This window comes from Enterobacteriaceae endosymbiont of Donacia cinerea, assembly GCF_012569925.1.
GTDB lineage: Bacteria > Pseudomonadota > Gammaproteobacteria > Enterobacterales > Enterobacteriaceae.
The window spans coordinates 354817-412487 of the sequence record NZ_CP046204.1 but is presented as its reverse complement, the minus strand read 5'-3'; the positions used below and the strand labels follow the sequence as shown (position 1 = coordinate 412487).

Here is a 57671-nt window from a genome sequence, read left to right as displayed (position 1 = left end):
AATCCTTCAATGGCAGGAATAATGACAATTTTAATTGGAAATTTTGGAAATTTATTTATTGCAATTAGTTTAATTATATCAGTTTGTGGAGCTTATCTTAGTTGGACTATTATGGCAGCAGAAGTTCCATGGATAGCTTCTAAAAATAATATATTTCCCAGCATACTATCTAAACAAAATAAAAATAGAGCACCATCATATGCTTTATTATTTACAAATATAAGTATGCAAATATGTTTAATATTGATTTGGATAACTAAAATAGATTATAATAAATTATTAACTATTGCTTCTGAAATGATATTAATACCATATTTTTTAGTAGGTGCTTATTTATTTAAAATATCTTTAAAAAAGAATAAATTTAATTTATTTATAAGTTTTGGTTCTTGTCTTTATTCTATATGGTTATTATATGCAGCCGGTTTTTTAAATTTATTATTATCATTAATCTTGTATGCTCCTGGATTAATATTTTTAATTTTAACTAAAATTAAAAATCCAAATATTCTATTTTTAAATAGAATAGAAAAAATTTTTTGTTTTATTTTGTTAATAATATCTCTTTATTCTCTATACTTTTTAATAAAATAAATCCTTAATTTTTTTCTTAAAAAGAATAATAATTAAAATTATGACTGTTATATAATATTAAAATTTAGATAACAGTCATAAAATAATAAATTTATAATTTAAAATTTTTAAATTTTTTAATATCTACTGTAGAATCAATTTGTCCTATTAAATAGGAACTAACTTCTACTTCTTGAGGTGCCATTTGTACATTATCTGAAATTAACCAAGAATTAATCCATGGAATAGGATTTTTTTTAATAGTAAATGGACTTTTTAACCCAACTTTTTCCATTCTAATATTAGTAATATATTTGATATATTTACATAAAATATTTTTATTTAATCCTATCATTGATCCATTACAGAATAAATATTCTGCCCATTTTTGTTCTTGTATAGATGCGTTTAAAAATAATTGATAACATTGTTTTTGACATTCAATGGCAATTTTTGCCATATCTTTATCTTCTTCTCCTTTTTGCATCATATTTATAATATATTGAGTACCTATTAAATGTAAATATTCATCTCTAGCTATAAATCTAATTATTTTAGCATTACCTTCCATTAATTCTCTTTCTGCAAAAGCAAAAGAACATGCAAAACTTACATAAAATCTGATAGCTTCTAAAATATTAACACTCATTAAGCATAAATATAATTTTTTTTTTAAATTATATAAATTAATAGTAAATTTTTTTTTATTTATTAAAAAAGTACCTTCACCAAATAAATGCCAATAATTAGTAATTTTAATAAGTTCATCATAATATTTAATAATATCATTTGTACGAAGAATAATATTATGATTAGTCACAATATCATCAAAAATTATTGATGGATCATTTACAATATTTCTAATTATATGTGTATATGATCTAGAATGTATTGTTTCAAAAAAGGACCATGTTTCTATCCATGTTTCTAATTCTGGGATAGAAACAAGAGGAAGTAATGCTATATTAGGACTTCTACCTTGAATAGAATCTAATAAAGTTTGATATTTTAGATTACTAATAAATATGTGTTTTTCATTTTTTGGTAAATTTTGATAATGAATTCGATCATATGATATATCTACTTCTTCAGGTCTCCAAAAAAAACTTAATTGTTTTTCTATTAAATTTTCAAAAATACAATGTTTTTGTTGATCATAACGGGAAACATTTACAGATTGTCCAAAAAACATAGGTTCTTTTAATTGATTATTTTTTTTTTTTGAAAAAGTAGTATAACTCATTTAATTATCCAAATTATAATTAAAAATTATTTAAAATTAAATTATACAAGTTCCATTAAAACATACATTATTTTCTTCTAAAAAATTTTCATTTTGATTATCTTTTGCCCCATCTCTAGTGTTTTGATAATATAAGGTCTTAATACCTAATCTATATGAAATTAATAAATCTTTTAATAATTGTTGCATTGGTATTTTGTTTTGATTAAAACGATTAGGATCGTAATTTATATTTGAAGAAATAGATTGATCAATAAATTTTTGCATGATACCTATTAAATTTAAATAACCATTATTATTCGGAATATCCCATAACAATTCATATTTTTTTTTTAATTTTAAAAATTCAGGAACTACTTGTTTTAAAAGACCATTTTTAGATGTTTTTATACTAATAAAACCTCTAGGGGGCTCAATACCATTAGTAGCATTTGAGATTTGAGAAGAAGTTTCAGATGGCATTAAAGCTGATAAAGTAGAATTACGTAATCCATATTTTTTTATATTTTTTCGTAATTTTTCCCAATTACAATGTAAATTTTCTGTATGGATATTATCAATAAATTTTTTATAAGTATCAATAGGTAGTATACCTTTTGAATAATTTGTATCTTTAAATAAAGGACAAGGTCCTTCACTTTTAGCTAATTTATTAGATGCTTTTAATAAATAATATTGTATAGTTTCAAATGTTCTATGTGTTAAATTATTTGCACTATTATCAGAATAACGTACATTATTTTTTGCTAAATAATATGCAAAATTAATTACTCCAATACCTAATGGTCTACGACCTAAAGCAGAATTTTTTGCAGCAGGAATTAAATATTTTTGATAATCTAATAGGCAATTTAATGCTCGTACAATTAAATTTGATAAATTTTTTATTTCTTTTAGGTTTTTAATTTGTCCTAAATTAAAAGCAGCTAAAGTACATAATCCTATTTCACCATTAGGATCATCAACTTTATTTAAAGTTTTTGTTGGAAGAGTAATTTCTAAACAAAGATTTGATTGTTTTATTGGAGCTATTTTAGGATTAAATGCAGAATGAGTATTACAATGATCAACATTTTGAATATATATTCTTCCTGTAGAAGTACGTTCTTGCATCATTAATGAAAATAAATTTATAGCACTAATTTTTTTTTTTCTAATTTTAATATTTTTTTCATATTTTTCATAAAGTTTATTAAATTTTTTTTGGTTTGAAAAAAAATATGTATATAAATCAGGAACATCTGAAGGACTAAATAAAGTAATTTTTTCTCCATTAATTAATCTTTGATATAATAATTTATTAATTTGTACTCCATAATCAAGATGTCTTACTCTATTATTTTCAATTCCTCTATTATTTTTTAAAACTAATAAATTAGTAATCTCTAAGTGCCATAAAGGATAAAATAACGTACCTGCTCCTCCTCTTACACCTCCTTGAGAACAAGATTTAATTGCTGTTTGAAAATGTTTATAAAAAGGGATACACCCAGTATGTAATGCTTCACCATTTCTAATAGGACTTCCTACAGCACGAATTCTTCCTGCATTAATACCTATACCTGCTTTTTGAGAAACATATTTTACTATACTACTAGTAGTAGCATTAATTGAATTAATATTATCTCCACATTCAATTAAAATACACGAACTAAATTGTTTTGTAAGAGTTCGTACACCAGACATAATTGGTGTTGGTAAAGAAATTTTAAATTTAGAAATAGCTTCATAAAAAAATTTAATATAATTTATTCTTTTATTAGATGGATATTTAGCAAATAAACATGCTGCAATTAATATATATAAGAATTGTGCACTTTCATAAATTTTTCCTGTTATTCTATTTTTAACTAAATATTTTCCTTCTAATTGTTTAACTGCCGCATATGAAAAATTCATATCACGATTATGATCAAGAAATTTTTCCATTACATCAAAATCTTTTTTTGTATATTCTTTTAGAAGGAATTTATCATATTTTTTTAAATATACCATATTTTTTACATGATCATATAATTTTGGAGGAATAAATTTTCCATATGCTTCTTTTCTTAAATATGAAATAGCTAACCTAGCAGCCATATATTGATAATCAGGATTTGTTTCTGAAATAAGATCTGCTGTTATTTTAATTAAAATATTATGAATATTTACTGTACTAATTTTGTTATATATTTGTAGAAATAATTGTTTTTTTATTTGCGATAAAGATATTTTTTGTAAATTTTGTGATGCATAAGATAGTAAAATATTTATTTTATCTATATTTACTAATTCTTTACATCTATTTCTTTTTATAACAAATAAATTTTGTTTCATATATAATACCTTTTAATATAAATAAAATTTAAATAAATTTAAATGAATTAATTTTATAAAAATATTTAATTACTTTTTTATTTAAAAAATAAAAAAAAACAAGATTTCTATCTTTAGAATATTTATTCAAAAATAATAAAATTAGTTAAATTATAAGTTTTAAGTATAATGAATATTATTTTTTTATTTTAATAAAATAAGTAATAATTATAATAATATATATTATTAGATAGACTAGACTATTAATATTAGTAATAGAACATATTTTTTATTAAATTTATTTTTTTAAAAATTTTAATATTTATAAATAATTTTAATAAACTTTTTTATTATATTTTTTGTAATTAATTATTAAGTAAGAAAAATATTTTTATTAAAATTCTATATAAATTTTTTATAAATAAAAAATATTTAATTTTAGTTTTTTTATAAAAAAATTTTAAATATTCAATAAATATTGAAAATAAATATATTAAATTAATACATTTTTTTATTTTTTAATAAATAAATTAAGAGTATTGAAATATCTGCTGGTGTTATCCCAGGTATTCTAGAAGCTTGTCCAATAGTAAACGGTTTATATAAATCAAATTTATCTTTAGCTTCATGTGATAAACTTTTAATATTACAGTATTTAATATTTATTGGTATTAATTTTTCTTCATTTTTTTGAAATTTTTTTATAAATTCTTTTTGTCTTTTTATATATCCTTGATATTTTAATTCAGTTTCAATATATTCGATAATTTCTATATTTTTTTTTTTTAAATTAAACAATTTTAATTTAATTAAATCTAAATAATTAATATCAGAACGTTTTAATAAGTTTAAACCATTTATATTTTTTTTTATTGGATTTTGTAATAAAAGATTTATTTTTTTAATATTTTTCTTATCATTTAAATTAATACAAAAATTTTTAATTTTTTGATATTCTTTTTCAATACTTTCTAATTTTTCATTAAATTTTTTCCAACGTATATCATCAACTAAACCTAGTTTACGACCTATTTCTGTTAATCTAATATCTGCATTATTTTCACGTAATATTAATCTATATTCTGCTCTAGAAGTAAACATACGATATGGTTCTTTTGTACCTAAAGTACATAAATCATCTAATAATACTCCAATATATGCTTGATTTCTTAATGGATACCAACTTTTTTTATTATCAATTAAAAGAGACGCATTTAATCCAGCTATTAATCCCTGTGATGCAGCTTCTTCATAACCAGTAGTACCATTAATTTGACCTGCAAAAAATAATCCTTTTACAAATTTACTTTCCATTGTAGGTTTTAATCCTCTAGGATCAAAAAAATCATATTCTACAGCATATCCTGGTCTTGTAATATATGCGTTTTCTAAACCTTTAATAGATTGTATAATTAAAAATTGCATATCAAATGGGAGACTTGTTGAAATACCATTAGGATAAATTTCATAACTTAATAACCCTTCCGGTTCTAAAAAAATTTGATGTTTATCTTTATCTGGAAATCTAATAATTTTATCTTCAATAGAAGGACAATATCTAGGACCTTTACTTTTAATTAAACCACTATATACTGGACTTTTAATAATATTATCTATTATTATTTTATGTGTATTTTTATTAGTATATGTAATATAACAAGGTATTTGTTTAGGATGTTGTTTAGAGTTACCAATAAAAGAAAAATAAGGTAATGGATTATCACTATATTGTATTTCTAATTTAGAAAAATCAATACTTCTTTTATCAATTCTTGGAGGAGTACCTGTTTTTAATCTTCCTTTTTTTAAAGGTAATTCATTTAAAAAATCAGCTAATTCTGTAGATGAAGGATCATTAATTCTTCCTCCATAATATTTATTATTTAATCCAATATAAATTTGACCATTTAAAAAAGTACCAGTAGTTAAGATTACAATTTTTGTATTAATAATATCATTATTTTTAGTAATAATACCTATAATTTTATAATTTTTAATTATAATTTTTTTTACTTCTTGTTGAAAAATAAATAAATTTTTTTCTTTACTTAACAGTAATTTAATTTGAGATTTATACAATTCTCTATCTGCTTGTGCTCTTGTTGATCTAACAGCAGGACCTTTACTAATATTAAGTATTTTAAAATTAATTCCAGAATAATCGATTGCAGTAGCCATTATTCCATTTAAGGCATCTATTTCTTTTACTAAATGACTTTTTCCAATACCACCTATAGCTGGATTACAAGACATTTGACCTATTGTATCTATATTATTTGTAATTAAAAGAGTTTTTTTTTTCATTTTAGCACTAGCTATAGCAGCTTCTGTACCGGCATGTCCTCCACCTATAACTATTACATCAAATTTATTAAAATTATACATAAGATTATTTACCATATTTAATAATAGAATATTAAGTTATTTTATTTTTATAATTATATTGGATCAATGTTAATTGTTAATTTAACTTTGTTAAAATTTATAATTTTTTTATTAATAGAAATAATATAATTTATAATAAATTGTAATTTACTTTTTAAAGTATGTTGTAGAATAATTTGTTTTCTAAATAATCCTTTTCTTTTATTTTGTAATAATGATAAAGGACCAATAATAAAAAAATTTTTTTCATTTACACATTTATATATTATTTTTTTTTTTAATGTTTCTAAAAAATTTAATAAAATTTTTTTATCATAAGATTCTAAAATTAGAATAATATGATTTGTAAAAGGTGGTAATAGCATTATTTTTCTTTCTTCTAAAAGAAGGTTTGCAATATTATAATATGTATTATATTTTTTAAATATTTTTATAATAATTTTATTATATGGATAATTTGTTTGAAGAATAATTTTTTTTTTTCTTACACTTGTATCTAAATGATTATTTAATATATTAAAAATATATTGAGAAAAATATTCTGTTGTTCTAAAATTTTTAGAAAAAAAAATATTGTCTATATTTAAAATAATAATTAAAGTATTAACTAAAAAAGAAAAATATTTTTTATATAAAATTTGAGAAGAAATTATTATTAATGGTTTATTGTTTTTAATTAATAAAATTTTTTTTAAAAAATTTTTATTATTAATATTTAAAATTAAAATATTTGGAAATAATTTTTTTAAAAATTCAATTAGTTGCTCTTGTCCAATACCTATTGGTATAAAAAAATTTTTTTTACATAAAGGACAAAAATTTAACATATTTATATTTTTTTTACAAAATATACAGTATAATTTCCATAATTTTTTGAAAAAAATATAATTTTTATTACAATTTTTACATTTTAAGGGTTTTTTACAAAAATTACATAAAATAAGATTAGAATATCCTTGATATTTATAATAAATAATAACTTGTTCATTATTTTTGATAGATAATTGTATTTTTGTTATTAAATTTTTATGAAATAACTGTAATTTTGAAACTTGTTTATTTATATCTAAAATTAAAAATTTAAAAAAATTTGTATATAATATTTTTTTATTATTTTGTAATAAAAATTTAAATTTTCCTATATTTATATTATATAATGTTTCTAAACTTAATGTTTTTGAACTTAATATAATAGGAATATTTTCAATTTTTGCTCTTAAAATAGCAATATCTCTTATATTATATTTATATATATTTGTTTTTTTATATATAAAATTATGTTCTTCTATTAAAAAAATTAGTCCTAATTTTAAAAATTGTGTAAAAATAGTAAATTTTGTACCAATAATAATTAATATTTTACCATTTTTTATATTTTCCCAAATTGGTAATGTTTTTTTATTTTTAAAATTTGAATATAGTAAACATACTGAAACATTTAATTTAGATATAAAATATTGATACAAATAAAAAAAATGATATTTTTGTGGTACTATTATTAATACCTGTTTTTTTTGAAATATAATTTTTTCTATAATATTTAAATAGATATTTATTTTTTCAAGAAAAATAATATTATCTTGTGTTACCCAAACATAAAATTTTTTTTGAAAATTTTTTTTTTCTAAAAATTGTAATATTTTATCTATATTTTCTTGATAAAAATTATTATTTTTTTTTTTATTTAACAAAAAATTTTTTATTTTTTTAAAATTATATAATTTTATTAATTTATTATTACTTAAAATATTTATTTTATCTACTTGTAGATTATTTTTTAAATTTATTTTATATTTATTTTTTTTCCTAAAAAATATTGGTAGTATTTGAAATAATATAAATCCAATAGGATATTTATAATATTTAGAAATTTGTTTTGCAAAATCTAAAATAGAAGAATTAAAAAGTGGTTTTTTATCTAAAATTTTATATAAAAATTTTAATTTTTTTATAGATAGTTTAGAAAAATTATTAATTTCTATTACTATACCTATATAATTTTTTTTTTTTATAGGAACTATAACTCTACATCCAATATAAATTGATGTATTTTTAGGTAATAAATAATCAAATTTATTATATATAACAGAATTATTAAATACAACTTTAACAATATTCATAATTTAAAATTTTTATTCTTTTTTATAAAAATTTTCTTGTAATAATACAATATATTTATAAAATATATAAATAAAGATTTTTTATAAAAAATACATTATTGGTAATTTATGAAAAAAAATATTCATCCTGAATATAATAAAATTATTGCAAAATGTTCTTGTGGTAATACTATTCATACTAGATCAACTTTAAAAAATAATAAAGAATTAAATTTAGATGTTTGTTATATATGTCATCCTTTTTATACAGGAAAACAAAAAATAACTGATACTAAAGGACGTGTTGAAAATTTTAAAAAAAGATTTAAAAATTCTAAAATATTTGAATAAAATTTTTTAAAAAAATATTAATCAATAATTGTTAATTATTAAACATATTATTGATTAATATATTATGAATTATTCATCTTAAAAGATTAAGTTTTATTAAATTTTTTTTTCTTTATACAATACATGTTTCCTTATATAAGGATCAAATTTTTTTATTTCTAATTTTTGTGTATTTTTTTTATTTTTAGTAATAGTATAAAAATGACCAGTTTGAGCTGATGAAATTAATTTAATTATAATACGTTTTTTTTTTGCCATAAAAATAACCTTTATTTTTTATATAAATAAATATTTTCAATACCTTTTTTATTGATTAATCTCATACCTTTTGCAGATACTTTTATAGTTATAAATTTTTTTTCTTTTTTTAACCAAAACTTATGAAAATGAATATTTGGTAAAAATTTCCTTTTAGTTGCATTCATTGCATGAGAACGATTATTACCTTTTATTGTTTTTTTTCCTGTTATTTGACAAATTTTAGACATTTATAATATCCTATTTTTTGTAATATTTTATAAAAATAAAATGTTCATTAACTATTTATAATTAATGAACATATTAACAAAACTAAATATTAATTATTATTAATTTTTTTATTTTTTGATACAATTACCATTGCTGGTCTTAATAATCTCATATTAAGAAAATATCCTTTTTGTAAAATTTCTAAAATATAATTTTCTTTAATTGTATCTGATTCTATAATAGACATTGCTTGATGTTTAGTGGGATCAAAAGGTATATTAATTTTATTTATAATACTAATACCAAATTTTTTAATTAATACTAATAATGATTTTAAAGTTAATTTAATACCTTCAATTATAGATTGATCAATATTATTTTTCTGTTTTGTCTTTAAATTTATAGCTCTTTCTAAATTATCTATTACAGGTAATAATTCTTTAATAAATTTTTCTAATGAAAATTTATAAGCATTTTCTATATCTAATGAAGCTCTACGTCTTACATTTTCAATTTCAGATTGAGAACGTAGTTTTATATCCCATATATTATTTTCATATTTTATTAATTTATTTTTAAGTTCAATGATTTCAAGTTTATAACTATCATTTTGTTTTTTAAAATATTCAATATTATATTCTTTAGTATTTTCATTTTCATTTTTATTTTCATTTTCATTTTCATGTTTATAATTTTGTTTTTTTATATTATTATCTATATTGATAAAATTTAGTTTTTTACTTTCCTCTTTTTTTTCTATATTATTTTTTTTAATATTATTTGATGATTTATTATTTTTCATATACTATCCTTATATAAATTTTATATAAAATTTAAAAATAAACACTTATTATAAATAATAATATATATTATTTTTTATAATAATAAATATTAAAAAATTGATTAATAATAATCAAATATTTTATTTATTTAATAAAAATTGAAATTTTAAAAAAATATATATAATATATTGATATTATTAAATATAAATATTATAATTAAATATGTTTAATAATAAAATATTTTTATAATGGAAAAAAAAAATATATTATTTTTAATAAAAAAATTTATTATAATTTTTTTATTCAAGAAAAGATAAATGCAGGTCTTATTTTACAAGGCTGGGAAGTAAAATCTTTAAGATTAAATAGAGTTAATATTATTAATAGTTATATAAGTTTTTTAAATAATAAAATATATGTATTTAATCTAGGTATTAATCCTATTAAAACAATTTGTAATCATATACAATATGATAACAACAGGAAAAAACAATTATTATTAAAAAAAAAAGAAATAGAACTATTAAGAAATTATATATATTTAAACAGATTTACCGCAGTAGTTATTGGTCTTTTTTGGAAAAAATCTTGGTGTAAATTAAAAATTGCAGTTGTTAAAGGTAAAAAAAAATACGATAAAAGAAATATTATAAAAAATAAAGAATGGAATATTAATAAATTACGTTTTTTGAAAAAAAATACTTAAAAATTTATGGGGCTGATTATGGATTTGACAAAGTTATAAAACTTTAAGAGCATGTCAAGGAACGGTAGGCCTTGTAAAAAAACCGTACAATATAGTTGCAAATAATGAAAAATATGCTTTAGCAGCATAAAAAACTGCAGGAAGCCCTGTTTCTTATTATTTTTCTCTTTGATAAAAAGTAAATAGGTCATAAAAAAAAGAGATCGTATATAATTGGTCTTAAAATTATATACTAAAGTAATTATTAGACTATATAATATAAAACTTGGTTTTATCAGTTTATATTAAGAAATTTTTATAAGATAAAACTAAACATGTAGTTCTGAAAGTGTAGTAATTTTGGACGGGGGTTCGAATCCCCCCAGCTCCAATAATTATTATTATATTTGGTATATATAAAGAATTACTGTGTAAATTTTTATATCTTTTTTATTAATTTACGCTGGGATTTTGTTAAATATTTTTTTCGAATACGAATTGATTTTGGTGTAATTTCTACTAATTCATCGTTATTTATAAAATCTATTGCTTCTTCTAATGATATTTTTTTTATAGGAATTAAATTGATAGGATTATCACTACCTGATGCTCTCATGTTAGTTAATTTTTTATTAATTAAACAATTTACAGTAAGATCATTTGATTTATTATGTAATCCTATTATCTGTCCTTCATATATTTTTTCTCCAGGATTAATAAATAATTTACCCCTAGATTGTAAATTATATAAAGCAAAAGAAACTGCATAACCTTCTTTATTTGAAATTAAAACACCATTATTTCTTTCTCCAATTATATGATATTTATTAATACCATAATGACTAAAAAAAGAATTCATTACACCAGTACCTGAAGTTATATTTATGAATTCATTTCTAAAACCAATTAATCCTCTACTTGAAATAATTGCTTCAATTTTTATTCTATTATTATAATCATCTAAAATAATATTATTTATAATCGCTTTTCTTTTACTAATTAATTGAATTATATTACCTTTTTTATCTTTTTTAAAATCTAAAACTAATACTTCAAATGGTTCTTGTTTTTTACCATTAATTATTTTAGATATAATTTGAGGTTTAGATACAGATAATTCAAATCCTTCTTTTCTCATATTTTCTATTAAAATAATTAAATGTAATTCTCCTCTACCAGATACATAAAAAATATTGTTATTTTTTGTTTTAGTTATTTTTAATGCAACATCATGTAGACATTCTCTATTGATTCTATTAAATATTTTATTAGATGTTATATGTTTACCTTCTATTCCAGAAAATGGAGAATTATTTACATGAAATAACATACCTATTTTAGGTTTTTCTATTCTTAAAGAAGGTAAAGATATATTATAATTAATATCACAAATTGTATTAGAAATATTCACATCTTCAAATCCTGAACCAGCAATACCTACAATATCACCCGATTGAGCATTATCTGTATATACAGGTTTTAGTCCTATATTAAATATAATATATAAAATTTTAACTTTTTTAACTTTTTTATTTTTTTTTATAATATTAACATATTGATTTTTTTTAATTTTTCCGTTATTTATTAAACCAATACAAATATTACCTATATATTTATTATATTCTATTTGAGATATTTGCATTTGAAATGGTTTATTAATATTTCCTCTTGGAGAAGGAACATATTTAATAATAGTTTTAAATAATATATCCATATTTTTTTGCATTTTATTTACTTCATATCCAGAAGTTCCTTTAAGTGCAGAAGTATATACTATAGGAAAATCTAATTGTTCATCAGAAGCATTTAAATTAACAAATAAATCAAATATTTGATTTACAACCCAATCAGGCCTAATAAAATTTCTATCTATTTTATTAATTACTACAATAGGTTTTAAATTATATGTAAAAGATTTTAATGCAACAAATCTTGTTTGAGGCATAGGACCTTCAACTGCATCAACTAATAATAATACAGAGTCTACCATTGATAAAATACGTTCTACTTCTGCACCAAAATCTGCATGTCCAGGGGTATCAATTATATTAATTTTATAATTTTTCCAAAAAATAGATGTATTTTTTGAAAAAATAGTTATTCCTTTTTCTTTTTCTAATTCATTACTATCCATTATTCTATCTATATTATTGTCTTTAAAAACATTTTGAAAGTTATCAGACTCTTGTAATAATTTATCTATTAGTGTAGTTTTTCCATGATCTATATGTGCAACAATAGCTATATTACGTATTTTTTTCATAAATAAATCCTAATAAAATACTATTTAAATTGTTTAAATTTTTTATTAATATATAATGAAATTTTATTTAATGAAACATTCACATTCTATATTTCAATATTTTTAATTATATAAAAAATAATGAATAATTTTAATAATATTAATTACAGTTATAGTACTATAAATATTAATACTTTAACTAATATTTTTAATAGCCATGATATTGCATTTATTGGTTATTCTAATGTAGGTAAATCTACTATTATAAATATTTTACTCAATAAAAAAATAGCTTATGTAAGTAAAATTCCAGGATCTACATTATTTATAAATGTATTTAAAAATAGTAAAAAAAAAATTCGTTTTTTAGATTTTCCAGGATATGGATATAATAAATTTATTAAAAAATATAAATTTAAATATTATAATATTTTACAAAAATATTTAGAACACAAAAATTCATTAAAAGGAATTATTCTTTTAATTGATATCCGTAATTTATTAAAAGAAATAGATTTAATAATTTTAAAAAAAATATCTTTTTATAAAAAACCAATTTTATTAATATTAAATAAAACTGATAAAATATCTAAAAAAAATATAAAAATAATACAAACCAAATAATAAAAATTTTAAAAAAAAAAATTAATAGTTCATTTTTTAATAAAATTAAATTAATTACATTTTCTTCAATTAAAAAAAAAAATATAAAGAAAATAAAGAATTATATTAATTATTGTTTATAATATAAAATATGTAATATATAAAATAAACTTATACATATTTTAATTAAATTTATTAAATTCGTATTTTTGAAATAAATATTTCAAATAATTTATTTGGGGTTTTATTTTAAACTGTAAAAAATTAAAATAATCTATATCTAGAGTAATATTAGTTTTTATTTTTGTTAATTTATGGTACAAAAAAACTAATTTTTTATATTTTATAAGTTTTTTTTTTATATTACAACCCCCTCTAAAATTATTGTTATTAATAATATTTATATTTTTATATATATTTTTTAAATTTCCTAATTTGTTTATTAATTTTTGACTTATTTTATTTCCTATTCCTGGAACTCCAGGAATATTATCAATGGAATCACCACTTAATGCTAGTAAATCACTAATAAATTTTGGGTATACTCCATATTTTTTATATATCTCTTTCGGTCCAGAAATAGAATAATTAATAGGATTAATTATTTTTATATTTTTATTAACTAATTGTGTTATATCTTTATCTAAGCTAAAAATAAAAACTAAATAATTCTTTTGTTCTGCTTTTAATGATAAAGTACCAATTATATCATCTGCTTCTATATTTTTTATAGATATAAAATTATATCCCATTGCCTGTATAATTTTTAATAAAGGTTTAATTTGTAAAATTAAATTATCAGGCATATTAGTTCTTTTTGATTTATATTCACTAAAAATTTTTTTTCTAAAAGATATTCCTTTAGTATCAAATATAATTAAAAAATAACTATTTATGTTCATTTTTATGATCTTGTTAAAAATTTTAATAAAACCATATATTGCACCAGTAGGATCCCCTTTAGTATTAATTAATTTAGGTAAAGCATAATAAGCACGATATAAACAAAATGATCCATCAATTAAAATTATTTTTTTTTTCATATTTATAAATATACTAAAATATATATCTTTTTTTTAAAAATATTATCTTTTTAAAAGTCTTTTTATTAAATTAATATAATTTTGATAAAAATTATTTAGATTACTAGTACTATTATATAATCCAGAAATATTTACTATAAATTTATTATTAACATATATATCTGGAACTAAATGTATATTAAGTTTTTCAATTATATCATATTCTTTTTCAAATAACATTTTTGCTATATTACTATTCCATGCAGCATCAAACATATTACCTGTAACTCCAGCTTTTCTAACAAAGATTCTTTTTATGGAATTATAATCATGAATAGATTCAGTTTTATGAATACCATCAAAAATAGGACCAATTACTTTATCTTCTACATTTAACATTTTAGCAACAACCCAAGCATATCCTAATATAGTAGATAAACCTTTACCTTCTTCTTGACCCATTTTACTGTAGTGAATTCTTATAATTTTTACATTTTTAGATATTTTATTTTTTAAAAATTTTGGATTAATACCTGTATAAAATTCATAACAATGAGGACATAAAAATGAAAAAAATTCAACTATTACTGGTTTTTTACCAAATTCTTTAGTAAATAATTGTTGTTCTTCCTTTGTTAATTTATCATATAAAGATAAATTATCTAATTTATTAGATGCTAAACAATTATTAGATGTAATTAATAATAAAAATAACATGCTAAAAAATAACATATATTTTCTTGTATTTATCATACTTTTTATCACTCTTAATTAAAAGATACAATTCGATATTAATATTATAAACTAATTATTTATTTTAATAAAATTATTTTTTAAATAAATATATTTTTTATTATGTTTAATATTTTAATTTTTATTTTTTTTCAAAAAATTAATTAAATTACTTATATCATTTGGTATTATTGAAAATAATTTAATATTTATGTTGAAAAATGGATGCATAAATTTCAAATAACAAGCATGTAAAGCTTGTCTTTGAATAATTTCATTAATTTTTTTTTTATAAAAATTATTGATTAAAGAAAAATTTTTAAATTTTTTATAAACTGGATCACCAACAATACTATGATTAATATGTGATAAATGTACTCTAATTTGATGTGTTCTCCCTGTTTTTAATCTGACTCTTAAATGAGTATGATTTTTAAATATATTTTTTATAAAATATTTTGTTATTGATTTTTTACCTAATAAATTAATTTGCATACAAATATTATGTTTTTTATATATACGTTTTATTGGATAATTTATTATTCCATTAGTTTTAATTACTCCATTTACAATAGCTTCATATTCTCTAATAATATTATGATTTTTTAATTCTTTTTTTAAAAAAAAATATGAATTCATATTTTTTGCTATAATCATTAATCCTGTTGTATTTTTATCTAATCTATGTATAATTCCTGCTCTAGGTACATCTCTTAAAAAGGGATAATTATATAATAAAGAGTTAAAAACAGTATTATTTTTATTTTTATTAGCAGGATGTACAACAAAATTAGTAGTTTTATTTATAACTAAAATATATTTATCATCATAAACTATATTTAAATATAAATTTTGTGCTTTCCATATATTATTATCTGTAATAAATATATTAATTTTAATTATATCTTTAAAAAAAATTTTTTTTTAGGTAAGTTAATAACAACATCATTTATTCTTACATTATTATTAATAATAGTTTTCTTTATTTGTGATCTTGAAAATTGTAAAATTTTTTTAGTAAGAAATAAATCTAATCTTTTTTTATCATATTTTAAACAAACTTTAAAAGTTAAATTTATATATTGCATATATTTAATATTTATAATTTAAAAATTAAATTAGTATATATTAATATAATATATTTCTTTTTTTAAAAAATCAAAATGAAAATTTTTACAAAAAATAAATTATTTTTTATTAATATTTTAATATGTATATTATTAATATTTACAACTAGCTGTAAATATAATTATATTTCACAAAAAAAATACTATAAAACTTCTCTAAAACAAGAATATTTAGAAGCTATAAAAATTTTAACTAGTAAAAAATATGATAAAGCTTTCATTAAATTTAGTAATTTATATGTTAATTATCCATATAATATGTATACTGAAAAAATTTTAGTTTATTTAATATATTTAAGTTATCTTAATCAAGATTTTTTAAATGTTTTAGAATTAACTGAAGAATTTATACAATCATATAATTATTCTGCATTTATGAGTTATATTTTTTATATTAGAATTTTATCTGAAATATCTTTAGATTCTAATACTAGAATACAAACTTTATTTAGAATAAATAGAAAAGATTGTAATCCTTTTTATACTCAATTAGCTATTAATGATACGGAAATATTTATTAAAAATTATCCTAATAATATATATACTAATGATCTTAAAAAAAGATTAATTACTATGAAAAAACGTGTAAGAATATTTGATTTAAATATTATACAGTTTCTTTTTAAAAAGAAAAATTATATATCAACAATTAACAGATGTTTAATTTTTTTAAAAGAATATCCTAATAGTATAGAGATTAATTTAATTAAAAAAATTTTACAAGATTCATATAGTAAAATAAATATTAATAAATAATATGAAGAAACTTAATATTAAAGTTGGGTTAATATTAAGTTTTTAAAATTTTATATCTAAATATTTAATTAAAAATATTTTTTATATTTTTATTAAAATTTATTTATTAAATATTAATAAATTTTTAATTTTATTAAAAATATTAATTATTTTTATTTTTTTTTTTTTATCAATTACAAAAGAAAGATTGTTAATATAGTCTAAATGTTTTTTAATATTTTCAATATTGTTTTTTGAATCTGTAATTAAATTTATATATAATTGTGGATTTTCTAAAAAAAAATTTTTTAAAATAAATATATTTAAATAAGATATAGGCTTAAATAAAGTTAAAACTTTATTAAATGATATTTTCTTTTTTATTAAAAAAGTACTATATATTAATGTAAAAAAATATTTTAGTGATTCTATAAAAAAAACATATTGATCATGTTCTATTACACTCATATATTCAATTTTTAATCCCCAAATTTCTATTTGTTTTAAGAACCAATAATAGTATTTTTTTTTACGACCATCACAGTATATTATAGATTCTTTAAATAAAAAATTTTTTTGGTAATCAAAAAAATAATATAAACCTAGAACAGGTCCTTTATATATTTTTAATATTTTTTTTATAGATATTTCTTTTATAGGAGATAAGTCAATTAAAATACAATTTTTAGGTAAAAGAAATAATTTTTTAATAAATTTTTCAAAAAAATTTTTAGATATATCTAAAATAAGCATTCCTATGTTTTTAAATAAATAATTTATATTATTAATATTTAGATTTTTCTCTTTTATATATTTTATATTATATCCAGTTATAGTTAACATATTTTTAAATAAATAGCTTATTTTTTTATCATGACTAATAATTAATATTTCTGTAAAATCAGGTTTTATTTTTTTAAATTTTTTTATTTTTTCATAATAGTATGATTCTTTAATTACACGATGGAATATATCTTCAATAAAATTAGGAGATATACCCTTTTTTTTTGCTTCTTTTTTTTTTAAATCAATTATATATTTTTCTCTTTCTGGTACATAAATTGGTAGTCCGTATTGATTTTTTATTAATCCTATTTTTTTTACTAACTCTAATCTTTTAGATAAAATCTCTAATAATTTTATATCTAAAAGATCAATTTTATTACGTAATAAACTTAATTTATTTAACATATTTTTTTATAATTATATTTTATTAATATTTTTTTATATTGAACGTAATTTAAGTATTGAATTTAATTCATTATTTATTTTATATAAAATATTTTTTGTTGTTTGTAAATTTATACATCCATCTGTAATTGATATGCCATATTTTAATTTTTTATAATTATTAATATTTAAAATTTGATTTCCTTCATTTATATAACTCTCTATCATTATCCCCATAATAGAATTATTTCCTTCTTTAATTTGAGAAATTATCGAATCAATAACTAATTTTTGTTTTTTAAAATCTTTATTAGAATTACCATGACTACAATCTATCATTATTTTAGGTTTCAATTTTACTTTTAATAAAGATTTTTCACATTCTATTATATCAGATTTATAATAATTAGGTTTTTGTCCTCCTCTTAAAATAAGATGACAATTTCTATTTCCTTTAGTATTAATAATACAAATTTTACCATTTTTATCTGTACTCATAAAATGATGTGCTGTAGAAGAAGCTTGAATGGCATTTATAGCAGAAAGAATATTACCATTTATATTATTTTTAAAACCTACAGGTATTTTAACTGAAGAAGCTATTTCTCTATGTATTTGCGATTCAACTGTACGTGCTCCAATAGCTATCCAACTTAAAAGATCATCAAGATATTTTAATGTATTAGGATCTAAAATTTCTGTAGCTAATGGGATATTATTTTTAACTAATTTTATTAGTAATTTACGTGCTAAATATAATCCTTTATTTATATTAAAAGAGTAATCCATATATGGATCGTTTATTAATCCTTTCCATCCTAAAATTGTTCTAGGTTTTTCAAAATATACTCTCATAACAAGATATATATTATGATGAATTTTAGAAAACATTTTTTTTAAGTATTTACTATATTCTATTGCTTCATCAATATTATGAATAGAACAAGGTCCACAAATAATTAATAATCTATGGTTTTTACCAGTAATAATATTTGATATAATTGAACGTGAAGTTAATATACTTTTTTTAATTTCATGAGAAATTGGTAATTTGTCTTTTAATTCTTTTGGAGTTACTAAATTTTTTTTATTCTTAAAATAAATTTTTTGCATATTAAAATATCCAAAACAAAATATTATTGCATAAAAATAACATATTTATTCTTTAAAATTCAATTTAATAATTAAAATTTAAATATAAATTTTATTATTTGATAGTTAAAATATTACAAAGTTTCTTTATAATAAAAATGTATATTTTATATAAAATTTCACTTAGGAAATAATAAATGAATAAGTTAATAAAAAAAAATATAATAGAAACAATATTATTGGATAAATTTGCAGAACACGCTTATTTAAACTATTCTATTTATGTAATTTCTGATAGAGCCTTACCCCATATTGGTGATGGCTTAAAACCAGTACAAAGAAGAATTATATATGCCATGTTTGAATTAGGATTAAAATCATCATGTAAATTTAAAAAATCAGCTAGAACAATTGGTGATGTTATTGGAAAATATCACCCTCATGGAGATGCAGCTTGTTATGAAGCAATGGTTTTAATGGCACAACATTTTTCTTATAGATATCCTTTAATAGAAGGTCAGGGAAATTGGGGTTCTCAAGATGATCCTAAATCATTTGCTGCAATGAGATATACAGAATCTCGTTTAGCAAAATATTCTGATATATTATTAAATGAAGTAGAAAAAGGTACTGTAAAATTTATACCTAATTTTGATGGAACATTATTAGAACCTAAAATATTACCAGCATGTTTACCAAATATAATTTTAAATGGATCAACAGGAATAGCAGTAGGTATGGCAACAGATATTCCTCCTCATAATATTAAAGAAATATCTAATGCTATAATAAAATTAATTGATCACCCTAAAATTAAATTAAATGAAATTTTAAATATTATTCAAGGTCCAGATTTTCCGACTGGAAGTGAAATTATAACACCTAAAGATGAAATTTATAAAATATATGAAAAAGGTAGAGGTTCTATCAAATTAAGAGCAGTATGGCAAATAAAAGATAATACTGTAATTATTACAGCATTACCATATCAAATTTCTGGAATACGTATTATTGAACAAATTACAACACAAATGAGAAATAAAAAACTACCGATGATTGAAGAAATAAGAGATGAATCTGATTATGAAAATCCTACTAGAATAGTTATTATAATTCGTAATAATTTTAATTATTTAAAAATTGAACAAATTATGTATCATTTATTTTTTATGACTGATTTAGAAAAAAGTTATCGTATTAATTTAAATATGATAGGTTTAGATAATAAACCTGCTGTAAAAAATTTAATAGAAATATTATCAGAATGGATTTTATTTAGAAGAAAAATAGTAAAAAAACGTTTAAATTTTTATTTAAAAAAAATAAATAAAAGATTACATATAATTACAGGATTATTAATAATTTATTCTAATCTAGAAAATTTTATAAAAATTATTCGTTTAAATCCAAATCCTCACTCTATTATTAAAAAAAAATTTAATCTTACTAATATACAAATAGAAACATTACTTAATTTTAAATTACGTTCTGTTTCATTTATAGAAGAAAATAATTTAATAAATGAAAAAAAAAAATTAGAAATAGAACATAAAAAAATTGAAAAAATATTATTTTCAAAAAAAAAAATGGATTTACTTTTAAAAAAAGAAATCTTATTATCTGCTAATAATTATGGAAATTCTCGTCGTTCAATTATTAAAAAAAGAAAAGAAGCAAAATTATTAAATGAATCTGAATTAATTTTAAGTGAACCTATTACGATTATTTTATCTAAAATGGGTTGGATTAGATGTGCTAAAGGTCATACTATAGATCCTTTAAGTTTAAATTATAAATCAGGAGATTCTTTTTTTATTTCAGTAAAAGGTAAAAAAAATCAAACTATAGTTGTTTTAGATTCAAAAGGACGTAGTTATAGCATAGATTCTTTTTCTTTACCTGCCGCTCGTAGTCAAGGAGAACCTTTAAATGGAAAATTAAATATTCCACAAGGATCTATAATTAAAAGTTTATTAATAGAATCTAATAATAAAGAAATTATTCTTTCTTCTAGTTCTGGTTATGGCTTTATATGTAAATTTAATGATTTAATCGCTTGTAATAGAAATGGAAAATTATCTATTAATTTATCAGATAATGCTGAATTATTACCACCATTAGTTATTAAAAATAAAAATTTTAAAATATTAGCTATATCTTTTTTAAATAAATTTTTATTATTTTCTATTGATGAAGTTTCTAAACTTTCTAGAGGTAAAGGAAATAGATTAATTTTTATTAATAATAAAGATTTTATTCAAAAAAAAGATAAATTAAAATGGATATTTCTTATTAATAAAAATTCTATAATTTGTATAAAAACAAATAATAAAAAATTTGAATTAAAATATCAAGAATTAAAAAAATTTTTTTCAGTTAAAGGAGGAAAAGGTTTTTTATATAAAAATGTTAAAAATATTAAAGATGTTTTCTTAAAATAAGATAATTTAGTTTTATAAAAATATTTATATAAACTATTAAATTATTTAATTAATAATGTATTATTCATGTTATAATGTATATAAATAAATTTAAAATTTATAAAAAATAGTAATTTTATATAAACAAAATTATTTTTTATTTTAAACTATTTATAATCTTTTTTTTAAAAAATTTTATTTAAAATAAAAAAACTTCATTTATTTAATAATATAAATAAATTAAATATTTCAATTTAAATAATAAAATCATTGTTATATATTTATTTCATAAAAATTATAAATATATTTATTCATATTTTTATATTTTAAAATTTTAGGTAGGTTTAACAATATGAGAGTATTGAAATTTGGTGGAACATCTTTAAAAAATGCAGAAAGATTTTTATTAATAATTAATATAATTAATATGTATTTAAAGAATGAAAAAATAGCAGTTGTTTTATCCGCTCCTGCAAATATTACAAATATTTTAGAAAAAATGATAGAAAAATCTATAAAAAAAAAAAATTATAAAAAAGATATAATTTATATCCAAGAATTTTTTATAAATTTAACTAATAATTTAAAAAAAAATATAAAAAATTTAGATATTTATACTATAAATAATAATATAAATAAAATTATTAATAAAATAGAAAAATTATTATATGGTATTAATTTACTTAATTATTGTCCTAATATCATTAAAGCAAAAATTTTATCACAAGGTGAAAAATTTTCTATTCTTTTGTTAGAAAGTTTATTAAAAATAAAAAAATATAAAATATTTATAATTTCTCCTAAAAAATATTTATCAGCATATGGAACTTATTTAGAATCAACAGTAGATATTGATTTAACTTTTAAAAACATTAAAAATATTAATTTATTAAACATTAACGTAATATTAATGCCGGGATTTTCTGCAGTTAATGAAAAAAAAGAAACAGTATTATTAGGTAGAAATGGTTCTGATTATTCTGCAGCAGTATTAGCTGTTTGTTTAAAAGCTAAATATTGTGAAATTTGGACTGATGTTAATGGTATATATACAGCAGATCCTAATTTAATATCAAATACTCATTTATTAAAATTTATTACCTATAAAGAAGCTATAAAATTAGCATATTTTGGAGCGAAAGTAATTCATTATAAAACTCTAGCACCAATGTTACAAAATAATATACCTTGTGTTATTAAAAATATAATGAATATAAAATCTACTGGAACTTTAATTAGTAGTTTTGATAAAAAAAAAAATATCTTACCTAAAATAAAAGGAATTACTGAATTAAAAAATATATCTATGTTAAATATTAGTGGTGATAAGAATAAACAAATAAAAAATATTATATCACGAATATTATTTTTTATTTTTAAATTAAAAATATCTATTTATTTTATTACCCAATCTTCAGAAGATTGTAATATTAATATTTTAATTTTAGATAAAGATTTAAATAATTTAAATATTTTATTAAAAGAAGAATTTTATTTAGAATTTAAATATAATTTAATTAAATCAATTAAAATAATTCAAAATTTATCGTTAATTACATTAGTTAATAATAATATTAATTATTCTACAAATTTAATTTCTAAATTTTTAAATATTTTTAAAATAACAAATATAAAGATATTTACTATATCACAAAATATTTTTCAAAATTATATTACTGTTGTTATAAAAGAAAAATATGCAAAAAATATTATAAAAATAGCACATAAAATATTATTTCATAAAGAAAAAATTTTAGAAATTTTTATAATAGGTACTGGAGGTATTGGTAGTACTTTATTAAAACAAATTGATCAAAATAAATATTATTTTAAAAATAAAAATATTAATTTAAAAATTTGTAGTATTATTAATACAAAAAATTGTTTATTTAATATAAATGGTATTAATGTTAAAAATTGGAAAAAAAAAATTAATAATGATATTAATAATCATTATACAATAGAAAAATTATTACATGAATGTAAAAAATATAAATTTATTAAACCCGTAATTATTGATTGTACTTCTTCACAAACAATTGCAGATAAATATATAGATTTTTTATATGATGGTTTTAATATAATTGCTACTAATAAAAAAGCAAATTCATCTACAATAAAATATTATAAAGAAATACGTTCAATAGCAAATAAATTACATTTAAACTTTTATTATGAAACTAATGTTGGTGCTGGATTACCAGTAATTAATACATTACAAAACATAATAAAAACAGGTGATAAACTTAATAATTTTATTGGAATTTTATCAGGTTCACTTTCATTTATTTTTGGTAAGTTAGAAGAAGGCGTTACTTTATCAAAATCAATAATTATGGCTAAAAAAATGGGTTTTACTGAACCAGATCCAAGATCAGATCTTACTGGAATAGATGTAGCTAGAAAATTACTTATATTAGCTAGAGAAATTGGATTAAATATAGAATTAAATGATATTATTATTGAATCTATTATACCAAATAAATTTAATAAAAAAGATTCTCTTAAAGAATTTTTGGAGTCTTTATCAGAATTAGATGTGATTTACACAAAAAAAATTCAAGAAGCAAAAAAAAATAATAAAGTATTACGTTATATAGGTAGTATAAATTCAAAAGGTGTGTGTAAAGTAAAAATTATACAAATTGATAATAATCATCCTTTTTTTAAAATAAAAAATGGAGAAAATTCTTTTGCTTTTTATACTAATTATTATCAACCATATCCATTAATATTAAGAGGATACGGTGCAGGAAATAATGTTACTGCAGCAGGAGTATTAAATGATTTATTACGTTTAATTTAATTAAATTACAAGGAAATTATTATTTATGATTAAAATTTATTCTCCTGCTTCTATTGGAAATATTAATGTAGGTTTTGATACTTTAGGAATTGCATTATCTAGAATTGATAAAGGTTTACTAGGAGATTTTATAACAATTTCTTCATCCAAGAAATTTATTTTGATTAATAAGGGTCTTTTTTTAAATGATTTACCAAAAAATAATTGTGAAAATATTATTTTTCATTGTTGGACAAAATTTTGTAAAAAAATTGGAGAAAAAATTCCTGTAAAAATAATTTTAGAAAAAAATATCCCGGTGGCATCAGGATTAGGTTCCAGTGCATGTTCAATTGTTGCTTGTTTAAAAGCAATAAATTTATTTTGTAATAATCCATTAAATAATATTGATTTATTAAAATTAATGGGAGAATTAGAAGGATTTTTATCCGGTAATATACATTATGATAATATTGTTCCTTGTTTATTAGGTGGGATGAAATTAATATTAATTATTAATAAAAATAATTTAATTATTCAAAATATCCCAATTTTCAAAAATTGGTTCTGGGTAATAGCATATCCTGGAATTAAATTATCTACTTTTTATTCTAGAAAAGTTTTACCAAAATTATATGAAAAAGAAATTTTTATTAAACAAAGTCAATATTTAGCTGGCTTTATTAATGCTAGTTATACAAAACAGGAATTATTAGCATCAAAATTAATGAAAGACTTTATTGCTGAACCATATAGAAAATCTTTCATACCTAATTTTGAAAAAATTTCTTATGAAGCAAAAAAATTAGGTGCTCTAAGTTACGGAATATCTGGATCAGGACCTACAGTTTTTAGTATTTTTAATAATTTAAATATTGCATATGATATGGTTAATTGGTTTAAAAAAAATTATTTAAAAAATAATACAGGATTTGTTTATATATGTAAAATTAATAATATAGGTACTCAAATTGTGGAGCAAAAATGAAATTTTATAATATTAATTATAGTGAAGAAAAAAAAAATTTTAGTCAAGCTTTAAAAAAAGGATTAGGACAAAAACAAGGTTTATTTTTTCCTATAAATATACCAAAACTAAATAATAAAACAATTAAAAATATATTAAAACTTAACTTTGTAGATAAAAGTAATTATATAATTTCATTATTTTTAAATAAAAAAGAAATCTTATTAGATGAATTAAAAATACAAATAACTAAAGCATTTAACTTTCCAATATTATTAAATTTAATTGATAAAAATCTTGCTTGTTTAGAATTATTTCACGGACCTACTTTAGCATTTAAAGATTTTGGTGTTCGTTTTATGGCACAAATGTTAAATTTTTTTAATAAAAAAAAAAAAATTGTTATTTTAACCGCTACTTCTGGTGATACTGGTGCTGCTGTTGCTCATGCTTTTTATAAAATGAAAAATATTGAAGTTATTATATTATATCCTTATAAAAAGATTTCTATTTTACAAGAAAAATTATTTTGTACATTAGGAAAAAATATAAAAACAATTGCAATTACAGGTAATTTTGATGATTGTCAAAAACTTATAAAACAAGTTTTTAATGATAAAGAACTTAAAAAGTTATTATATTTAAATTCTGCAAATTCAATTAATATTAGTAGACTAATAGCACAAATATGTTATTATTTTGAAGCTTTTTCACAAATTCCTTTAAATCAAAGAAAAAATAAAATAGTATTTTCAGTTCCTAGTGGAAATTTTGGTAATTTAACCGCTGGATTAATAGCTAAAACAATGGGGTTACCTATACATAAGTTTATTGCTGCAACTAATATAAATGATACAATACCCAGATTTTTAAAAAAAGGAAACTGGAATCCTAAAAAAACAATACCAACATTATCTAATGCAATGGATGTTAGTATCCCTAATAATTGGCCTAGAATTATAGAAATTTTTAAAAAAAATAACTGGAATTTAAAAAAATTAGAATCTTATTCGATTACAGATAAACAAACAACTAATACAATAATAAATTTTTATAATAAATATAAATATATTTTAGAACCACACTCAGCTGTAAGTTTTTGTGCATTAAAAAAACAAATTTTAAAAAGAGATACATTTAATGTGTTTCTTGGTACCGCACACCCAGCTAAATTTCAAAATTATATTTATAATACATTACATAAAAAAATATTATTACCTAATATTTTAACTAACTGTATAGAAAAAAAAAATTTATCTTATAAATTATCTAATAATTTTTCCTATTTAAAAAAATTTTTAATACATAATTACGTAATATAAATACATTTTTAAAAAGAGGGAATTAATGATGATAATAAATAAATTAACATATAATCCTCAATATTTTATAATATTTCAATTTTTTGCTATAATTATTAGTTGTTTAATGATATTTATTTCTTCATTTTTAGGAGGAAAATCATACGGTTTAGATAAACAAATACCATTTGAATCTGGAGTTTATGCTTATGGTAATACTAAAATTAAAATGCATATTAATTATTATTTAATAGCAATATTTTTTATCATATTTGATATTGAATCTTTATATTTATATTTATGGTCTGTTACTATTAAAATAGTAAAATTAGAAGGTTTCACTGAAGGTATTCTATTTATTTTTACTATTTTAGTTACTTTATTTTATTTATTTAAAATGAAAGCTTTAAATTGGAAATATAAAAATATTTAATTATATAAAAATATACATAATAAAATGAAATATATTCTAAATAAAATTAAAAATGATAAAAAAAGTTATCCTTTAGAAAATAAAAAAAATATTAATATTGATCCTTTAAATGATCAAATTAGTAAGAATATTTTTTTGGGTAATTTAAAAAAAATTACAAATAAAATTATTAATTGGGGTAGAAAAAATTCTTTATGGCCTTATAATTTCGGATTATCTTGTTGTTATGTTGAAATGACGACATCATTTACATCTATTAATGATATTTCACGTTTTGGTTCAGAAGTATTAAGAGCATCTCCAAGACAAGCTGATTTTATGGTAATAGCGGGGACATGTTTTTTAAAAATGGCTCCTATTATACAAAGATTGTATGATCAAATGCTAGAACCTAAATGGGTAATTTCAATGGGAGCTTGTGCTAATTCTGGAGGAATGTATGATATATATTCTGTAGTACAAGGAGTAGATAAATTTTTACCTGTAGATATTTATATTCCAGGATGTCCTCCTAGACCAGAAGCATACATACAAGCATTATTATTATTACAAAAAGCTATAAATTATGAAAGACGTCCTTTATCTTGGATTATAGGAGATCAAGGAGTATATAAAGCTAAATTTACAAAATCATTAAATAAGCATTTAAATAACAAAAATATTAAATTTAAATCAATAAAAAATATATAGTATTAAAAATATTTATAATAAGGCCTATTTATGAATAATGTTTTTGATAATGTAATTAAAAAAATAGGAGATATACATAATAAATCTTTTTCTCAGAAAAATACAGAACCTATTATAAATGAGTTAAATAAAAAATTTAACTTTAAAGATTTTATTATACAAAATAATCTTAATAATAAAATTCCGTTGATTATTTGGATTAGATCAAATGATATAATAAAATTTATAAAATTTTTTTTAGAAATAAAAAATCCATATAATATGTTATATGATATGCATGGTATTGATGAAAGATTACATTTTAATAAATTTAACTTAATGAAAAAAATGGATTTTTCATTATTTTATCATTTAATATCTATTAATAGAAATTCTGATATTATTATAAAAATTCCTCTGAAAGAAAAATTTTTAAATATTAATACCATTACAAATTTTTTTAAAAATGCTAATTGGTATGAAAGAGAAATTTGGGAAATGTTTGGAATCAATTTTATTAATCATCCTTCTTTATCACATATTTTATTACCCAAAAATTGGGATAATGGTTATCCTTTACGTAAAGATTTCCCTTCTCGAGCTACTGAATCTATTCCTTATTTATTAACAAAAAAAAAATATAAAAAAGATATTAAATCTACTAAATTTAATCCAGAAGATTATAATTTACCTATAAAAAATAAATTAAATGATTATATGTATCTAAATTTAGGACCAAATCATCCTTCAGTACATGGTGCTTTTAGAATAATATTACAATTATCTGGAGAAGAAATTATACAGTGTATACCTGATATAGGTTATCATCATAGAGGGGCGGAAAAAATAGCAGAAAGACAAACATGGCATACATATATTCCATATACAGATCGTATTGAATATTTAGGTGGTTGTATAAACGAAATGCCTTATATTCTTGCAATTGAAAAATTAGCTAATATTATTATAACAGATAGAATTAAAGTTATTAGAGTAATGTTATCTGAACTATTTCGTATTAATAGTCATTTATTATGTTTATCTACTTTTATGCAAGATTTAGGTATAATGACTCCTATATTTTTAGTTTTTACAGATAGACAAAAAATATATGATATAATTGAAGCTATTACAGGAGCTAGAATGCATCCTGCATGGTTTAGAATTGGAGGTTTAGCACAAGATCTACCTAATGGATGGGATATTTTAGTAAAAAAATTATTAAATTGGTTACCTAAAAGGTTAAATATATATAAAAAAGTAGCATTACAAAATAGTATTTTAATATCTAGATCTAAAAATATAGCATTTTATAATCAAAAAGAAGCAATATCTTGGGGGATTACTGGTACTGGTTTAAGAGCTACCGGATTAAATCTTGATGTTCGTAAATGGCGACCTTATTCTGGATATGAAAATTTTGATTTCGATATTCCTATAGGTCATAATATTAGTGACTGTTATTCTAGAATTTTATTAAAATTTGAAGAAATTTGGCAAAGTTTACGTATTATTAAACAATGTCTCAATTATATGCCTGAAGGGCAATATAAAGTTGATCATCCTTTAACAACACCTCCTCCTAGAGAGAGGATGTTAAACCATATAGAAACTTTAATCCATCATTTCATTCAAGTATCTTGGGGACCATTAATACCTGCTGATGAATCATTCCAAATGATTGAAGCTACCAAAGGAATTAATAGTTATTATTTAATTAGTGATGGTAGTACCATGAGTTATCGAACTAGAATTAGAACACCTAGTTTCCCTCATTTACAACAAATACCATCTGTAATTCAAGGAAGTCTCATATCAGATTTAATTACATACTTAGGAAGTATTGACTTTGTTATGTCTGATGTAGACCGTTAATATATAATTTTATGAAAAAAATAATTAACAAAACAAGTATTTCTTTAAATAAAGAAGAATTTAAAATAATTGATAAAATTAAAAATCATTATGAATATAATAATGCTGCTATTATTGAAATATTAATATTTTTTCAAAAAAAATATGGATGGATATCTGATGATATTATTATTATTATCTCTAATATTTTAAATATTAATTCTTCTGAAATTGATAGTATAGCTACATTTTATAGTCAAATTTTCAGATCACCAGTAGGTAAATACGTTATTAAATATTGTGATAGTATTGTTTGTTATATAACAAAATATGAAAAAATATTAAAATATATTGAAAATAAATTAAAAATTAAATCAGGACAAACAACTTCTGATAAATTATTTACTCTAATACCTATATGTTGTTTAGGACATTGTGAAAATAGTCCTGTTATAATGATTAATGAAAAAATTTATACTTCATTATCTATTAATTATATAAATCAAATATTGGATAATTATATTAATGAAAATCATCAATCCCAATCCAGAAACACACCCTCTAACATGGCGTATTAATAAAAATAAAACAATATTTTTAAAAAAATATATAAAACAAGATGGTTATCAAAGTTTAAAAAATAGTTTATTAAAAAATACTCCTCAAAATATAATTCATATTATTAAAAAATCAAAATTAAAAGGAAGAGGAGGAGGAGGATTTTATACTGGATTAAAATGGAGTTTAATTCCTCCTAAAAAAAATAATAAAGAAATTCGTTATTTTTTATGTAATGCTGATGAAATGGAACCTGGAACCTATAAAGATCGTTTTTTAATAGAACATATTCCTCATCAATTAATAGAAGGTATAATAATTAGTGCTTTTGCGATTCAAGCTAACAAAGGATATATCTTTTTAAGAGGTGAATATATAAATTGTCGAAATATCTTAAATATAGCGATAAAAGAAGCTTATAATTTTAATTTTTTAGGTAAAAATATATTAAAAAGTAGTTTTAATTTTGATTTATATCTCCATATAGGAGCAGGAAGATATATATGTGGAGAAGAAACAGCATTAATTAATTCTTTAGAAGGTAAACGTGCAAATCCACGTTTTAAACCTCCATATCCAGCTTTAGTTGGTTTGTGGGGTAAACCAACATGTATCAATAATGTTGAAACTATATTTAATGTACCTGGTATAATAAAATATGGCCCTAATTGGTATAAAAACATATCTAAAAGTAAGTATGACAGTGGTACAAAAATGCTAGGTTTTTCTGGAAATGTAAAAAATCCTGGATTATGGGAATTACCTTTTGGGACACCTGCTAGAGAAATTTTAGAAAAATATGCAGGAGGAATGAAAAAAGGTTTTATATTTAAAGCATGGCAACCAGGTGGAGCAGGTACTAGTTTATTAACAAAAGATCATTTAGATTTACCAATGGATTTTATAAATATTAATAAAGCAGGTAGTAGATTAGGAACAGGTATATCTCTAGCTATAGATAATAGTATTAATATTTTATCTTTAATTAAAAATTTAGAAGTTTTTTTTGCAAGAGAATCTTGTGGTTTTTGTACTCCTTGTCGAGAAGGATTACCTTGGATTGTTAAAATATTAGATAGTTTAGAAAAAAAAAGAGGTTTTAAAAAAGATATTTCTCTTCTTAAAGAAATAAGTCAACAATTAACCAATGGAGGTTCTTTTTGTGCACATGCACCAAGTGCAATGGAACCTTTAAATAGTGCATTAAAATATTTCTTACATGAGTTTGAATATGGAATTATTAAATAGAAAATTTTATATAAAAATTTTTATTTATCATATTTCTAAATTAGAATATTGATATATACTAAAATAGTATTATGGAATTTATTTTATGATTAATATTAACATAGAAGATCAAATATATAAAGTTAATGAAAAAGATAATTTGCTAAAAATATGCCTTTCTTTAGGTTTTAATTTACCATATTTTTGTTGGCATCCAATTTTAGGTAGTATAGGGGCATGTCGTCAATGTGCAGTAAAACAATATAATAATGTTAAAAAAAAAAATGGACAAATAATTATGTCCTGCATGTCTTCTCCTATAAAAAACTCATATATATCAATTAATGATAAAGATTCAGTTAATTTTCGTAAAAAAAATATTGAATTATTAATGTTAAATCATCCACATGACTGCCCTATTTGTGATGAAGGAGGTAATTGTCATTTACAAGATATGACTGTTATGACAGGACATAATATACGTAGATATAATTTTATTAAAAGAAAATATAATAATCAATATTTAGGTCCATTTATATCACATACAATGAATCGTTGTATTACATGTTATCGTTGTGTAAGATTTTATAAAAATTATGCAGATGGAAAAGATTTTAATGTTTTTGGTTCAAAAGACAATATTTATTTTGGTAGATATTTAGATGGTAAATTAGAAAATCCTTTTTCTGGTAATTTAATTGAAATATGTCCAACTGGAGTTTTTACTGATAAAACATATAATATAAATTATGCAAGAAAATGGGATCTTCAATACGCTCCTAGTATTTGTCAACATTGTTCATTAGGATGTAATATTTCTGTAGGAGAACGTTATGGACAATTATCTAGTATACAAAATAGATTTCATGAAGAAATAAACCGTTATTTTCTTTGTGATAGAGGATATTTTGGTTATGGATATTTTTTTTTAAAAAAAAATCCCATTAATATAATATATTATAAAAATAATGAAAAATTAATTTTAAATGATGAAAGTGTTATTAAAAAAATTACTGATTTAATATTAAAATCGAAAAAAATAATTGGTATTGGCTCTCCTAGAGCCAGTATAGAAAGTAATTTTATTTTAAAAAAATTAGTTGGAAAACATAATTTTTATTCGGGTATTTTAAAAAATGAAAAAGAACAAATTGATTATATTATTAAAATATTACAAAATAAAAATATATATTTTCCTACATTATCTGAAATAGAAAATTATGATGCTATTTTAATATTAGGAGAAGATTTAACTAATACTAGTCCCAGGGCAGCTTTAGCTGTAAGACAAGCTGTAAAAAATAAATTAAATATTAAAATACATAAAAATATTTCTTATTGGAATTTTGATGCTATTTTAAATTTAAGAAATCAATCTATTAATCCACTATTTATAATAAATAATGATAAAACATCATTAGATGATATTTCTCTATGGAATTATTATGCACCTACCCTAAATCAATCTAAATTTGGTTTTATATTAGCTAATTATATTAAAAATAATAATTTTAATATTTCTTTGCATAATAAAAAATTAAAAAACAAAATTTTAAAAATAAAAGAAATATTATTAAATGCTCAAAAACCTCTAATTATTTCTGGAACTGGATCTAATTCTATAAAAATAATTTCTGCATCTTATGCTATAGCAAAAGCATTACATGAAAAAAAAAAAAATGTAGGTTTATTTTATGTGTTAAATAAAGTAAATAGTATGGGAGTTAGTTTAATTAAAGGTAAATCTTTAGAAGATCTATTTATAAATAATCAGTCTAATAATTTAGATGTAGATACAATTATTATTATGGAAAATGATTTATATTTTTATGAAGAAAAAAATAAATTAAATAATTTTTTTTCAAAAATTCCAAATATAATTGTTTTAGATCATATTTTTACTAAAACTATGAAAAAAGCTAATATAATATTACCTACATCAAACTTTATAGAAAGTAATGGTACTGTTATTAATAATGAATGTAGAGCACAACGATTTTTTCAAGTATATAAACCTTCTTTTTATAATAAAAAAAATAATAGAAAATCTAGTTGGAAATGGATATATAAAATTTATGCAAAATTAAAAAATATAAATAAAAAAATTACTTTAGATGATATTATTAAAAAATGTGAAAAATATATTCCAATATTAAATGGTATTAATTTAGCATCACCTTCTTCTACTTATAAAGTATATAATAGAAAATTTGCAAGATCTCCTGCTAGATATAGTGGAAGAACATCAATATTATCTAATATTGATATACATGAACCACAGCAACCAGAAGATATAGATACTATTTTTAATTTTTCTATGGAAGGAAATTATGATTCAAATATTAATTGTAAACATATACCATTTTTATGGTCTCCCGGTTGGAATTCTTCTCAATCATTACATAAATTTCAGAAAGAAATAGGAGTTTCATTAAAATATGGATCCACAGGATTTAAAATTTTTGAAAAAAAAAACCATATAATAAAAATAAAAAAAAATAATTATAATTATAAATTTATTTCATCTAATAAATTAATAATTATTTCACATTATACTTTATTCAATAGTAATAGTTTAATACAAAAATCTTTTTTAATACAAAAATATTTTCCTAATCATTATATTTTTTTAAATAAAAAAGATGCTAAAAAATTAGAAATTTTAGATAATAATTTAATTGAATTACATTGTTTAAATAATATTTTTATATTAAAAGCACGTATTTCAGAATTTTTACATCAAGGATTAGTTAGTATCCCATTAGGAGCAAAAAAAATTCCATTATCTTTTTTAGGAAAAACTATTGAAAAAATAAAGGTATTAAAATGATATTATTTTCTTTATTAAATTCTATAAAAATAATTTACTTATTAAAAATAATAATAATATTATTATTATTAATAATAAGTGGTGCTTTCTTAAGTTTTGCTGAAAGACGTATATTAGCTTTTTTTCAAAATCGTTATGGTCCTAATAGGATTGGATTATATGGATGTTTACAAATATTAGCCGATATGATAAAAATTCTTTTTAAAGAAGACTGGACACCAAATTTTTCAAATAAAATATTATTTAATATTGCTCCAATTATAGCTTTTAATTCATTATTATCTGTATTTGCTATATTACCAATTACTCCTCAATTAATGATATCTAATTTAAATATTGGAATACTTTTTTTTTTTATGATGGCTAGCCTTTCAATTTATTCTATTTTATTTGCGGGATTATCCAGTAATAATAAATATGCTATATTAGGATCAATTAGAGGGGTTGCTCAAATAATAAGTTACGAAATTTTCTTAGGTTTATCATTAATGGGTATTATATGTCAAACAGGTTCTTTTAACCTTTTTGATATAGTTTATTATCAATATAATCATTATTGGAATATAATTCCTCAATTTTTTGGTTTTATATCATTTTTTATAGCTTCTATTGCATTATGCCATAGACATCCTTTTGATCAACCAGAAGCAGAACAGGAATTAATTGATGGGTATCATATTGAATATTCTGGGATGAAATTTGGTCTTTTTTTTGTAGGAGAATATATTAATATAATAGTATTATCTTCTTTAATTGTTACTTTATTTTTTGGAGGATGGTTAGGACCATTTTTATCTCCTATCATATGGTATATGGGGAAAACTATTATATTTATAATATTATTTTTTTTAATAAGAGCGTCATTACCTAGACCTCGTTATGATCACGTAATGTATTTTGGTTGGTTCATATGTTTACCATTAACATTAATTAATCTTATTATTACTGCATTTTTTGTAGTATTACAATAATTATAATTAAAAACAATCATGAAAATAAAAAATTTTTTTATTGCTTTTATTAGTCAAATAAGAAGTATTTTTTTAGTATGGATGAATCTTTTTCATAAAAGAGAAACTATAATGTATCCAGAAGAAAAAATTTATTTACCACCAAGATATAGAGGAAGAATTATATTAACATCTGATACTAATAATAATGAACGTTGTGTTGCTTGTAATCTTTGTGCAGTTTCATGCCCAGTAGGTTGTATAACTTTAAAAAAAGGAATAAATAAAAATGGTAGATCTTATCCAAAATTTTTTAGAATTAATATTTCTAGATGTATTTTTTGTGGATTTTGTGAAGAATCCTGTCCTACAGGAGCAATACAATTAACTCCAGATTTTGAATTATGTGAATTTAATAGAAAGGATTTAATTTATGAAAAAAAGGATTTATTAATAAATAATCAAGGAAAATATTTAAAATATAATTTTTATGATATTTCAGGAATTGATGTACAAGATAATCCTAATAAAAAGGATAAATATTCAAATATTGAAGTAGATATAAAAAACATATTACCATAATTTAAATTAAAGGTATTTCATATGGAAATAATATTTTATATATTAGGATGTATATCTGTAATTTTTACATTTTTAATTATTATTAGTATTAATCCTATTTATACATTATTATATTTTTTAATTTCATTAATTTCCATGTCATGTATATTTTTTGTTTTAGGAGATTATTTTGCAGGTTCATTAGAAATTATTATTTATGCAGGAGCTATAGTTATTTTATTTATATTTGTTTTAATGTTATTAAATTATAAAAATATTGAATTAGAAGAAAAAAAATTTTTGTTTAAAAAAATATTATTTTTAATTATTATATTATTTCTTACTTTATTATTTTTAATATTTATATTTTATATTTTAAAAAATTTATATAATAAAAAATATATTATTATGAATTTTATTAATATAATGGATATAGGAGTAAATTTATTTACACAGTATAAAATAATTATTGAATTAATATCAATACTTTTACTATCTGGTATAATTATTGTTTTACATATAGGAACAATAAAAAAATGATAGAAAATAATGTTAAATTTTATAAAATAAAAGAAGAATATAAAAATGATACCCTTATATCATGTTTTAATACTCATAATAATAATATTTGTAATTGGACTAACAGGAATAATAATCCGAAATAATATGTTATATATTTTAATTTGTACTGAAATCATGATAAATGCTGCAGCATTTTCATGTATAATTTCTGGTAATTATTGGAAACAAACGGAGGGGGAAATTATGTACATTATATCAATTAGTATATCAGCAATAGAAACATGTATAAGTTTAATTTTGTTAATAAAATTATATTATTATAAAAATAATATTAATGTTGATTCAATTAGTGAGATGAATGGATGAAATTTATTTTTTTGATTATTTTAATGCCATTAATTAGTTTTTTAATACTATCATTATTTTCAAATTATTTTAATAAAAATCAAATTTCAATAATTGGAGTTAGTTTTATAGGAATAAGTGCATTTCTTACATTAATTATAGGATATATTTTTACTAAAAATAATATTTTATTATATAAACAATCTTTATGGAAGATATTAAGTATTGATAATTTGTATATTGATTTTTCTTTATATTTAGATAAATTATCATTAATTATGTTAATACTTACTACCTGGATAGGTTTTTTTATACATATTTTTTCAATTTGGTATATGGAAAATAAAGAAGGATATTCTAGATTTTTTGCATATACTAATTTATTTATTGCAAATATGATATTGTTAATATTAGCTAATAATTTTATTTTAATGTTTTTTGGATGGGAAGGTGTAGGAGTTTGTTCTTATTTATTAATAGGATTTTTTTATAAAAAATCATTAAATGGATTATCTGCTATAAAAGCTTTTTTAATTACTCGTTTTAGTGATATTTTTTTAATTATTGGTATTTTTTTAATATTTAAGGTATTTAATACTTTAAATTTTTCAGAAATATCTTATTTAGTAACATCTTCTTATATTTATTATAAATCATATTATTTAAAAATAATTACTATAATGTTAATTATAGGAGCATTAGGAAAATCAGCTCAATTTCCATTAAATACATGGTTAATAGATGCTATGGTTGGCCCAACTCCTGTATCTTCACTTATACATGCAGCTACCATGGTTACAGCTGGAATTTATTTAATATTACGTAATGATTTATTATTTTTAATGAATAATAATATCCTTTTTATAACTAGTATTATTGGAGCAATAACATTATTATTATCTGGCTGGTCTGCATTAATACAAAATAATCTAAAACGTATTCTAGCTTATTCTACTATGAGTCAAATTGGATACATGTTTTTAGCATTAGGAATTCATTCATTTCATGCTGTTTTATTTCATGTAATATCACATGCTTTTTTTAAAGCATTACTTTTTTTATGTGCTGCATCAATTATTACTTCATGTAATAATGAACAAAATATATTTAAATTAGGGGGGATAAAAAAATATCTTTCTTTCGTATATTATTGTTTTTTACTAGGTTCTATATCTTTAATATCTTTTCCTTTTATAACAATGAGTAGTTTTACTAAAGAAAAAATATTATATGAAATTTTAATAAATAAACAAATAATTTTATTTATTATTAGTATAATTGGAAGTATTTTTACTGCTCTATATACTATACGTATGATTTCTATCATATTTTATGGTAAAAATAATATTTTACCTATTAATAAAGGTAAAAATAAATTTACACATAATTTTCCATTAATAATATTAAGTATATTTTCTAGTTATATAGGAATAAAATTATTACCGATAAAAAATAATATTTTATTACCTAATAAGATATTACTAATTAATAATAATTATAATCATATATTAGAAATTACATCTGTTATAATATCTATTATTAGTTTTATATTATATATATTCTATTTTCAAAAAAATAATTTTAATAATAAAAATTATTGTATTTTTGTGCATATAAATAATTTTTTTTTAAATGGTTGTTATATAGATCTTATATATAAAAGAATTTTTGTAGATATTTTTAAAAAAATATTATTAATTATAAAAAATGATCCTATTTCCAAATTTATAGATTTTTTCACAATAAAAACAATAAATAAAATAGGAAATATTATATCAATAAGTCAAAATGGATATATTCGTTGGTATATCTCATCAATATATTTAGGAGTGATATTAATCATACTATATTTGATAGTATTAGTTAATAATTAATATTAATTTTATTATAAAATTAATATTTATATAGAAAATATTAAAATATAATTAGGAAATCTTATGTTATTACCATGGTTCATATTAGTTCCTTTTATTAGTGGTTTAATTTGTTGGCAAAGTGAAAAAATAAATTTTAAATTACCTCGTTGGATATCTTTAATTTCTATTAGTTCTATTTTTCTTTTATCAATTTTAGAATATTTTATATATAAAATACATTTTTATGAAAAAATATTATTTATATATCCTATCTGGATATCAGAATATGTATTAAATTGGATTCCTAAATTTGGAATAAGTTTTCATTTAGGAATAGATGGATTATCATTGTTAATGATTAATCTTACTGGATTATTAGGTATCATGGCAGTTATATGTTCTTGGAATGAAGTTAAAAAATGGCATGGTTTTTTCCATTTAAATTTACTATGGATTTTAAGTGGAGTTATTGGTGTATTTTTATCTGTAGATATGTTTTTATTTTTTCTTTTTTGGGAAATTATGTTAATACCTATGTATTTTTTAATTTCTTTATGGGGACATAAAGGAAAAAAAGGACATAGCCGTATAAAAGCTGCTACTAAATTTTTTATTTATACACAATCTAGTGGTTTATTAATGTTATATGGAATTTTATCTCTCGTTTTTCTACATCAAAAATTAACAGGTATATTAACTTTTGATTATAATATTTTATTAAATAATCATTTAAATTTAAAAACAGAATTTTTATTAATGATATTTTTTTTTATTGCTTTTGCTGTTAAAATGCCTGTAATTCCATTTCATGGATGGTTACCTGATGCACATAGTCAAGCTCCAACAGCTGGTTCAGTTGATTTAGCCGGTATTTTATTAAAAACAGCTTCTTATGGTTTATTAAGATTTACTCTACCATTATTTCCTACATCATCTTTAAAATTTTCATTTTTTGCAATATTATTGGGAATATCTGGTATATTTTATGGTTCATGGATGGCTTGTATACAATCAGATATAAAAAAAATTATAGCATATACCTCTATATCCCATATGGGATTTATTTTAATGGGTATTTATAGTCATAATAAATTAGCTTATCAGGGTGTTATAATACAAATGATATCACATGGAATTTCTGCTGCAGCACAATTTATTCTTTGTGGGCAAATATATGAAAGGTTAAAAACAAGAAATATTAAATTAATGGGAGGTATTTGGGGTAAAATAAATACATTACCAGGTTTATTTTTATTTTTTTCTCTTGCTAGTATTGGTATACCTGGTACAGGTAATTTTATAGGAGAATTTTTAATTTTATTAGGAACTTTCTATAAATATCCTATATGTGCAAGTATTGCTTCGTTTAGTTTATTATTTTCTAGTATTTATTCATTAAATATGATGCAAAAAATTTTTTATGGTCCTAAAACTAAAATAAATATTCTTATGAAAAAAATGTTTTTAAGAGAAAAAATTATTATTTTTATACTTGTAATTTTATTATTAATTTTAGGTTTTTATCCACAAATTATTTTAAATATATCAGATTCTCCTATAAATAGTATTTATAATAGAATTATGTTAAATAATTAACACAAAATTTATATTAAATTTTAAATAGAATAGAATTCTTTATGACTAAATTATTAATACCTTTAATTACTATTATTACATTATTAATATTTTTATTAATTAAAATATCATTTAAAAGAAAAAATTTAATAAGTTTAATTATTACAATTTTTGGATTTTTATTAATAATAATATCTACTTTTTATACTAAAAATAGTAATTTCCCAATAAATTATTTATTTTTAAATGATACTTATTCAATTTTTTATACAATAATATTAATTTGTAATAATATTATAACTTGTTTAATATCATATAAGTGGTTATCTACTTTAAAACATAATAAAGATGAATTTTATATATTATTAATAATATCAACAATAGGAAGTATTATTTTAATAAATTCAAATAATTTTATTTCTATGTTTTTAGGTATTGAGTTAATATCTATTCCTATTATTGGTTTAATAAGTTATGATATTAGATCAAAGTATTCCTTAGAAGCTAGTATTAAATATTCAATTTTATCTATAATAGCATCATCTTTTATGATACTTGGAATATCTTTTATTTATTTGGATAATGGAAGTTTAAATTTTACATTTTTATTAAACCATTATTTAATTTATAATAAATTTTTAATAAATTATTTAACTATAGTTGGATTTTGTTTAATTATAGTTAGTTTATTATTTAAATTATCAATAGTTCCATTTCATTTTTGGACTTCTGATGTTTACCAAGGAGCACCTACAACTGTAACATTATTTTTAACTACATTTAATAAATCATCTATTTTTATATTTTTAGTAAAATTTTTAATTTATTTTTCTAAAATTAATAATAATAAAAATTTTTTATATAAAATATTAATTTTATTATCAATATTATCTATAATATTTGGTAATTTTATGGGAATTAAAACAAAAAATAATATTAAACGTTTATTAGCATACTCATCTATAACACATATTGGTTATATGCTTACAATTTTACTTTATAATCAAAAGTATACAAAGCATATTTTTTCATTAGAAATGATGGGGATATATATAATTGGTTATATAATAAATAATTTAGTTATATTAGGAATAATTAGTTTATTTACAAGTTTAAATTATCAAGAAAAAAATACAGATAAATTATATTATTATCGAGGATTATTTTGGTATGATCCAATCCTTACTTTAATATTAACCATTATGTTATTTTCTTTAGCTGGTATTCCTTTAACTATAGGTTTTATATCTAAATTTTACTTAATTGCATTAAGTATAAAACTTCAGGTATGGTATTTAACTATTTTTATTATATTAGGAAGTTCTATAGGATTATATTATTATTTACGTTTTATTATTATTTTATATTTAGTACCTTCTAAGAAGAATAAAAATTGGTACATTTCAAAAGTACATAATAAAAATTATTATTTTTTTATCAAAAATGTATTTTTGTTATTAACAACAATAACAATTATATTAGGTATATATCCTGAATTAATTATAAAATGTATAAAAAATTTTATTTGAATAAATAATTAGATTTTTCATTTAAAAATTAAGTATATTTTTTTATTATTTTTAATAATAATTTAATTATTATAAATAATAAAAAAATATACAAAAAATATTTAATAATTTTAGTAAAATCTTTTATCCAAGTAGATATCATTTCACCAAAAAAATATCCAGTAATAGTAAAAAAAATAGTCCAAATAAAAGCACCAATAATATTTAATAAAAAAAATTTTATATTAGAAATATTAGCAATACCTATTGTAATAGGACTTATTAATCTAAAACCATAAATAAATCTTGTAATAATAATAAATATATAAGGATAATTTATAATTAAATTACGATATTTCTGAATTTTTAAATTATAATTTTTAAAAAAAAATAAAAAATTTTTACTATATTTTTTACCTATAAAAAAAAGTATTTGATTACTTATTACAGACCCCGTAATAGTAATAATAATAATTTTATGCAAAAATAATATTTTTTTGTGAGCTAGCATCCCGGCAATAATAATAAATGTTTCCCATTCAATCAATGATCCTAATAATATAATTAGATAACCATATTGATTTATTATTTTCATTATATTTATATTAAACATATTTTATATCACATTTATAAAATAAATATTTAATATTTTATATTTATTAAAAATACAATATCCCGGTGAGAAGGGGATTTGAACCCCTGATATGTTTCCATATACATACTTTCCAGGCATGCGCCTTAAACCACTCGGCCATCTCACCATAATTTATATAATAAATATTGTCAAAATATTAATAATATATTAGTATTATATACTATGTTAAAGAAAAAAAAATTAAAATTTAATTTTTTATTTTATGATTACGAAACTTTTGGATTAAATCCGAAAAAAGATAGAATTGCACAATTTGCTTGTATACGTACTGATATTAATTTAAATATAATAGAATCTCCTATAGTACTTTATTGTCAATTACCTAATGACTATTTACCTGATCCTAAATCTATTATTATTCATAATATAAGTCCTTATATGGTAAATTTAAAAGGATTTAAAGAAAATAAATTTGCAAATTATATTAATAAAATATTTTTATATCCTAATACTTGTATTTTAGGATATAATAACATTAATTTTGATGATGAATTTAGTAAATTTCTATTTTATCGTAATTTTTATGATGCTTATAGTTGGTTTTGGAAAAATAATAATAGTCGTTGGGATATATTAAATTTAGTTAGAGCATGTTATGTATTAAGACCAAATGGTATTTTATGGCCAAAAATTAATAATATACCAATATTTAATCTTCAAAAAATAGCTGTCTTGAATAAGATAATAACATATCGTAATAATGCAGCACATGATGCACTATCTGATGTATATACAACAATATCTATTACTAAATTAATTAAAAAAAAACAACCATTATTATATAAATATTTTTTTAAATATAGAAATAAAAAAGAATTAATAAAAATTATAAATTTTTCAAAAATTCAAATTTTAATCCATATCAGTAATTTTTATAAAAATAAAAATAATAATATAAATTGTATTACACCTTTATTTTGGCATCCAAAAAATAAAAATATACTAATTGTGTTTAATTTAATAAAAAACATAAATAATTTTTTGGAAATTTTAAAAAATAGTAACCAATTAAATAAGGAAAATATTTTTTCATATATCAAATTTATTAATTTTAGTAAATCTCCATTATTAGTACCAATTAATATTTTAAAAAAAATTGATATTCAAAGATTAAATTTTAATATTGTATTTTATCTTAATAATTTTATAAAACTTAAAAAATTTTTTTTAAAAATTAAAAAAATTATTAAATTTATTATAATTGATTTTAATCAAATATATGATAAAACAAATATTTATAATGTAGATGAACAATTATATAAAAATTTTTTTTCAAAAATAGATATATTAAAATTTACACAAATACATGATAAAAAATTTATTAATATAAATTTAAATAAAATATCTTTTAAAGATAAAAGAGCTAATGTTTTATTATTAAAATATAAAGCAAGAAATTTTCCATTTATTTTAAATAAAAGAGAACAAAAAAAATGGAATATATATCAAAAAAATATTTTTAATAAAAATTTTTTAGATAATTATATTTTAGAAGTTAAAAAACTTTTAAAAAATCAACTTTGTAAAAAAAAAATTTTAGTCTTAAAAAATTTATTAAAATATACAAAATATTTATATAAAAAATTATTTTAATATATGTCCTAATTTTATATTTTTAGTATTTAAATATTTATAATTATAAAAATTATACTTTATAATTAAGGGAATTCTATCTATTACATTTATACCTTGTTTTCTTAAAAAATCTATTTTATATGGATTATTTGTTAATAATTTAATATTTAAAATACCTAATATTTTTAATATATTTATACAGGAAATAAAATTTCTTTCATCTGCATGAAACCCTAATTTATAATTTGCTTCTACAGTATCTAATCCTTGATCTTGTAAATTATATGCTTTAATTTTATTTAAAAGTCCAATATTTCTACCTTCTTGTCTATGATAAATTAATATTCCACAATTTTCCTGAGAAATTTTTTCTAAAGATAATTGTAATTGAAAACCACAATCGCAACGTAAACTAGAAAAAACATCTCCTGTTAAACATTCTGAATGTATTCTTGTTAAAATAATTGAATTTTTATATATTTTTTCTAATCCATATATTAATGCAATATGATGTTTACCTGTATTTATCTCCTTAAAACCTATTATAATAAATTCCCCCCATATTGTTGGAAGTTTTGCCCTAGATATTTCTTTTATATTCATAATATTTTTACCTACAAAAAATTGAAAAATTTTATAAAAAATAAATATTTATTTAAATATTCTATTAAAAAAATCATATTTTTAATATATCTTTTTATTAAAGAAATAATTTATTATTATTGAATTTTTTACTAAAATAATTTATTTATATAATAAACTATTATTTTTAGGAATTATATGAATTTATTAAAGTCATTAACGACGGTGAGTATAATAACGTTGTTTTCTAGATTATTAGGTTTTATTAGGGATAGTCTTATAGCAAAAGTTTTTGGAGCAGGAGTTTATAGTGATTCTTTTTTTATAGCTTTTAAATTACCTAATTTATTACGCCGTATATTTGCAGAAGGAGCTTTTTCTCAAGCTTTTACTCCGATACTAGCAGAATATAAAAATAAAAGAAGTGTAAAAGATACAAAAAATTTTATTGCTTCTACATTAGGTATATTAATTATTATACTTTCTATAATAGTAATAATAGGAATATTTTTTTCTTCCTTAATTATTTCTATAATCGCTCCTGGATTTGTTAATACAGATTATAAATTAAAACTTACGGCAAAAATATTAAAAATGACTTTTCCTTATATATTATTAATATCATTATCTTCATTAGCTAGTTCAATTTTAAATATTTGGAAAAATTTTTTTGTTCCGGCAGTAACTCCTATTTTATTAAATATAAGTATGATTTTATTAATTATTATATTTCCTAATATGTTAGAACCTTCAATTTTAATTTTAGCATGGGCTGTTTTAATTGGTGGTTTATCACAAATTTTTTATCAATTAATTTATTTAAAAAAAATAAATATGTTAATTCTTCCTCATTTTAAAAATTTTGATAAAGGAGTATCGAGAGTTTTTAAAAAAATGGGTACAGCTATTATTGGAGTAGCGGCTACGCAAATATCCTTATTAATTAATTCTGCTTTTTCATCTTTTTTAATCACAGGATCTATTACTTGGATTTATTATGCTGATCGTTTAATGGAGTTACCTGTAAGTATGTTTGGAATAGCCTTAACAATAGTATTATTACCAGCTCTAACTGATTCTTTTACTCAAAATAAAGAAAAAGAATATAATCAATTAATGGATATTGGTTTACGTTTATGTTTTTTATTAATAATACCCAGTTCTTTAATTTTAATTTTTTTATCCAGACCATTATTAATTTCTTTATTCCAATATGGAGCTTTTACATATTTTGATGTATTAATGACTGAAATAAATATTATTATTTATTCAGTAGGATTAATATTTTTAATAATTGCTAAAGTATTAGCAATCGGATTTTATGCAAGACAAGATGTAAAAACACCTGTTAAAATTAATATAATTGTTTTAATTATTACTCAATTTCTTAGTCCTTTTTTTATTTTTTTTTTACATCATATCGGATTTCCTATATCTATATGTTTTGCAGCATGTTTAAATGTTATTTTACTATTTAATAAATTAATTAAAAAAAAAATTTATAAACCAGAATATGGTTGGTCACATTTTTTATTCCGTATTATTATTGTAACAATTATTTTAAGTATAATTTTATTATTTATATCAAATATTATTTCTGAAAAATGGTTAATTTTATCTTCTTTTAAAATACGTATATTTTATTTATTAAGTATTTGTTCTATAATCTTTATATTATATATATTTATATTATTTTTATTAGGATTTCGTTTAAGAGATTTTTCTTTAAAAAATATAGAAAATTAATTTTTTATTTTAATAAAAAATCAAAGTTTATATTATACATTATTTTAATATTAGCGAATAAATATAATTTTATAAAAAATATTTAAAATATTATTTTAAATATTTATAATTTGTTTCATAAAAATTTTTATATATGAAATTATTTTTACTTTTTTTATTTATGAGAATATATTAAAAAATATATTTTTAGGTTATTATAATATGATAATAAAACATAAATTAATACATTTAAAATGTCATAAAAATAATTACAAAGGTTTATATTTAACAAAAAATGCATTTTTACAAATAAATAAAATAATTCAAAAATATAATGATAAAAGGATAAAATTATTTTTAAAAAAATCTGGTTGTTTTGGTTTTAAATATAAAATTTTATTAGTAAAAATAAAATTTAATAATGAAATTTTATTTAGAAAAGAAAATACATCTATTATTATAGATAATAAAGATATTATTTTTATTGATGGAACTATTATTGATTTTATAAAAAATAAGTTTAATGAATCATTTGAATTTTATAATAATAAAATTAAAAAATTTTGTGGATGTAAAAAAAGTTTTAATATTAATTTAAAAAAGAATTAATAATATGAATAATCATTTAAAATACTTAAAAGAACAAAAAAAAGTATATAAAGAAGGATTTTTTACTAAATTAAAAAATGAAAAATTTATTCCTGGTATTAATTTAGATATAATATACAAAATATCTAAAATTCGTAATGAACCAAAATGGATGCTTAATTTTAGATTACAAGGATATTATTCATGGATAAATAAAAAAGAACCTCACTGGTTAAATGGTTTTTATAAAAAATTAAATTATCAAAATTATATTTATTATTCAGCTCCATTAAATAATTTAAAATTTAATAATCATATTAAAAATAAATATTTAACATCTGAAGTAAAGAAAACATTTAATAAATTAAATATTCCTATTAATAATAATCCACATATAGCTGTAGATGCTATTTTTGATTCTGTTTCAGTTATTACAACAAATCAAAAAAAGTTATTAAATAAAGGCATTATTTTTTGTTCGTTAAATGAAGCTATAATAAATTATCCTGAACTAGTAAAAAAATATCTAGGTTCAGTAGTTCCGGCTAATGATAATTATTTTGCGTCATTAAATGCCGCCGTAGCTTCTGATGGTACATTTATTTATATTCCTAAAAATATACGTTGTCCTATAGATTTATCTACTTATTTTAGAATTAATGAAAAAAATATTGGACAATTTGAACGTACAATTTTAATTGCTGATGAAAATAGTTATCTTAATTATATAGAAGGTTGTTCAGCTCCAATTAGAAATAATTCTCAATTACATGCAGCTGTAGTTGAAGTAATTTTACATAAAAATGCTCAAGTGAATTATTCAACAGTGCAAAATTGGTTTTCAGGAAATTTAAAGAATAAAGGAGGAATTTTAAATTTTGTAACTAAAAGAGCAATATGTAAAGGAGAAAATAGTAAAATGTCTTGGACACAGTCAGAAACAGGAGCTGCAATTACTTGGAAATATCCTAGTGTTATTTTAGAAGGAGATAATTCTTCAGGAGAATTTTTTTCTGTTTCTTTAACAAATGGTAATCAACAAGCTGATACTGGTACTAAAATGATTCATATAGGGAAAAATACAAAATCAAAAATTATATCTAAAAGTATTTCTACTGAAAATAGTAAAAATACTTATCGTGGATTAGTTTCTATTAATAAATTTGCAAAAAATTCTCGTAATTTTACACAATGTGATTCAATTTTAGTTGGTTCTAAATGTAGTACACATACGTATCCTGTTTTAAAAATATTAAATAATACAGCACAAGTTGAACATGAAGCTACTACTTCTCAAATCGAAGAAGATCAAATATTCTTTTGTTTACAAAGAGGATTAGATATTGAAAATGCTATTTCTTTAATTATTAATGGATTTTGTAGAGAAGTTTTTGTTAAATTTCCTTTAGAATTTGCAGTTGAAGCACAAAAATTATTATCTATTCATTTAGAAGAAAGTATAGGATAAAATAATATATTTAATAATAAATTAAAAGAAAATTATGTTAAAAATTAAAAATTTACATGTTCATATAAATGATAAAATTATTCTCAATAAATTTAATTTAAATATAAATCCTGGAGAAATCCATGCGATTATGGGACCTAATGGGTCAGGAAAAAGTACTTTATCATATGTATTATCTGGTAAAAAAGAGTATATTATTTCTAAAGGAGAAATATTTTATAAAAATGAAAATTTATTATTAATGAAACCAGAAATTAGAGCTAGAAAAGGAATTTTTGTGTCTTTTCAGTATTTAATCGAAATACCAGGAGTTAGTAATAATATATTTTTATATAACTCTCTAAAAGCAATAAAAAAATATAAAGAAAAAAAGAAATTAGATAGATTTACTTATAATAATATTATAAATGAAAAATTAAAAATTTTTGAAAAATCAAAAGATTTTTTACAACGTTTTGTAAATGTTGGTTTTTCAGGAGGTGAAAAAAAAATTAATGATATATTTCAAATGTTTGTATTAGAACCAGATTTATGTATTTTAGATGAAATTGATTCTGGATTAGATATTGATGCATTAAAATTAGTATGTAAAATAATTAATATTATGAAAAATTCAAATAGATCATTTTTAATTATTACACATTATCGTCGTATTCTTGATTATATAAAACCTAATTTTATCCATATATTATACAATAAAAAAATTATAAAATCAGGAGATTTTAATCTTATTTCTTATTTAGAAAAATATGGATATGGATGCCTTGATGGAAAATAAAATTTACAAACAACTAAAAAATATTTATAAATTACATAAAAAATATCATTTTTCTAAAAAATCAGAAAATTATTGGTATAAATTAAAAAATTTATTAAAAAAAAAACAATATAATAACAAAAAAATTTTTTTTGAGTATATTAATAATAATATTATAGTAAATAATCAAAAATTATCTATAAATATAGATGAATTACAAAATTTCTTATTTAAAATAGATGCTGTTATATTATTTTTTATTAATGGTAAAATAGATAAAAATATTAGTAATATAAATAATGCATATTATTTAATAAATATTAGAAAACATAATAATATTAATTTTAAGAAATATTTTTTTAAACATAATATTTATTCATATTTATCTGAATCTTTAACAAAAGAAATTGTATCTATAAATTGTAAAAAATCTTTTAATACTAAACCTCTTTATTTAGTATATTTTAATAAAGATAATAAAAATAAAAAAAATTTTATGTCTAATTATAGAAATTATATACATATAGATAGTATTAATCCTATTATTTTAATCGAACATCATATAAATATAAATCAATTATATTTAAATAATATTTTTAATACTTTAATTTTAAATAATAATACTAAATTAGAATATTATAATTTTATTACAAATGAAAATAATAATAAAAATTATTGTACTATTAATAATGAATATTATTTGTATAATAATGTTTCCTTTAAAAAATATGATTTATTAATGTCTTCTAAATATATAGAACAAAATAATAGATTTCATTTTATAGGTCAAAAATCAAAATTAAAATATAAAAGTTTATCATTTGCTAAAAATAATAATTTAATAAATTTAAATAATTATGTAGAACATGATGGTAAAAATTGTTGTAGTATTCAAAAACATAAGGCAATTGCTTTAGATAATTCTATTATCAATTTAATTAGTTTATTAAAAATTAATAAATTTGCTATAAAAACAGATGGACAAATAAATTATAGTAGTTTATTATTAAGTAAATTATCAACGATAAATATACAACCGGGATTAGATATTTTAAATAATAATGTAAAATGTACACATAGTGTTTTTACAGGAAAGATAGATTATAATCAAATTTTCTTTTTTAGAATGAGAGGAGTAAATTTTCAAAAAGCATATAATATTTTATATATGTCATTTATACTAGATTCTTTAAAAGAAATTAATAATGATAATTTAAGAAATTTTTTTTTAAAAAAAATATCATGCTATTTGTCAGTAGAGAATTTTTTTCATGAGTTTTAATATAAAAAATATTAGAAAACAATTCCCAATTTTATTTAATAAAATTAATGGAAATAATTTTGTTTATTTGGATAATGCAGCTACAGTACATAAACCTAAAAAAGTAATTTCTGCATTAAATTATTTTTATAAAAATGAATATTCTTCGGTAAATAGAGGTATATATAATTTAAGTATAAATACAACAAATAAAATGGAGGCGATACGTAATAAAATAGCAAAATTTATTAACGCGAAATATACTGAAGAAATAATTTTTACTAAAAGTACAACAGAAAGTATTAATTTAATTGCAAATACTTGGGGCATAAATAATATATTACCACATAATAATATTATCATTTCTGGAATGGAACATCATTCAAATATTATTCCTTGGAAAATATTATCTCAAAAAATAGGTTTTAATATACGAATTATACCCTTAAATAAACATGGAAATTTAAAATTAAATAAAATTAATAATTTAATTGATAAAAATACATGTTTAATATCAATTACATATATTTCAAATGTATTAGGAACCATTAATCCCATTAAAAATATAATAAAATTAGCTAAAAAAAAACATATTCTAACCTTAATAGATGGTGCTCAAGCAATTGCAAATAAAAAAATTGATGTCCAAGATTTAAATTGTGATTTTTTTGTTTTTTCTGGTCATAAAATTTTTGGTCCTACCGGTATAGGTGTTTTATATGGAATAAAAAAAATATTAAAATCAATGCCTCCATGGCAAGGAGGAGGCGGTATGATTGCTGATATATATAAAGATAATTTTATTTGGGAAAAGATTCCTTGGAAATTTGAAGCTGGTTCTCCTAATATATCTGGAATTATAGGTTTAGGTGTTGCAATATCATGGTTTATGTCTTTTAATATAAAGAATATTATAAAACATAATGAATTTTTAACTAAATATGCTTTAGAAAAACTTAATACTATATCAAATATTATAATATATGGAGAAAAATATTTTAGTAAAAATAGAATAGGTATTATTTCATTTAATTTAGGAAAATATCATTCTTACGATATTGGTAGTTTTTTAGATCAATATGGAATAGCTATTCGTACTGGTCATCATTGTTCTATACCAATTATGAAATATTTTAAAGTTTCATCAATGTGTAGAATATCTTTTTCTATCTATAATAATAAAGATGATATTGATTTTTTTATAGATAAATTAATTTATATAAATAAATTATTAAAAAAATAATTATGTCATATATTTTACCTAGTATAAATAAAATTAAAAATAATTTAATAAGTTGTCATAATTGGGAAGAAAAATATTTATATATAATTGAATTAGGTAATCAAATACCTGTTTTATCAAAAAAAGAATATTCTTTAGAAAATTTTATTCCAGGATGTCAAAGTAGAGTATGGATTTCAATTCAAATTACTACAAATGATTATGTTAAATTTAAAGGTGATAGTGATTCTTCTATAATTAAAGGATTATTAACAATAATTTTTATTTTTTATAATAAAAAAACTTATAATGAAATCATTTCTTTTGATATTCAATCATGTTTTAAAAAATTATCTTTTAATAAATATTTAACTAATTCTAGAATACAAGGTATTAATATTATAATAAAAACTATTATAAATAAACTAAAAAAAATAATTTATAAATTAAAAATTAATAAAAATAATAAAAAAAAAACAAATTTTAATATTTATTAAATAAAATAATTTAGGAAATATAAATTTTATGAAAAAAACAAAAATAGTATGTACTATAGGTCCTAGTTCTGAATCTGAATATATTTTATCTAATTTATTAAATTTAGGTATGAATGTTGCTAGATTAAATCTTTCACATGGCAATCATAATGATCACCAAAAACGTATTGATACTTTAAAAAGAATTATAAAAAAAACAGGTAAAAATGCAGCAATTTTATTAGATACGAAAGGTCCTGAAATACGTACTATGAAATTAAATAAAGGAGAAGATATACATTTAAATGCTGGAGAAAAATTTATTTTAACTACTGATCAATCAGTTATTGGTAATAATAAATGTGTTGCTATTACCTATTCTAATCTGATACATGATTTAAAAAAAGGAAATAAAATTCTAATAGATGACGGTTTAATTTCTATGAAAGTATTAAAAATAATTAATAATAAAATAATATGTAAAATATTAAATAATGGAAAATTATCAGAAAATAAAAGTATTAATTTACCTGGGGTATCAATAAAATTACCTTCTTTATCTGAAAAAGATAAATGTGACTTAATTTTTGCATGTAAAAATAAAATAGATTATATTGCCGCATCTTTTATACGTAAAAAACAAGATATTATTGAAATAAAAAATTTTTTAAAAATACATAATGGAAATGATATCCAAATCATAGCAAAAATTGAAAATCAAGAAGGATTAAATAATTTTAATGAAATATTAGAAATAGCTGATGGGATAATGGTTGCTAGAGGAGATTTAGGAGTAGAAATTCCTGTAGAAAATGTTATTTTTGCACAAAAAATGATTATTAAAAAATGTAATTATTTTGGTAAAATAGTAATAACTGCAACACAAATGTTAGATTCTATGATTAAAAATCCTAGACCAACTAGAGCAGAAGCTGGAGATGTAGCTAATGCAATTTTAGATGGGACAGATGCAGTTATGCTATCTGGAGAAAGTGCGAAAGGTAAATATCCATTAGAAGCTGTATCTATTATGTCTACAATTTGTAAAAGAACTGATATTACGATGACTAATAGAATTAATTTTTATGATAATACAGATATGAGTATTACTGATGCTGTATGTCGTAGTGCAGTTGAAATAGCAGAAAAATTAAAAGCTCCTTTAATAATTGTAGCAACTCAATTAGGAAAATCAGCAAAATCAATAAGAAAATATTTTCCTAAAGCAATAATTTTAGCTTTAACTACAAATAAAAAAACTGTAAAACAATTAATTTTAAGTAAAGGCATAATAACCAAATTAGTAGATAAAATATCATCAACAGATGATTTTTATATTATAGGTAAAAAAGTAGCTTTATCTAGTCGCTATGCTAAAAAAGGAGATGTTATTGTAATGGTTTCTGGGGCTTTAGTACCTAGTGGTACAACTAATACAACTTCTGTACATATTATATAATATTATTCTTTAAATAAACAAAATTTTTAATTTATTTAATAAAATTACTAAAATATTTAATTTTTTCTGATTTTTTTAATAGAAAAATGTAAATTTTTGATTAAAATATTAATTTCTTCTTCAGTAGTAAATCTTCCAAAAGAGATTCTAATAGAACATTGAATTAGTTTTGATGTTAAACCTAAAGATTTTAAAACATGAGATGTATTATATTTATTAGAACTACATGCAGAAGAAGATGAGATAATAATATTTTTCATTTCTATCATGAGAATTTTATTAAAAATATTTTTAAAACCTATATTAATTATATAGGGAGAACTATGTTTTAAATTACCATTTAAGTATATACCTGAAATATTTTTAATTCCATCCCATAATTTGTTTTTTAATATTTTTATTCTTTTTTTTTCTTTTTTCATTTCATTATTAGCAATATTTAATGCTTTTGACATACCAATTATTTGATGCGTAGCTAAAGTTCCTGATCTTAATCCTTCTTCTTGTCCGCCACCATGTAGTAAAGGTGTTGAAATTATTTTAAATTTATTTTTTTTTATATATAGCACCCCAATTCCTTTTGGACCATAAAATTTATGAGAAGAAAATGATAATAAGTTAATATTAATTTTTTTTAAATTTAATGAATATTTACCAACACTTTGTGTTGCATCTACATGAAAAAGTACATTTTTTTTTTTACATATATTACCAATTTTATTAATATTATTAATTGTTCCTATTTCATTATTAATATGCATTATAGAAACTAAAATAGTTTCTTTTGTAATTTTTTTTGCTAATAAATTTAAATCTAAAATCCCTGTCTTTGAATTTTTTATATATATAATTTTTATTCCTAACTTTTGTATAAAATTACAAGTTTCTAATACAGATTTATGTTCAATTATACTTGTGATAATATTTTTTTTATTATGATATAAATAATTGTACGTAATTCCTTTAATAGCTAAGTTAATAGATTCAGTAGCACTAGATGTAAAAAATATTTCTTCTTTTAAACAATTAAGAATATTTGCTATATTAATTCTAGCATTTTCAATTTCATTTTTTGCTTTTATACCTAGATAATGTGAAGAAGATGGATTAGCAAATATTCCATCTATAGTTAAATAATTATTCATTTTTTCTAAAACTCTTTTATCAACAGGAGTTGTAGAAGCATAATCTAAATAAATTGATTTATTCATAATATAATTGATTAATATTTAATTTTAATATTTTAAGAAAAAATATATATATATAACATAATATATATTTTATTATATAATAATATTATATATTTTATATGTAAATATTGTAAATAAACTAAGGTTTTTTATGAAAAAATTATTTTTAAAATCACAAAACACAATATTTATTTTTGATTCTGGTCTAGGTGGAATTACAATATATAATTATATAAAAAACATTTTTTTTAATATAAATTTTATTTATTTATTAGATAATAAATACTTTCCTTATGGAAATAAATCGAAAAACTTTATTTTTCAACGTTTAATTAAAATTCTAAAAAAAATATCATATCATTACAATATTTCATTAGCCATTATTGCATGTAATACTGCTAGTGTTTCTAGTTTACCAAAAATAAGAAATTATTTTACTTTTCCAATTATTGGAGTTACTCCTGTTATTAATTTAGCAATAAAAAAAACAAAAAATAACGTAATTGGTCTTTTAGCTACAAGTACAACTTTGAAAAATTATAAAATACAAAAAAAAATTAATTTTTTAAATAAAAAATATAAAATAGAAACTATATCATCTGAAAAATTAGTTTTTTTAGCAGAAAAAAAATTATTAGGATATAAAATTAGTATAAATGAAATAAAAGAAATTTTTAAATCTTGGTATAACTTAAAAATATTTCCAGATACTATAATTTTAGGTTGTACACATTTTCCATTAATTTTAAATGAACTAAAAATTATTTTACCTCGAAAAATATGTTTTTTAGACTCACAAAAAAAAATTATCTTAACATTCCAAAAAAATATAAATTATAATCCAAAAATTTTAAATAAAAAAAAAAATATTGTTTTTTACACTAAAAAAAATAAATATATAAAAAAACTAAAAATTTTATTTTTTAAAAAAAATTTTACAATTTTTTCTAGTTTAAAACTATAAAATATTTTAATTTTATTTAAAATTAAAATAAAATACTTGACTATTTATTATGAAACTGTAAGATAATAATAATGTTTTATAGTTCTTTAAAAATTGATAAAAGACTTTTAAGGACACTCTTTGAGAGAGTATTATTAGATTTGTAAATTTATAAGTTTATTTTAATATAATTTGTAAATTTATTTTATTAAAGTTTTATGTTAAAATTGAAGAGTTTGATCATGGCTCAGATTGAACGCTGGCGGCAAGCCTAACACATGCAAGTCGAGCGGCAGCGAAATAAGAAAAGTTGCAAAATTTTTTTTATTGTCGGCGAGCGGCGGACGGGTGAGTAATATCTGGGGATCTGCCTTTTGGAGGGGGATAACTATTGGAAACGATAGCTAATACCGCATAATGTCTTTACGACTAAAGTAGGGGATTTTGTATTTATATAAAACCTTATGCCATTAGATGAACCTAGACGGGATTAGCTAGTAGGTAGAGTAAAAGCCTACCTAGGCTACGATCCCTAGCTGGTCTGAGAGGATGATCAGCCACACTGGAACTGAGACACGGTCCAGACTCCTACGGGAGGCAGCAGTGGGGAATATTGCACAATGGGCGAAAGCCTGATGCAGCTATGCCGCGTGTATGAAGAAGGCCTTAGGGTTGTAAAGTACTTTCAACAAGAAAGAAAAGATAAAATCTAATATATTTTATCATTGACGTTACTTGTAAAAGAAGCACCGGCTAACTCCGTGCCAGCAGCCGCGGTAATACGGAGGGTGCGAGCGTTAATCGGAATTACTGGGCGTAAAGAGCACGTAGGCTGTTAATTAAGTCAGATGTGAAATCCCTAAGCTTAACTTAGGAACTGCATTTGAAACTAATTAGCTTGAGTTTCGTAGAGGGGGGTAGAATTCCAGGTGTAGCGGTGAAATGCGTAGATATCTGGAGGAATACCAGTGGCGAAGGCGACCCCCTGGACGAATACTGACGCTCAGGTGCGAAAGCATGGGGAGCAAACAGGATTAGATACCCTGGTAGTCCATGCCGTAAACAATGTCGACTTGAAGGTTGTAAGCTTGACTTATAGCTTTCGAAGCTAACGCGTTAAGTCGACCGCCTGGGGAGTACGACCGCAAGGTTAAAACTCAAATGAATTGACGGGGGCCCGCACAAGCGGTGGAGCATGTGGTTTAATTCGATGCAACGCGAAAAACCTTACCTGGTCTTGACATCCATGGAATTTAATAGAGATATTTTAGTGCCTTCGGGAACCATGAGACAGGTGCTGCATGGCTGTCGTCAGCTCGTGTTGTGAAATGTTGGGTTAAGTCCCGCAACGAGCGCAACCCTTATCCTTTGTTGCCATCAGCTAGGCTGGGAACTCAAAGGAGACTGCCGGTGATAAACCGGAGGAAGGTGAGGACGACGTCAAGTCATCATGGCCCTTACGACCAGGGCTACACACGTGCTACAATGGTATATACAAAGGGAAGCATCCTCGTAAGAGTAAGCGAATCTCATAAAATATATCTTAGTTCGGATTGGAGTCTGCAACTCGACTCTATGAAGTCGGAATCGCTAGTAATCGTAGATCAGAATGCTACGGTGAATACGTTCCCGGGCCTTGTACACACCGCCCGTCACACCATGGAAGTGGGTTGTAAAAGAAGTAAGTTGTTTAACCTGTTTTATTAGGAGGACGCTTACCACTTTATGATTCATAACTAGGGTGAAGTCGTAACAAGGTAACCGTAGGGGAACCTGTGGTTGGATCACCTCCTTTACTATGT

At 19.9% G+C, this 57671-nt stretch carries 49 protein-coding genes, 1 tRNA gene, 1 rRNA gene and 1 other RNA gene (1 of these 52 running past the window's edge); 34 read left to right on the top strand and 18 right to left on the bottom strand.

Features of this window, described 5'->3' with window-relative positions:
* Positions 1-594, top strand: partial view of a basic amino acid/polyamine antiporter gene (locus GJT94_RS02015; RefSeq protein WP_168894461.1) — the 3' portion only. The gene continues 795 nt to the left of window position 1, outside the view; the window shows 594 of its 1389 coding nt (coding positions 796-1389); its start codon lies off the left edge, out of view; it ends in the stop codon at positions 592-594.
* Between the two features lie 91 nt (positions 595-685).
* Here the strand turns inward: GJT94_RS02015 and nrdB are convergent, their stop codons facing one another.
* The 4 genes from nrdB to priA form a co-directional block, all read right to left on the bottom strand.
* Positions 686-1816 (bottom strand): class Ia ribonucleoside-diphosphate reductase subunit beta, encoded by a 1131-nt coding sequence (gene nrdB / locus GJT94_RS02010; RefSeq protein ID WP_168894460.1) that lies wholly within the window; start codon positions 1814-1816, stop codon positions 686-688.
* Positions 1817-1852: 36 nt separating this feature from the next.
* Positions 1853-4135, bottom strand: a complete 2283-nt coding sequence (gene nrdA, locus GJT94_RS02005; protein WP_168894459.1) for a class 1a ribonucleoside-diphosphate reductase subunit alpha — start codon at positions 4133-4135, stop codon at positions 1853-1855.
* A gap of 477 nt (positions 4136-4612) precedes the next feature.
* Entirely contained in the window at positions 4613-6499 is a 1887-nt protein-coding gene (gene mnmG, locus GJT94_RS02000; protein ID WP_168894458.1) for a tRNA uridine-5-carboxymethylaminomethyl(34) synthesis enzyme MnmG, read from the bottom strand.
* 53 nt (positions 6500-6552) lie between these two features.
* Positions 6553-8619 carry a replication restart helicase PriA gene (gene priA / locus GJT94_RS01995; RefSeq protein WP_168894457.1) on the bottom strand — a complete coding sequence of 689 codons (2067 nt, stop codon included), beginning with the start codon at positions 8617-8619 and terminating at the stop codon, positions 6553-6555.
* A 108-nt stretch (positions 8620-8727) separates the two neighbouring features.
* Here priA and rpmE point away from each other — a divergent pair, with 108 nt between their 5' ends.
* The gene (gene rpmE, locus GJT94_RS01990; protein ID WP_168894456.1) at positions 8728-8949 is read left to right on the top strand and encodes a 50S ribosomal protein L31; all 222 of its coding nucleotides are present in this window, start codon (positions 8728-8730) and stop codon (positions 8947-8949) included.
* 96 nt (positions 8950-9045) lie between these two features.
* On the opposite strand, the gene rpmG is transcribed toward rpmE, so the two are convergent.
* From rpmG to grpE, 3 genes are all read right to left on the bottom strand, one after another.
* A complete protein-coding gene (gene rpmG, locus GJT94_RS01985; RefSeq protein WP_168894455.1) occupies positions 9046-9207 on the bottom strand; it encodes a 50S ribosomal protein L33 in 162 nt (53 codons plus the stop codon).
* Positions 9208-9218: 11 nt separating this feature from the next.
* Positions 9219-9437 carry a 50S ribosomal protein L28 gene (gene rpmB / locus GJT94_RS01980; RefSeq protein ID WP_168894454.1) on the bottom strand — a complete coding sequence of 73 codons (219 nt, stop codon included), beginning with the start codon at positions 9435-9437 and terminating at the stop codon, positions 9219-9221.
* A gap of 89 nt (positions 9438-9526) precedes the next feature.
* A complete protein-coding gene (gene grpE, locus GJT94_RS01975; RefSeq protein ID WP_168894453.1) occupies positions 9527-10219 on the bottom strand; it encodes a nucleotide exchange factor GrpE in 693 nt (230 codons plus the stop codon).
* Between the two features lie 200 nt (positions 10220-10419).
* On the opposite strand from grpE, the gene smpB reads away from it, so the two are divergent.
* Positions 10420-10905: an SsrA-binding protein SmpB gene (gene smpB, locus GJT94_RS01970; RefSeq protein ID WP_343033254.1), complete on the top strand. Its 486-nt coding sequence runs from the start codon at positions 10420-10422 to the stop codon at positions 10903-10905.
* Between the two features lie 8 nt (positions 10906-10913).
* Positions 10914-11278, top strand: a transfer-messenger RNA (tmRNA) gene (gene ssrA, locus GJT94_RS01965).
* Between the two features lie 45 nt (positions 11279-11323).
* Here the strand turns inward: ssrA and typA are convergent.
* On the bottom strand, positions 11324-13147 hold the full coding sequence (gene typA / locus GJT94_RS01960; RefSeq protein WP_168894452.1) for a translational GTPase TypA: 1824 nt from the start codon (positions 13145-13147) through the stop codon (positions 11324-11326).
* A gap of 120 nt (positions 13148-13267) precedes the next feature.
* On the opposite strand from typA, the gene yihA reads away from it, so the two are divergent.
* Positions 13268-13750 (top strand): ribosome biogenesis GTP-binding protein YihA/YsxC, encoded by a 483-nt coding sequence (gene yihA, locus GJT94_RS01955; RefSeq protein WP_168894451.1) that lies wholly within the window; start codon positions 13268-13270, stop codon positions 13748-13750.
* A gap of 161 nt (positions 13751-13911) precedes the next feature.
* On the opposite strand, the gene GJT94_RS01950 is transcribed toward yihA, so the two are convergent.
* The 4 genes from GJT94_RS01950 to GJT94_RS01935 all read right to left on the bottom strand — a co-directional run bounded on the left by GJT94_RS01950 (position 13912) and on the right by GJT94_RS01935 (position 16571).
* A complete protein-coding gene (locus GJT94_RS01950; RefSeq protein WP_168894450.1) occupies positions 13912-14772 on the bottom strand; it encodes a 5'-3' exonuclease in 861 nt (286 codons plus the stop codon).
* Positions 14773-14814: 42 nt separating this feature from the next.
* Positions 14815-15504 (bottom strand): DsbA family protein, encoded by a 690-nt coding sequence (locus GJT94_RS01945; protein WP_168894449.1) that lies wholly within the window; start codon positions 15502-15504, stop codon positions 14815-14817.
* Between the two features lie 114 nt (positions 15505-15618).
* A complete protein-coding gene (locus GJT94_RS01940; protein WP_246208904.1) occupies positions 15619-16350 on the bottom strand; it encodes an RluA family pseudouridine synthase in 732 nt (243 codons plus the stop codon).
* Between the two features lie 32 nt (positions 16351-16382).
* Positions 16383-16571, bottom strand: a complete 189-nt coding sequence (locus GJT94_RS01935) for a S4 domain-containing protein (protein ID WP_168894448.1) — start codon at positions 16569-16571, stop codon at positions 16383-16385.
* A 75-nt stretch (positions 16572-16646) separates the two neighbouring features.
* Here GJT94_RS01935 and bamD point away from each other — a divergent pair, with 75 nt between their 5' ends.
* On the top strand, positions 16647-17366 hold the full coding sequence (bamD, locus tag GJT94_RS01930) for an outer membrane protein assembly factor BamD (protein ID WP_168894447.1): 720 nt from the start codon (positions 16647-16649) through the stop codon (positions 17364-17366).
* 99 nt (positions 17367-17465) lie between these two features.
* On the opposite strand, the gene tyrA is transcribed toward bamD, so the two are convergent.
* On the bottom strand, positions 17466-18536 hold the full coding sequence (gene tyrA, locus GJT94_RS01925; protein ID WP_168894446.1) for a bifunctional chorismate mutase/prephenate dehydrogenase: 1071 nt from the start codon (positions 18534-18536) through the stop codon (positions 17466-17468).
* A 33-nt stretch (positions 18537-18569) separates the two neighbouring features.
* A complete protein-coding gene (locus tag GJT94_RS01920) occupies positions 18570-19628 on the bottom strand; it encodes a 3-deoxy-7-phosphoheptulonate synthase (protein WP_168894445.1) in 1059 nt (352 codons plus the stop codon).
* 176 nt (positions 19629-19804) lie between these two features.
* On the opposite strand from GJT94_RS01920, the gene parC reads away from it, so the two are divergent.
* The 17 genes from parC to GJT94_RS01835 all read left to right on the top strand — a co-directional run bounded on the left by parC (position 19805) and on the right by GJT94_RS01835 (position 41989).
* Positions 19805-22048 (top strand): DNA topoisomerase IV subunit A, encoded by a 2244-nt coding sequence (gene parC / locus GJT94_RS01915; protein WP_168894444.1) that lies wholly within the window; start codon positions 19805-19807, stop codon positions 22046-22048.
* Positions 22049-22379: 331 nt separating this feature from the next.
* Entirely contained in the window at positions 22380-24833 is a 2454-nt protein-coding gene (thrA, locus tag GJT94_RS01910; RefSeq protein WP_168894443.1) for a bifunctional aspartate kinase/homoserine dehydrogenase I, read from the top strand.
* 25 nt (positions 24834-24858) lie between these two features.
* Positions 24859-25800, top strand: a complete 942-nt coding sequence (gene thrB, locus GJT94_RS01905) for a homoserine kinase (protein WP_168894442.1) — start codon at positions 24859-24861, stop codon at positions 25798-25800.
* On the top strand, positions 25797-27101 hold the full coding sequence (gene thrC, locus GJT94_RS01900; RefSeq protein ID WP_168894441.1) for a threonine synthase: 1305 nt from the start codon (positions 25797-25799) through the stop codon (positions 27099-27101). The genes thrB and thrC overlap by 4 nt, the downstream gene beginning before the upstream one ends.
* Positions 27102-27126: 25 nt before the next feature.
* On the top strand, positions 27127-27513 hold the full coding sequence (ndhC, locus tag GJT94_RS01895; protein ID WP_168894440.1) for an NADH-quinone oxidoreductase subunit A: 387 nt from the start codon (positions 27127-27129) through the stop codon (positions 27511-27513).
* Positions 27514-27537: 24 nt separating this feature from the next.
* The gene (locus GJT94_RS01890) at positions 27538-28203 is read left to right on the top strand and encodes a NuoB/complex I 20 kDa subunit family protein (protein ID WP_168894439.1); all 666 of its coding nucleotides are present in this window, start codon (positions 27538-27540) and stop codon (positions 28201-28203) included.
* Positions 28204-28233: 30 nt separating this feature from the next.
* Positions 28234-30057, top strand: a complete 1824-nt coding sequence (gene nuoC / locus GJT94_RS01885; protein ID WP_168894438.1) for an NADH-quinone oxidoreductase subunit C/D — start codon at positions 28234-28236, stop codon at positions 30055-30057.
* A gap of 11 nt (positions 30058-30068) precedes the next feature.
* Positions 30069-30614 (top strand): NADH-quinone oxidoreductase subunit NuoE, encoded by a 546-nt coding sequence (gene nuoE / locus GJT94_RS01880; RefSeq protein WP_168894437.1) that lies wholly within the window; start codon positions 30069-30071, stop codon positions 30612-30614.
* Entirely contained in the window at positions 30562-31842 is a 1281-nt protein-coding gene (gene nuoF, locus GJT94_RS01875) for an NADH-quinone oxidoreductase subunit NuoF (RefSeq protein WP_168894436.1), read from the top strand. Before nuoE ends, nuoF begins: the two co-directional genes overlap by 53 nt.
* Positions 31843-31927: 85 nt before the next feature.
* A complete protein-coding gene (gene nuoG / locus GJT94_RS01870; protein ID WP_168894435.1) occupies positions 31928-34651 on the top strand; it encodes an NADH-quinone oxidoreductase subunit NuoG in 2724 nt (907 codons plus the stop codon).
* Entirely contained in the window at positions 34648-35622 is a 975-nt protein-coding gene (gene nuoH, locus GJT94_RS01865; protein ID WP_168894434.1) for an NADH-quinone oxidoreductase subunit NuoH, read from the top strand. Before nuoG ends, nuoH begins: the two co-directional genes overlap by 4 nt.
* A gap of 18 nt (positions 35623-35640) precedes the next feature.
* On the top strand, positions 35641-36183 hold the full coding sequence (nuoI, locus tag GJT94_RS01860) for an NADH-quinone oxidoreductase subunit NuoI (RefSeq protein ID WP_168894433.1): 543 nt from the start codon (positions 35641-35643) through the stop codon (positions 36181-36183).
* Between the two features lie 21 nt (positions 36184-36204).
* A complete protein-coding gene (locus GJT94_RS01855; RefSeq protein ID WP_168894432.1) occupies positions 36205-36702 on the top strand; it encodes an NADH-quinone oxidoreductase subunit J in 498 nt (165 codons plus the stop codon).
* A gap of 45 nt (positions 36703-36747) precedes the next feature.
* Positions 36748-37050 carry an NADH-quinone oxidoreductase subunit NuoK gene (gene nuoK, locus GJT94_RS01850; RefSeq protein ID WP_168894431.1) on the top strand — a complete coding sequence of 101 codons (303 nt, stop codon included), beginning with the start codon at positions 36748-36750 and terminating at the stop codon, positions 37048-37050.
* The gene (nuoL, locus tag GJT94_RS01845) at positions 37047-38903 is read left to right on the top strand and encodes an NADH-quinone oxidoreductase subunit L (protein ID WP_168894430.1); all 1857 of its coding nucleotides are present in this window, start codon (positions 37047-37049) and stop codon (positions 38901-38903) included. The genes nuoK and nuoL overlap by 4 nt, the downstream gene beginning before the upstream one ends.
* Positions 38904-38966: 63 nt before the next feature.
* A complete protein-coding gene (gene nuoM, locus GJT94_RS01840) occupies positions 38967-40481 on the top strand; it encodes an NADH-quinone oxidoreductase subunit M (RefSeq protein WP_168894429.1) in 1515 nt (504 codons plus the stop codon).
* Positions 40482-40522: 41 nt separating this feature from the next.
* On the top strand, positions 40523-41989 hold the full coding sequence (locus GJT94_RS01835; protein ID WP_168894428.1) for an NADH-quinone oxidoreductase subunit N: 1467 nt from the start codon (positions 40523-40525) through the stop codon (positions 41987-41989).
* 28 nt (positions 41990-42017) lie between these two features.
* Here the strand turns inward: GJT94_RS01835 and GJT94_RS01830 are convergent, their stop codons facing one another.
* On the bottom strand, positions 42018-42581 hold the full coding sequence (locus GJT94_RS01830) for a DedA family protein (protein ID WP_168894427.1): 564 nt from the start codon (positions 42579-42581) through the stop codon (positions 42018-42020).
* Positions 42582-42644: 63 nt separating this feature from the next.
* Positions 42645-42729, bottom strand: a tRNA-Ser gene (locus GJT94_RS01825).
* Positions 42730-42785: 56 nt separating this feature from the next.
* Between GJT94_RS01825 and sbcB the strand changes: the two genes are divergently transcribed.
* Positions 42786-44216, top strand: coding sequence for an exodeoxyribonuclease I (gene sbcB, locus GJT94_RS01820; protein WP_168894426.1), 1431 nt, complete (start codon positions 42786-42788; stop codon positions 44214-44216).
* Here sbcB and ribA read toward each other — a convergent pair.
* Complete coding sequence (gene ribA, locus GJT94_RS01815; RefSeq protein ID WP_211080453.1) at positions 44208-44801, bottom strand: GTP cyclohydrolase II; 594 nt, start codon at positions 44799-44801, stop codon at positions 44208-44210. The genes sbcB and ribA overlap by 9 nt on opposite strands.
* Positions 44802-44978: 177 nt before the next feature.
* Here ribA and murJ point away from each other — a divergent pair, with 177 nt between their 5' ends.
* The 8 genes from murJ to pykF all read left to right on the top strand — a co-directional run bounded on the left by murJ (position 44979) and on the right by pykF (position 53736).
* Positions 44979-46526, top strand: coding sequence for a murein biosynthesis integral membrane protein MurJ (gene murJ, locus GJT94_RS01810; RefSeq protein ID WP_168894425.1), 1548 nt, complete (start codon positions 44979-44981; stop codon positions 46524-46526).
* Positions 46527-46727: 201 nt separating this feature from the next.
* Positions 46728-47114, top strand: a complete 387-nt coding sequence (locus GJT94_RS01805) for a HesB/IscA family protein (RefSeq protein ID WP_168894424.1) — start codon at positions 46728-46730, stop codon at positions 47112-47114.
* Between the two features lie 4 nt (positions 47115-47118).
* On the top strand, positions 47119-48561 hold the full coding sequence (gene sufB / locus GJT94_RS01800; RefSeq protein WP_168894423.1) for a Fe-S cluster assembly protein SufB: 1443 nt from the start codon (positions 47119-47121) through the stop codon (positions 48559-48561).
* A 34-nt stretch (positions 48562-48595) separates the two neighbouring features.
* Positions 48596-49339 carry a Fe-S cluster assembly ATPase SufC gene (gene sufC, locus GJT94_RS01795; RefSeq protein WP_168894422.1) on the top strand — a complete coding sequence of 248 codons (744 nt, stop codon included), beginning with the start codon at positions 48596-48598 and terminating at the stop codon, positions 49337-49339.
* Entirely contained in the window at positions 49329-50600 is a 1272-nt protein-coding gene (locus GJT94_RS01790; RefSeq protein WP_168894421.1) for a SufD family Fe-S cluster assembly protein, read from the top strand. Before sufC ends, GJT94_RS01790 begins: the two co-directional genes overlap by 11 nt.
* On the top strand, positions 50590-51822 hold the full coding sequence (locus tag GJT94_RS01785) for a SufS family cysteine desulfurase (RefSeq protein ID WP_168894420.1): 1233 nt from the start codon (positions 50590-50592) through the stop codon (positions 51820-51822). Before GJT94_RS01790 ends, GJT94_RS01785 begins: the two co-directional genes overlap by 11 nt.
* Before the next feature lie 2 nt (positions 51823-51824).
* On the top strand, positions 51825-52298 hold the full coding sequence (locus GJT94_RS01780) for a SufE family protein (RefSeq protein WP_168894419.1): 474 nt from the start codon (positions 51825-51827) through the stop codon (positions 52296-52298).
* 28 nt (positions 52299-52326) lie between these two features.
* Positions 52327-53736, top strand: a complete 1410-nt coding sequence (pykF, locus tag GJT94_RS01775; RefSeq protein ID WP_168894418.1) for a pyruvate kinase PykF — start codon at positions 52327-52329, stop codon at positions 53734-53736.
* A 56-nt stretch (positions 53737-53792) separates the two neighbouring features.
* On the opposite strand, the gene GJT94_RS01770 is transcribed toward pykF, so the two are convergent.
* Positions 53793-54947, bottom strand: a complete 1155-nt coding sequence (locus tag GJT94_RS01770) for a cysteine desulfurase family protein (protein WP_168894417.1) — start codon at positions 54945-54947, stop codon at positions 53793-53795.
* Between the two features lie 130 nt (positions 54948-55077).
* On the opposite strand from GJT94_RS01770, the gene murI reads away from it, so the two are divergent.
* Both murI and GJT94_RS01760 read left to right on the top strand, forming a co-directional pair.
* On the top strand, positions 55078-55890 hold the full coding sequence (gene murI, locus GJT94_RS01765; RefSeq protein ID WP_168894416.1) for a glutamate racemase: 813 nt from the start codon (positions 55078-55080) through the stop codon (positions 55888-55890).
* A gap of 203 nt (positions 55891-56093) precedes the next feature.
* Positions 56094-57664, top strand: a 16S ribosomal RNA gene (locus GJT94_RS01760).
* Positions 57665-57671 lie beyond the last annotated feature (7 nt).

Coding starts and splice junctions, on each gene's coding strand:
- nuoE (WP_168894437.1), top strand. CDS start 30,069: ATGAAAAAAATAATTAACAAAACAAGTATTTCTTTAAATAAAGAAGAA.
- GJT94_RS01790 (WP_168894421.1), top strand. CDS start 49,329: ATGGAAAATAAAATTTACAAACAACTAAAAAATATTTATAAATTACAT.
- yihA (WP_168894451.1), top strand. CDS start 13,268: ATGAATAATTTTAATAATATTAATTACAGTTATAGTACTATAAATATT.
- ribA (WP_211080453.1), bottom strand. CDS start 44,801: ATGAATATAAAAGAAATATCTAGGGCAAAACTTCCAACAATATGGGGG.
- typA (WP_168894452.1), bottom strand. CDS start 13,147: ATGAAAAAAATACGTAATATAGCTATTGTTGCACATATAGATCATGGA.
- sufB (WP_168894423.1), top strand. CDS start 47,119: ATGAATAATCATTTAAAATACTTAAAAGAACAAAAAAAAGTATATAAA.
- GJT94_RS01805 (WP_168894424.1), top strand. CDS start 46,728: ATGATAATAAAACATAAATTAATACATTTAAAATGTCATAAAAATAAT.
- nuoI (WP_168894433.1), top strand. CDS start 35,641: ATGAAAATAAAAAATTTTTTTATTGCTTTTATTAGTCAAATAAGAAGT.
- rpmG (WP_168894455.1), bottom strand. CDS start 9,207: ATGGCAAAAAAAAAACGTATTATAATTAAATTAATTTCATCAGCTCAA.
- GJT94_RS01780 (WP_168894419.1), top strand. CDS start 51,825: ATGTCATATATTTTACCTAGTATAAATAAAATTAAAAATAATTTAATA.
- thrA (WP_168894443.1), top strand. CDS start 22,380: ATGAGAGTATTGAAATTTGGTGGAACATCTTTAAAAAATGCAGAAAGA.
- GJT94_RS01785 (WP_168894420.1), top strand. CDS start 50,590: ATGAGTTTTAATATAAAAAATATTAGAAAACAATTCCCAATTTTATTT.
- parC (WP_168894444.1), top strand. CDS start 19,805: ATGAATAAGTTAATAAAAAAAAATATAATAGAAACAATATTATTGGAT.
- ndhC (WP_168894440.1), top strand. CDS start 27,127: ATGATGATAATAAATAAATTAACATATAATCCTCAATATTTTATAATA.
- nrdA (WP_168894459.1), bottom strand. CDS start 4,135: ATGAAACAAAATTTATTTGTTATAAAAAGAAATAGATGTAAAGAATTA.
- nuoG (WP_168894435.1), top strand. CDS start 31,928: ATGATTAATATTAACATAGAAGATCAAATATATAAAGTTAATGAAAAA.
- nuoC (WP_168894438.1), top strand. CDS start 28,234: ATGAATAATGTTTTTGATAATGTAATTAAAAAAATAGGAGATATACAT.
- sufC (WP_168894422.1), top strand. CDS start 48,596: ATGTTAAAAATTAAAAATTTACATGTTCATATAAATGATAAAATTATT.
- GJT94_RS01945 (WP_168894449.1), bottom strand. CDS start 15,504: ATGATAAATACAAGAAAATATATGTTATTTTTTAGCATGTTATTTTTA.
- pykF (WP_168894418.1), top strand. CDS start 52,327: ATGAAAAAAACAAAAATAGTATGTACTATAGGTCCTAGTTCTGAATCT.
- rpmE (WP_168894456.1), top strand. CDS start 8,728: ATGAAAAAAAATATTCATCCTGAATATAATAAAATTATTGCAAAATGT.
- GJT94_RS01890 (WP_168894439.1), top strand. CDS start 27,538: ATGAAATATATTCTAAATAAAATTAAAAATGATAAAAAAAGTTATCCT.
- bamD (WP_168894447.1), top strand. CDS start 16,647: ATGAAAATTTTTACAAAAAATAAATTATTTTTTATTAATATTTTAATA.
- GJT94_RS01835 (WP_168894428.1), top strand. CDS start 40,523: ATGACTAAATTATTAATACCTTTAATTACTATTATTACATTATTAATA.
- nuoF (WP_168894436.1), top strand. CDS start 30,562: ATGAAAATCATCAATCCCAATCCAGAAACACACCCTCTAACATGGCGT.
- nuoL (WP_168894430.1), top strand. CDS start 37,047: ATGAAATTTATTTTTTTGATTATTTTAATGCCATTAATTAGTTTTTTA.
- GJT94_RS01770 (WP_168894417.1), bottom strand. CDS start 54,947: ATGAATAAATCAATTTATTTAGATTATGCTTCTACAACTCCTGTTGAT.
- grpE (WP_168894453.1), bottom strand. CDS start 10,219: ATGAAAAATAATAAATCATCAAATAATATTAAAAAAAATAATATAGAA.
- priA (WP_168894457.1), bottom strand. CDS start 8,619: ATGAATATTGTTAAAGTTGTATTTAATAATTCTGTTATATATAATAAA.
- GJT94_RS01855 (WP_168894432.1), top strand. CDS start 36,205: ATGGAAATAATATTTTATATATTAGGATGTATATCTGTAATTTTTACA.
- mnmG (WP_168894458.1), bottom strand. CDS start 6,499: ATGTATAATTTTAATAAATTTGATGTAATAGTTATAGGTGGAGGACAT.
- tyrA (WP_168894446.1), bottom strand. CDS start 18,536: ATGTTAAATAAATTAAGTTTATTACGTAATAAAATTGATCTTTTAGAT.
- thrC (WP_168894441.1), top strand. CDS start 25,797: ATGAAATTTTATAATATTAATTATAGTGAAGAAAAAAAAAATTTTAGT.
- GJT94_RS01935 (WP_168894448.1), bottom strand. CDS start 16,571: ATGCAATATATAAATTTAACTTTTAAAGTTTGTTTAAAATATGATAAA.
- GJT94_RS01950 (WP_168894450.1), bottom strand. CDS start 14,772: ATGAAAAAAAAAATAATTTTAATTGATGGATCATTTTGTTTATATCGT.
- nuoM (WP_168894429.1), top strand. CDS start 38,967: ATGTTATTACCATGGTTCATATTAGTTCCTTTTATTAGTGGTTTAATT.
- nrdB (WP_168894460.1), bottom strand. CDS start 1,816: ATGAGTTATACTACTTTTTCAAAAAAAAAAAATAATCAATTAAAAGAA.
- murJ (WP_168894425.1), top strand. CDS start 44,979: ATGAATTTATTAAAGTCATTAACGACGGTGAGTATAATAACGTTGTTT.
- murI (WP_168894416.1), top strand. CDS start 55,078: ATGAAAAAATTATTTTTAAAATCACAAAACACAATATTTATTTTTGAT.
- GJT94_RS01920 (WP_168894445.1), bottom strand. CDS start 19,628: ATGCAAAAAATTTATTTTAAGAATAAAAAAAATTTAGTAACTCCAAAA.
- rpmB (WP_168894454.1), bottom strand. CDS start 9,437: ATGTCTAAAATTTGTCAAATAACAGGAAAAAAAACAATAAAAGGTAAT.
- GJT94_RS01830 (WP_168894427.1), bottom strand. CDS start 42,581: ATGTTTAATATAAATATAATGAAAATAATAAATCAATATGGTTATCTA.
- thrB (WP_168894442.1), top strand. CDS start 24,859: ATGATTAAAATTTATTCTCCTGCTTCTATTGGAAATATTAATGTAGGT.
- sbcB (WP_168894426.1), top strand. CDS start 42,786: ATGTTAAAGAAAAAAAAATTAAAATTTAATTTTTTATTTTATGATTAC.
- nuoH (WP_168894434.1), top strand. CDS start 34,648: ATGATATTATTTTCTTTATTAAATTCTATAAAAATAATTTACTTATTA.
- nuoK (WP_168894431.1), top strand. CDS start 36,748: ATGATACCCTTATATCATGTTTTAATACTCATAATAATAATATTTGTA.